Annotated in this window: 50 protein-coding genes (1 of these 50 only partly in view); 49 read left to right on the top strand and 1 reads right to left on the bottom strand. The window is 31.0% G+C overall.

The window, feature by feature from the left end; genetic code table 11:
* Positions 1-33: 33 nt before the first annotated feature.
* On the bottom strand, positions 34-1,353 hold the full coding sequence (locus tag HGPG_RS02630; RefSeq protein ID WP_019124505.1) for a uracil-xanthine permease family protein: 1,320 nt from the start codon (positions 1,351-1,353) through the stop codon (positions 34-36).
* An 84-nt stretch (positions 1,354-1,437) separates the two neighbouring features.
* Here HGPG_RS02630 and crcB point away from each other — a divergent pair, with 84 nt between their 5' ends.
* The 49 genes from crcB to HGPG_RS02380 all read left to right on the top strand — a co-directional run.
* Positions 1,438-1,800, top strand: a complete 363-nt coding sequence (gene crcB / locus HGPG_RS02625) for a fluoride efflux transporter CrcB (RefSeq protein WP_019124504.1) — start codon at positions 1,438-1,440, stop codon at positions 1,798-1,800.
* A gap of 84 nt (positions 1,801-1,884) precedes the next feature.
* A complete protein-coding gene (locus tag HGPG_RS02620) occupies positions 1,885-2,583 on the top strand; it encodes a response regulator transcription factor (RefSeq protein WP_019124503.1) in 699 nt (232 codons plus the stop codon).
* On the top strand, positions 2,583-4,658 hold the full coding sequence (locus tag HGPG_RS02615) for a sensor histidine kinase (RefSeq protein WP_019124502.1): 2,076 nt from the start codon (positions 2,583-2,585) through the stop codon (positions 4,656-4,658). The genes HGPG_RS02620 and HGPG_RS02615 overlap by 1 nt, the downstream gene beginning before the upstream one ends.
* Positions 4,659-4,867: 209 nt before the next feature.
* The gene (locus tag HGPG_RS02610; RefSeq protein ID WP_019124501.1) at positions 4,868-5,251 is read left to right on the top strand and encodes a BlaI/MecI/CopY family transcriptional regulator; all 384 of its coding nucleotides are present in this window, start codon (positions 4,868-4,870) and stop codon (positions 5,249-5,251) included.
* Complete coding sequence (locus HGPG_RS02605) at positions 5,248-6,624, top strand: M56 family metallopeptidase (protein ID WP_019124500.1); 1,377 nt, start codon at positions 5,248-5,250, stop codon at positions 6,622-6,624. Before HGPG_RS02610 ends, HGPG_RS02605 begins: the two co-directional genes overlap by 4 nt.
* A gap of 571 nt (positions 6,625-7,195) precedes the next feature.
* On the top strand, positions 7,196-7,426 hold the full coding sequence (locus HGPG_RS02595) for a hypothetical protein (RefSeq protein WP_019124498.1): 231 nt from the start codon (positions 7,196-7,198) through the stop codon (positions 7,424-7,426).
* Between the two features lie 212 nt (positions 7,427-7,638).
* Positions 7,639-8,022, top strand: a complete 384-nt coding sequence (locus HGPG_RS02590) for a hypothetical protein (RefSeq protein ID WP_019124497.1) — start codon at positions 7,639-7,641, stop codon at positions 8,020-8,022.
* A 48-nt stretch (positions 8,023-8,070) separates the two neighbouring features.
* Positions 8,071-8,643, top strand: a complete 573-nt coding sequence (locus HGPG_RS02585; protein ID WP_019124496.1) for a hypothetical protein — start codon at positions 8,071-8,073, stop codon at positions 8,641-8,643.
* Positions 8,644-8,724: 81 nt separating this feature from the next.
* Complete coding sequence (locus tag HGPG_RS02580; RefSeq protein ID WP_315969237.1) at positions 8,725-10,512, top strand: aminopeptidase P family protein; 1,788 nt, start codon at positions 8,725-8,727, stop codon at positions 10,510-10,512.
* On the top strand, positions 10,513-12,375 hold the full coding sequence (uvrC, locus tag HGPG_RS02575) for an excinuclease ABC subunit UvrC (protein ID WP_019124494.1): 1,863 nt from the start codon (positions 10,513-10,515) through the stop codon (positions 12,373-12,375).
* Entirely contained in the window at positions 12,365-13,276 is a 912-nt protein-coding gene (gene hprK / locus HGPG_RS02570; protein ID WP_019124493.1) for an HPr(Ser) kinase/phosphatase, read from the top strand. The genes uvrC and hprK overlap by 11 nt, the downstream gene beginning before the upstream one ends.
* 218 nt (positions 13,277-13,494) lie before the next feature.
* Complete coding sequence (nifJ, locus tag HGPG_RS02565) at positions 13,495-17,028, top strand: pyruvate:ferredoxin (flavodoxin) oxidoreductase (RefSeq protein WP_019124492.1); 3,534 nt, start codon at positions 13,495-13,497, stop codon at positions 17,026-17,028.
* A gap of 188 nt (positions 17,029-17,216) precedes the next feature.
* Complete coding sequence (plsX, locus tag HGPG_RS02560; RefSeq protein ID WP_019124491.1) at positions 17,217-18,203, top strand: phosphate acyltransferase PlsX; 987 nt, start codon at positions 17,217-17,219, stop codon at positions 18,201-18,203.
* Positions 18,200-18,427: an acyl carrier protein gene (acpP, locus tag HGPG_RS02555; RefSeq protein WP_019124490.1), complete on the top strand. Its 228-nt coding sequence runs from the start codon at positions 18,200-18,202 to the stop codon at positions 18,425-18,427. Before plsX ends, acpP begins: the two co-directional genes overlap by 4 nt.
* Positions 18,428-18,437: 10 nt before the next feature.
* Entirely contained in the window at positions 18,438-19,130 is a 693-nt protein-coding gene (rnc, locus tag HGPG_RS02550; protein ID WP_245543877.1) for a ribonuclease III, read from the top strand.
* Positions 19,123-20,172: an elongator complex protein 3 gene (locus HGPG_RS02545; RefSeq protein WP_036731393.1), complete on the top strand. Its 1,050-nt coding sequence runs from the start codon at positions 19,123-19,125 to the stop codon at positions 20,170-20,172. Before rnc ends, HGPG_RS02545 begins: the two co-directional genes overlap by 8 nt.
* A 4-nt stretch (positions 20,173-20,176) precedes the next feature.
* Positions 20,177-23,695, top strand: coding sequence for a chromosome segregation protein SMC (gene smc / locus HGPG_RS02540; RefSeq protein WP_019124487.1), 3,519 nt, complete (start codon positions 20,177-20,179; stop codon positions 23,693-23,695).
* A 9-nt stretch (positions 23,696-23,704) separates the two neighbouring features.
* On the top strand, positions 23,705-25,186 hold the full coding sequence (gene ftsY / locus HGPG_RS02535; RefSeq protein ID WP_019124486.1) for a signal recognition particle-docking protein FtsY: 1,482 nt from the start codon (positions 23,705-23,707) through the stop codon (positions 25,184-25,186).
* Positions 25,187-25,423: 237 nt separating this feature from the next.
* Positions 25,424-25,777: a YlxM family DNA-binding protein gene (ylxM, locus tag HGPG_RS02530; protein WP_019124485.1), complete on the top strand. Its 354-nt coding sequence runs from the start codon at positions 25,424-25,426 to the stop codon at positions 25,775-25,777.
* A gap of 11 nt (positions 25,778-25,788) precedes the next feature.
* Complete coding sequence (gene ffh / locus HGPG_RS02525) at positions 25,789-27,126, top strand: signal recognition particle protein (protein ID WP_019124484.1); 1,338 nt, start codon at positions 25,789-25,791, stop codon at positions 27,124-27,126.
* Between the two features lie 49 nt (positions 27,127-27,175).
* Positions 27,176-27,475, top strand: a complete 300-nt coding sequence (gene rpsP / locus HGPG_RS02520; RefSeq protein WP_019124483.1) for a 30S ribosomal protein S16 — start codon at positions 27,176-27,178, stop codon at positions 27,473-27,475.
* Positions 27,476-27,496: 21 nt separating this feature from the next.
* Positions 27,497-27,730, top strand: a complete 234-nt coding sequence (locus HGPG_RS02515) for a KH domain-containing protein (protein WP_019124482.1) — start codon at positions 27,497-27,499, stop codon at positions 27,728-27,730.
* Positions 27,717-28,220, top strand: a complete 504-nt coding sequence (gene rimM / locus HGPG_RS02510; RefSeq protein ID WP_019124481.1) for a ribosome maturation factor RimM — start codon at positions 27,717-27,719, stop codon at positions 28,218-28,220. The genes HGPG_RS02515 and rimM overlap by 14 nt, the downstream gene beginning before the upstream one ends.
* Complete coding sequence (trmD, locus tag HGPG_RS02505; protein ID WP_019124480.1) at positions 28,217-28,960, top strand: tRNA (guanosine(37)-N1)-methyltransferase TrmD; 744 nt, start codon at positions 28,217-28,219, stop codon at positions 28,958-28,960. The genes rimM and trmD overlap by 4 nt, the downstream gene beginning before the upstream one ends.
* Complete coding sequence (rplS, locus tag HGPG_RS02500) at positions 28,947-29,294, top strand: 50S ribosomal protein L19 (protein ID WP_019124479.1); 348 nt, start codon at positions 28,947-28,949, stop codon at positions 29,292-29,294. The genes trmD and rplS overlap by 14 nt, the downstream gene beginning before the upstream one ends.
* 67 nt (positions 29,295-29,361) lie before the next feature.
* Positions 29,362-30,996 carry a glycosyl hydrolase family 18 protein gene (locus HGPG_RS02495; protein ID WP_019124478.1) on the top strand — a complete coding sequence of 545 codons (1,635 nt, stop codon included), beginning with the start codon at positions 29,362-29,364 and terminating at the stop codon, positions 30,994-30,996.
* Between the two features lie 65 nt (positions 30,997-31,061).
* On the top strand, positions 31,062-31,712 hold the full coding sequence (locus tag HGPG_RS02490) for a zinc dependent phospholipase C family protein (RefSeq protein ID WP_036731238.1): 651 nt from the start codon (positions 31,062-31,064) through the stop codon (positions 31,710-31,712).
* Positions 31,713-31,770: 58 nt separating this feature from the next.
* On the top strand, positions 31,771-32,766 hold the full coding sequence (gene asnA / locus HGPG_RS02485) for an aspartate--ammonia ligase (RefSeq protein ID WP_019124476.1): 996 nt from the start codon (positions 31,771-31,773) through the stop codon (positions 32,764-32,766).
* Between the two features lie 82 nt (positions 32,767-32,848).
* A complete protein-coding gene (locus HGPG_RS02480) occupies positions 32,849-33,610 on the top strand; it encodes a hypothetical protein (RefSeq protein WP_019124475.1) in 762 nt (253 codons plus the stop codon).
* 38 nt (positions 33,611-33,648) lie between these two features.
* On the top strand, positions 33,649-34,143 hold the full coding sequence (ruvC, locus tag HGPG_RS02475; RefSeq protein WP_019124474.1) for a crossover junction endodeoxyribonuclease RuvC: 495 nt from the start codon (positions 33,649-33,651) through the stop codon (positions 34,141-34,143).
* Positions 34,143-34,727 carry a Holliday junction branch migration protein RuvA gene (gene ruvA / locus HGPG_RS02470; protein WP_019124473.1) on the top strand — a complete coding sequence of 195 codons (585 nt, stop codon included), beginning with the start codon at positions 34,143-34,145 and terminating at the stop codon, positions 34,725-34,727. The genes ruvC and ruvA overlap by 1 nt, the downstream gene beginning before the upstream one ends.
* 4 nt (positions 34,728-34,731) lie before the next feature.
* Positions 34,732-35,733, top strand: coding sequence for a Holliday junction branch migration DNA helicase RuvB (gene ruvB, locus HGPG_RS02465; RefSeq protein WP_019124472.1), 1,002 nt, complete (start codon positions 34,732-34,734; stop codon positions 35,731-35,733).
* A gap of 1 nt (position 35,734) precedes the next feature.
* Complete coding sequence (locus HGPG_RS02460; protein ID WP_019124471.1) at positions 35,735-36,856, top strand: SpoIID/LytB domain-containing protein; 1,122 nt, start codon at positions 35,735-35,737, stop codon at positions 36,854-36,856.
* Positions 36,857-36,869: 13 nt separating this feature from the next.
* Positions 36,870-37,889: a tRNA preQ1(34) S-adenosylmethionine ribosyltransferase-isomerase QueA gene (gene queA, locus HGPG_RS02455; RefSeq protein WP_019124470.1), complete on the top strand. Its 1,020-nt coding sequence runs from the start codon at positions 36,870-36,872 to the stop codon at positions 37,887-37,889.
* Positions 37,890-37,894: 5 nt separating this feature from the next.
* Positions 37,895-39,007 carry a tRNA guanosine(34) transglycosylase Tgt gene (gene tgt / locus HGPG_RS02450; RefSeq protein ID WP_019124469.1) on the top strand — a complete coding sequence of 371 codons (1,113 nt, stop codon included), beginning with the start codon at positions 37,895-37,897 and terminating at the stop codon, positions 39,005-39,007.
* A gap of 68 nt (positions 39,008-39,075) precedes the next feature.
* Positions 39,076-39,375 (top strand): preprotein translocase subunit YajC, encoded by a 300-nt coding sequence (yajC, locus tag HGPG_RS02445; RefSeq protein ID WP_019124468.1) that lies wholly within the window; start codon positions 39,076-39,078, stop codon positions 39,373-39,375.
* An 8-nt stretch (positions 39,376-39,383) separates the two neighbouring features.
* Positions 39,384-39,530 carry a six-cysteine ranthipeptide SCIFF gene (gene scfA, locus HGPG_RS02440; protein WP_019107118.1) on the top strand — a complete coding sequence of 49 codons (147 nt, stop codon included), beginning with the start codon at positions 39,384-39,386 and terminating at the stop codon, positions 39,528-39,530.
* 51 nt (positions 39,531-39,581) lie between these two features.
* Positions 39,582-40,934, top strand: coding sequence for a thioether cross-link-forming SCIFF peptide maturase (gene scfB / locus HGPG_RS02435; protein ID WP_019124467.1), 1,353 nt, complete (start codon positions 39,582-39,584; stop codon positions 40,932-40,934).
* A gap of 115 nt (positions 40,935-41,049) precedes the next feature.
* Positions 41,050-42,837 carry a single-stranded-DNA-specific exonuclease RecJ gene (gene recJ, locus HGPG_RS02430; protein ID WP_019124466.1) on the top strand — a complete coding sequence of 596 codons (1,788 nt, stop codon included), beginning with the start codon at positions 41,050-41,052 and terminating at the stop codon, positions 42,835-42,837.
* Complete coding sequence (locus tag HGPG_RS02425; protein ID WP_019124465.1) at positions 42,824-44,968, top strand: RelA/SpoT family protein; 2,145 nt, start codon at positions 42,824-42,826, stop codon at positions 44,966-44,968. Before recJ ends, HGPG_RS02425 begins: the two co-directional genes overlap by 14 nt.
* A gap of 4 nt (positions 44,969-44,972) precedes the next feature.
* Positions 44,973-45,422: a D-aminoacyl-tRNA deacylase gene (gene dtd / locus HGPG_RS02420; protein WP_019124464.1), complete on the top strand. Its 450-nt coding sequence runs from the start codon at positions 44,973-44,975 to the stop codon at positions 45,420-45,422.
* A 7-nt stretch (positions 45,423-45,429) separates the two neighbouring features.
* Positions 45,430-46,056 carry an MBL fold metallo-hydrolase gene (locus HGPG_RS02415; RefSeq protein WP_019124463.1) on the top strand — a complete coding sequence of 209 codons (627 nt, stop codon included), beginning with the start codon at positions 45,430-45,432 and terminating at the stop codon, positions 46,054-46,056.
* 56 nt (positions 46,057-46,112) lie between these two features.
* On the top strand, positions 46,113-47,381 hold the full coding sequence (hemZ, locus tag HGPG_RS02410; RefSeq protein ID WP_245543876.1) for a coproporphyrinogen dehydrogenase HemZ: 1,269 nt from the start codon (positions 46,113-46,115) through the stop codon (positions 47,379-47,381).
* Positions 47,382-47,383: 2 nt separating this feature from the next.
* Positions 47,384-48,919: a Mur ligase family protein gene (locus tag HGPG_RS02405; protein ID WP_019124461.1), complete on the top strand. Its 1,536-nt coding sequence runs from the start codon at positions 47,384-47,386 to the stop codon at positions 48,917-48,919.
* Between the two features lie 146 nt (positions 48,920-49,065).
* Complete coding sequence (gene aspS, locus HGPG_RS02400; protein ID WP_019124460.1) at positions 49,066-50,859, top strand: aspartate--tRNA ligase; 1,794 nt, start codon at positions 49,066-49,068, stop codon at positions 50,857-50,859.
* Between the two features lie 24 nt (positions 50,860-50,883).
* Positions 50,884-51,306, top strand: a complete 423-nt coding sequence (locus HGPG_RS02395; protein WP_019124459.1) for a SoxR reducing system RseC family protein — start codon at positions 50,884-50,886, stop codon at positions 51,304-51,306.
* 7 nt (positions 51,307-51,313) lie between these two features.
* Complete coding sequence (locus HGPG_RS02390) at positions 51,314-52,132, top strand: hypothetical protein (RefSeq protein ID WP_019124458.1); 819 nt, start codon at positions 51,314-51,316, stop codon at positions 52,130-52,132.
* Positions 52,125-53,099: a hypothetical protein gene (locus tag HGPG_RS02385; protein ID WP_019124457.1), complete on the top strand. Its 975-nt coding sequence runs from the start codon at positions 52,125-52,127 to the stop codon at positions 53,097-53,099. Before HGPG_RS02390 ends, HGPG_RS02385 begins: the two co-directional genes overlap by 8 nt.
* A 21-nt stretch (positions 53,100-53,120) precedes the next feature.
* On the top strand, positions 53,121-54,019 hold the 5' portion of the coding sequence (locus HGPG_RS02380) for a TraB/GumN family protein (protein ID WP_019124456.1). 253 nt of this gene lie beyond the right edge of the window; 899 of the gene's 1,152 nt are visible here — the first part of the coding sequence; it begins with the start codon at positions 53,121-53,123; its stop codon lies off the right edge, out of view.

Genomic DNA, 54,019 nt, shown 5'->3' with positions numbered 1-54,019 from the left:
GCCAAAAAAAACTGCCAAGAGGGCAGTTTAATTTTAATATTCCTTGTCTACAAGTAAGATGTTTAATATTACAGTAACAATAGTTCCACCAGATATGCCTGATGAGAAAAGTGCAGCTATTAAGCTAGGAAGTTTCGCCACTATGTCAGGTCTCATTGTAATTCCAATTCCAACCCCGATTCCTCCAGCTATTATCATAATATTTTTTGTAGAAAATTTTGCCTTACTAAGAGCTTGCATCCCAGAGCCAATAATTGTACCAAACATCAGAATTCCAGCTCCACCAAGAATTGGTGTAGGCATAATGGAAACAAGAGTTGCAAATTTAGGGCAAAAGCTCATAATAATCAAGATAAAAGAAGAATAGAGAGCGACCTTTTTTGATGCACATTTAGTAAGTGGAATTAGTCCAACATTTTGGCTGAAGGTTTGAGCTGCACCTGAACCAAAGACTGGAGAAAGCATAGACCCAATGGCATCAGCCCTAACACCACTTGCAATGTCTCCATCAGATAAGTCAACTTCGCACACTGTTCCCAAAGTTTTCATAACTCCTACAGTTTCAATAATTGTTACAAGATAACCTGCAATAAAAGGAACTACAAATTTTAAATCAAACTTAACTCCAAAGGGAAAAATTTCTGGCATTCTTATCCATGGAGCTGCAGCAACTTGTGAAAAATCTACAAGTTTTAGTGGAATACAAATAATGTAGGAAATAATCATGGCTATAAAAACTGACGCCGTCGTTACAAAACCTCTGCCATAGTGATTTATAAAAATTATAAGTAGGAAGGTAAAGACAGCAATCCCAATAAAGAGTGGGTCGCCATAATTTTCTGCACCATAACCTCCTCCAACCCAGTCAAAGGCAACGGGCATCATTGTAATTCCAATTAGAGTAATAACAGTTCCTGTTACAACTTCTGGGAAAAATTTAAGAAGGGGCTTAATAAAAAAGCTTAAAATCAATTCTAAAAGGGCACCCATTATAGTTGCACCAAAATAACCTGCAAGACCGCCACCCATAGTATTTATTACCGCATTGGCAGGTGGCACAAAGCCGAAGTCTGTTCCCATAATTGTTGGAAGACCAATACCAACCTTGACCTTGCCCTTAAATATGCCCTTAGTTTGAATAAAAGAACAGATACCAGAGGCAAGTAAGGCAGCAGAGATAAGCACAGAAGTCTCGGCGACATTTGTGCCAGCTATTGCTGCAATACTAAGTGGAACTGCAATAATTCCACTAAAGGCAGTCAAAATATTTTGAAATCCAAGTAGGGAGGACTTTAAAAAATTTGGTTTGTCATCAACTTCGTATTCAAGTTTCATTACATTGTATTCCTTCACAATAAACTCCTTTTTTAATATAATTATAACAAAATGATTTTAGCACATAAGCATTTGTCATACAATAATAGAAAGGAGCAAAAAATGTATTTATTTGTAGCCCTAGGTGGAGCCTTAGGTTCTAGTCTTAGATATTTTTTAAGTAACAAGATAAATAGTTGTGGAGATTTTCCCCTTGCCACCCTTATAATCAATGTAGTGGGAGCTTTTTTCTTAGCAATAATTGCCTTTTACGCTGAGAAAAATAAATTAGATCCTAGATTAATTTTATTTTTAAAGGTGGGCTTTTGCGGAGGTTTTACAACTTTCTCAACTTTTGCCTTTGAAATATTTAATTTAGAAAAGAATGGGAATTTAAACCTTTCAATTTTTTACGCCTTAATTAGCATAATTTTATCGCTTATAGGAATTTACTTTGCAAGGATTTTAATACTAGAAAAATTTTAAAATTATAATTTAAGAAATTTGTAAGAATTTTGAAGACTTTTTTGTAATTATTATTTGCTATTATAATGGCAGAGGAGGGATGTAATGGATAAATACAATATTTTAATTGCTGAGGATGACAAGGAAATTGCAAGGTCAATTGGAATTTATCTAAAAAATGAAAATTTTAATATTTTTTACGCCTATGATGGACTTGAAGCCCTAGATATTTTTAAAAATGAAAAAATTGACTTAATTATAATGGACCTTATGATGCCAAATTTATCTGGCGAAGAAGCTATTATTAAGCTTAGAGAAATTTCTGTAGTCCCAATAATTATTTTATCTGCAAAATCAGAGGACACTGACAAAATTTTCGGACTAAATATTGGCGCTGATGATTATATTCAAAAGCCCTTCAATCCAATGGAGCTCATAGCTCGTGTTAAGAGCAACTTGAGAAGATTTTATGCCTATGATTTAAAAAATGACAGAAACTTTATTGAAATAGGCAGCATTAAATTAGACTTGTCGCAAAAAATTGCCTATGTGGAGGACAAGCCAGTGGCACTTACTTCTATAGAGTTTAAAATTTTGGAACTCTTGATGAAGAATCCCAACAGGGTCTTTTCCATTGAAGAAATTTATGAAAGTGTCTGGAATGAACCAGCCATGGAGGCAAAGACTGTGACAGTTCACATTAGACGAATTAGAGAGAAAATCGAAGTAAATCCAAAGAAACCAATGTACTTAAAAGTTCAGTGGGGACTTGGATATAAATTTGAAGATTTGAGGCGAAAATAATGAAAAAAAATTCTTACAAACTTAGCTATTATGCTTTAATAATTTTAGCAATTTCACTAGTATCACTTTTAGCAGGTAGACTTTTATTTTCTAAGAATCCTGATTCTTCTTATAGAAGAATAATGACAGAAAATAGGATTTATAACACTCTAAATATGTCAGTAAATGACAATGATGATTTTTATAGTAGTTATAAAGAATTTAACTATGCTATAAAGTCTTATAAGTTAAAATATTTTGACAAAAACGGAAATGTTGTTACAGATAGAGGAGTAATAGAAGCTCAAAAGAAAAAAGATGCCCTAAAAGAAAAGGGACTTGACCCAAAACTTTATTTGGATGAAGGCATGATAGACCAACCAGAAATAAAATCTGAATATAAAACTTTTTACCTAACTAATGAATATGAAAAAAATGAATTTGATCCCCTAGAAATTGAAATGGGAAATAATGACTTTTTGATTACTGGTTCGGTAATTGATGATAGTATAGTGATTGATAAAGTTCAAAAAAGTAAAAGACTTATGGATAGTGACTATAATTTTATCGACAAGTCTTTTAAAGGGGCTCTAAATGAAACCTTTAGTAAATTAAATAGTAATAATAATGTTAAAAATCTAAAGTTTGCTTATTACACATCATTAGACGATGAAGTTTTTAAAGATATTGAAAGAGATGTATTTAAGGACCAAGTTTTTGTGCAAATTGGAGTAAGCGTATTAATAGCTGCAATATTATCTCTTCTTCTTGGAATATTTATGAATATGGAAAAAGTTGACGGCAGCGAAAGCTTGAGGAAAGTTTTCAAACTCCCAATAGAACTTGTGATTATTCTATTTGTAATATTTGCTTTTTCTGCTGCAGGGATATCAAGCATGAATCAAATTTACAGTAATTTGTATATTTTCTATTTCTTATATTTAATTGGTCTTGTAATTGTTTCACTAACAGTAAATTATTTGGTAATTTTATTAAAGAGCATATTTAACAAGAATACAGAAAATTATCTTCTTAAAAATTCTCTAATTTATAGAATTTTTACTGGTGCTATTTCAGAATTTTCAAATATAGATGAAGAAAATATAAATATTAAAAATGCAAAAATTAAATTTACCCTAGTTTATTTTGGAATTTGTTTTGTGCTGTTTATAGCATTCCTCTTCTTTGCATCATTATATTCCTCTGATCTTGAAGGAATAGTAATTCCAATGATATTATTTGGCATATTCATTTATTATATATTGATGAAAAATATAAATGAAGTTGCAAGAATTTCCAGAGAGTCCACTGAAATTGTCAAGGGTAATTATAAAAAGAACATTGAAAAAAAGGGTGGCCTTTATGATGGCATAGTCGACAACTTTAACAATATTGGAGAGAACCTAGACCTTGCCATTGAAGATGCAGTAAAATCTGAAAGATTAAAGACAGAACTCATTACAAATGTGAGCCACGACTTAAAGACTCCACTGACATCTATAATTAATTATTCAGACCTCTTATCTAAGGATGATAATACAGAAGATGAAGTCAAGGAGTATTCAAAAATAATAAATGAAAAGTCCAACAAGTTAAAGGTCTTAATCGAAGATTTATTTGAAGTTTCAAAGGCGACATCAAATAATATTGAACTAGATAGGCAAGAGCTTGACTTTAATTCTCTTGTTCAACAGTCAATAGGCGAGTGGGAAGATAAAATTAAAGAAAATAATATTGAGATAATTTCAAATCTTCCTGAAGATAAAATAATGCTTAGCATTGATGGACAAAAATTCTCAAGAGTTTTAGACAACTTATTCTCAAATATCTCTAAGTATGCCCTAGAAAACTCAAGAGTTTATGTAGATTTAATTGACGAAGATGGAGTAAAACTAACTATAAAAAATATTTCCAAGTATCCACTTAACATTTCTGCAGAAGAACTTATGGAAAGATTCACTCGTGGAGAAAAGTCAAGGACAACATCAGGCTCAGGTCTTGGACTATCAATAGCCTCATCCTTTGTGAGAGCTCACGGTGCAAGCTTTGACATAGAAATTGACGGAGACTTATTTAAGGTTACCATAGAATTTTAAAACAAAAATTTTAAAGGATTTTAATAAGTAATCTTAAAAGAATTATAATAAATTAGCTTAAAAGGATTCTAAAATACAATGCAGAAGAAAGTTCGGTGGAAAATAATTTCGCCGGACTTTTTTCTTTAACTTGACAAAGCTAAAGCAACAATATATACTCAAGATGAAAATATAAACATCAACAATAATAAAAAACAAGAGGTGAGAAAATGGAACTATCAAATGGAGAACTTATGGTAATGGAAGTTTTGTGGGAGGGAGAATGCCTAGATGAAAATGGAGAAATCCAAGCCCTAGAATTATCCAAAGTATTAAAGGAAAAATATAATCTGGGTAAAACATCTTGCTACACATTTTTTGGCAGGCTCTTAGAAAAGGGAGCAATAACAAGAAGGTATCCTAAGTACACAATAAAACCCATAGTCACAAGAGAAGAAGCCTTGCAAAAACAAAGAGAAGAAGCCATAGATAAATTATTTCAAGGATCCTTTATAAGTTTTTGCAGGACCTTTTTAAAGGACAATAAAATAAGCGAAGAAGAAATTAAAGAGATAAAAAATCTTCTTAAAGATTTTGATAAGGAAGAAAAATGAGAATAGGTATAGTAGGTTCAGCAGTCCTTTATAAAAGTTTAAAGTCAATAATAATATTAATTTTGATTTTACTTTTTAGAAAGAGATTAAACTTAAAAAGCACTAAGGGAGCAAATATTATATTATGGACTCTTCTTTTATTATATTTAATATTTCCAAAAGATATTTTATTTAGTGTAAAAACCTATGAAGCTTCAAAGTTTATAAAGACAATTTTTGCGCCATCAATATTGATAAATCAAGCAGCAATTTACATAACCTATAATTTCCCATCAATATCACGATTTAATAGGATAGTGGGATCAAGCTTAGTCATTATCTATACACTATATCAATTTATAAAGTTTAAAAAAGCCTTGAGTAATTCTCTTGAACTAAAAGACAGGACTCATTTAAACAATGCTCTAAAAAAATTTAATATAAAAAGAGAAGTAAAAATCTATATAAATGATGACTTAGACACGCCTATAACTTATGGAATATTTAGACCCAAAATAATATTACAAAAAAGCATTTTAAAAGACTGGGATTTATTAGACCATGTGTTAACTCATGAGCTAGTGCATATAGAAAGATATCATATTTTATTAAGTCACTTAAAAAATTTAATAATATGCCTTTATTGGTACAATCCCTTTTTAATACTCAGCTTAAAATATTTTGAGAAAGATATAGAGATAAACTGTGACAAAATAGTTATAGAAAAAATAGGAGATAGCCAAGAAAATAGAAAAAATTATTGCCAGTCAATGCTTAAAATAATAGAAAGACAAAGAGAAAATGATAAATTTGTTTTAAATTTAAGCCCAACTAAGGAAAGAATGTTGACTATAAAAAATTGGGAAAAGACGTTGTCAGGCACCTTTACTTTAATATTTTTATTATTCTTATACATACCAGTGTTTACTAATGCCGTAGAAGTAGACGAAAATGAAGTTATATCAGATACAGAGGGAATAAAGGAAGTTTATGTAAATGTGGAAAATAGAGTGGAAGAAATAACAGATGAAGAGTATGAAAACTTAGACTTATATGAAATTTCAACTAATGGTTTGAGATCAGCAAATATAGATGAAAAAAGAACACTAGCAGGAGCTTCCAGTGATTTTTATACATTTAATATGACTTCAATTTCAGGAAGAGATCACAATGGATTTACTATAAGGACAAGTGAAATGTATTGCAGAGGTGGTGTGGATTATAGGATGGTAATAAAAGAAAATGGAAATATAATATATGAATCAAGATACTATCAAGGAGTAAATTTAAAAATCAGAGCAAACAGTAAAAGTAATTATAGAGTTACTATAGATAATGAGTCAGATAATCCATTGACTTATAAAATAAATATAAGTTTATGGCGAGAGGAGTAAAAAACTTATAAATAATAAAAAATATAGTAATAATTATATTTCAAAATTAATAGGTAAGAAAGTGTAAACTTATTTATTAATCATTGAAAGGAGATACAAGTTGAGGACAAAACAGCTTTTAATATATATATTAAGTATAATAATATACTTAATTTTAGTTTATTTATTAAATAGACGGTCTAATAAAAAAAGAATTATGTATGGAATTTCAATAATAAGTTTAATATTATTTGCTAGTCTTAAATTCTTAGGCAGGAAATATAATATTGAGTTTTTAGGTTCCGATAAATTTATAAACACTTATCTAAATTTAATGTGCATTATAATTAACATTCCTATTTTATTTGGCGGATATAAAACTATAGATTTTTATGTCAGTAAGAAAAATTCCAAGGATAATAAAGATTTTATAATTAAAAGTATATTGATAATACTACTACTCCTTTTAGTATATATTAGTTACACATGGTGGGGTATTGTATATTACTTTTTATTTTAAAAATATTATGGGAGAAAGCAGTCGATTTAGCATAACAACAAATGCTAGAAATCTATAAAAGGAGGTGATATTTTGAAGAAAGGTTTAGCTATTTTTCTTATTTGTTTGTCATTTTTTGCAGGATTTTTCGTAAATAAAACTATTGCAAAAGAGAATCAAGGCTTGACAAAAACTCAAATGGAAAAGTTAATCAATAGAAATATTTCACAAGATGAGTGGAATAAAATGACTCGAGATGGCGAATTGGAAATGATTGGTGCTGCCGATGGACCTACGCAAATCTATACTGAATCAAATAAATAAGAAAATTGAAAAATAAGAAAGTTATGTGGAAAATCATTTCACCGATCTTTTTAATGATTTACAAAGATAAAGTAATTTTATATATTAAGGTTGAAAAAACTGTTATGATTGATTAAGAAAAAGGTAAGAAATCGAATAAATAAAACGTCAATTATATAATTTGAAAAAGTAATAATAAGCTTATTGCTAAAATAAAAAGGGGGATTTTTCTAATGAATAAAAAAAACTTACTTTTTAAAATTTCAATTGTTCTTAATATTATTCTCTTGTGTTCTACAATTATTTTAAAGCAAGAGCCCATGGTTCCTCTCTTGAAAGGGACTTATGTGCATTCCAATGGAGACTTTTATTCAATGTCTTTTGATAGTGAGAAAAATGTCTATTATATCTTTTGTAATGGAAGCCTTATAGAGAAAGGCAATTTTAAAGAGGATGAAGACAAGAGGATATACAAACTAGAAGACAACAACTTCAACAAATATATTTTTTTAAATGGAAAGACCTTTTATTTTGCCATTTCAGAGGATAAGGTAATTAAATTTGAAAAGGAATCAAATGCAATAACCTTTTACGGCGAGCCAAAGGATTTTAAATAAAATTTTATTTTAATAATAAAGTTCATAGATTTAAGAAGAGGCGAAATAATGGAATTTATTGTTTTTATTTGCTTTATGATTTTGCTTTTAAATTTTAGAGTAAAGAAAAGAACTAGAAAATACAATCAAGATAAAATTTACAACAATTTAAATCCACTTTATTTGTTTTTTGCATTATTTTGCATTTTAATATGGCTTTACTTTGCTATGAAATTTATGGGCTGCCTTTTTGATGCTCTAAGAGCTGGCTATAAAATAAGTTTTTCAAAATTTTTATTCCCACAAATTAGAGATATGGTTCTAAATTTTGCAGAAAATATCAATGAAAATATTTCTCGTGAATTATTGTCATTACTAATGTCTTATGAAAATTTAATGAAAAGTTGTCTTTTATTAATAATTACTTTTGTTTTCCTTGATTTAATGCTCAAGAGAATTGTCATAAAGGATGATAAAGTAATTTTTAACAATAAAACTTATGAAAGAAAGGATCTTGTGGACTTTAAAAATAAAACTATTTTTGGCAATAAGTATGCTCTATTAAAATTTCAAAAAGATGAAATTTATTTGCCAATTAAGGGCAATGAAAAATTTATTAATTTAATTGTCGAAAAAATTTAGTAAATTAAAAATTTATAAAGACAAGAAAGTTCAGTGGAAAATTATTTCACCGGACTTTTTTCTTTGCTCAAATTTATCCTTGTGATAATATATGACTTAGGATGTGATTTTGTGATTTTAAATGAAATTAGAAATATAATGAAAGAAAAAAATATAGATTTTTATATTATTCCGTCAAAGGACCCCCATGGATCTGAATACCTTCCAGATTTTTATAAGGAGAGGGAATTTGTCACAGGCTTTACTGGTTCACAAGGAACTGCTGTCATAACCATAGACGAGGCATATCTTTGGACTGACGGTAGGTACTTCATCCAAGCTACAAAAGAAATAAAAGATTTTGGCTTTGAACTTCAAAAAGAAGGTCAAGTTGGTGTTTTAAACTACAGTGATTGGATAAGTGAGAATATTAAAGAAGGCATGACTCTTGCTTTAAATGCAGAATATTTTTCTCACCAAAGTTTTTCATCTTTGGAAGAGAAATTAAAAGATAAAAATGTAAAAATTGTTGATGCAGATTTAATTTTTGACCTTTGGAAAGACAGGTATCCTCTTCCAAAGGATGATGCATTTTTGCTTGACGAAAAGTATGCAGGAAAGTCTGCAAGAGAAAAAGTTTCTGAAATTAGAAAAATTTTAAGAGATAAAAAAGCTGACATGACTATAGTTTCTTCACTTGTTGACATTGCCTGGACTCTTAATATTCGCGGCATGGATATAAAGGACACGCCAGTTCTAATTTCCTTTATGATTATAGAAGCTGAAAAGGTAATTCTATTTACTGACAGAGAAAAGACTAAAAAGATTGAAAGAGAAATTGCAGATTTTGTTGAATTAAGAGATTACTCAGAATTTTATGATTATCTAAAAAATTATGAAGAAAGAAAAATTTATCTAGATCCAAACTCAATTAACGAAAAAATTTATAAGGGCATCTGCGAAAAAAATGAAATAATTTTTGGCAATAATATTTCAGAAAATTTAAAGGTAATAAAAAATGCAACTGAAATAAAAAATCTTGAAGATACTTATATAAGGGATGGAGCAATTTTATTTAAGTTCATCTACTGGTTAAAGGAAAATGCAAAAAATAAAATTGGCGAATATGATGCAGCTATGATGCTTGACTCTATGCGTGCAGAAGATCCACTTTACATTTCAAATTCCTTTGATACGATTTCTGCCTATGGAAAAAATGCAGCCATGATGCACTATCATGCCAGAGAAGAGGACCAAGCTGTAATTGAGTCAAGGGGATTTTACCTTGTGGATTCAGGTGGACAATACTATTCTGGGACAACAGATATAACAAGAACTATTGCCATGGGAGACCTTACAGAGGAAGAAATTCACGACTACACAATGACTTTAAAGAGTCACATAGATTTAATGGACGCAGTATTTATAAAGGGAACTTATGATTTAGCCTTAGATGGCATTGCCAGATATGCCTTGTGGCAAGACAGGATGGACTACAAGTGCGGTACAGGTCATGGAATTGGCTTTGTCCTTTCAGTTCATGAAGGACCACACAGAATTTCTCCAAGAGACCCAGCTGTTAGGATGGAGGAAAACATGATCGTCTCCAATGAGCCTGGTGTCTACAAGGAAAATAAGCATGGTATAAGAATTGAAAACATCATGAGGGTGGTCTTTGACTGCGAAACTCATGACTCAGTCTTTAATAAGTTTAAGACAATTTCTTTTTGTCCCTTTGAACTCAAGGCAATTGATGTAAATTTACTTACAGATAGGCAGATAGAGGTTTTAAATTCTTATCACAGAGAAGTTTTTGATAAGTTAAGTCCACATTTACATGGAGAAGTTTTAGATTATTTAAGAGAATCGACGAAAGAGGTTAGTAGATAATTGTTAGATTTAAGAGAAAGGCTTGACCAACTTCCAGATAAACCTGGAGTTTATATTATGAAAAATGAATTAGATGAGATAATTTATGTTGGCAAGGCCAAGTCTCTTAGAAAAAGAGTGAGACAATACTTTGGCTCTTATGGAAAGTCCTCCAAAAAAGTTGCCAGCATGGTCTCAAAAATTCATGATTTTGAGTACATTATTGTAGAAAATGAAGTGGAGTCCCTTGTCCTTGAGTCCAATTTAATTAAGGACAATCTCCCAAAATATAACATTCTCTTGCGTGACGACAAGCAGTATCCTTACATCAAGGTAAAGGTCAACGAGAGATTTCCAAGAGTCATGAAGACAAGAAGGATTTTAAAGGATGGGGCAAAGTATTTTGGACCCTATCCCGATGTCTTTGCAGTAAATGAATCAATCGAAAGCTTTGAGAGACTCTACCCTCTAAGGACCTGCAATTTGAATTTAGAAAATGTTGAAGAAAAAAATTATAGACCTTGTTTAAATTATTACATTGGAAAATGCCTTGGACCCTGCATAGGAAATGTAAAGGACCAAGATTATAATGTCATGGTAGAGGAAGTCTTAAGTTTTCTTTCAAGTTCAGACAACCTATTAATAGATAAACTTCATGAAAAAATGATGGATTACTCGAGAAATCTTGATTATGAAAATGCTGCTGATATTCGCGACAGGATTAAAAATTTAGAGTACTTAAAGGAAAGACAACTTATAAGTGATCCTGAAGCTCGCGACGACAAGGACATAATCGCCCTTGCCAAGGGAATAGACGAAGTTTTAATCCAAATTTTCTTTTTTAGAAATGGAAAAATTATTGGCAGAGAGCATTATATGATAAGGGACTATTACAATGACAGCTATGAGGAAATTTTTTCTTCATTTTTAAAACAGTTTTACATTGGAGCATCCTATATTCCAAAGGAAATTATTATAGAAGAAAAGCCCATTGATATTAAGGTGCTAGAAGATTGGCTAAGTGAAAAGAGAGGCAATAAAGTTACCATAACTGTTCCGGTAAAGGGCGACAAAAAAGAATTAGTGAGAATGGTCAAGAGAAATGCCCTTGACATGATTGAAAAGTATGGAGACAAGTACAAAAAGCGTGCTGAATCAAATAGGTTGGCACTAGAAGAGATAAAAGATTTAATTGGTCTAAAGGAAAGACCAAGGCGAATTGAAGCCTATGACATTTCAAATATTTCAGGTGTTGAATCTGTTGGGTCTATGGTTGTATTTGAAGATGGAGATGCAAAAAAGAGCGACTACAGAAAATTTAGGATAAAAAGTGTCATAGGTCCAGATGACTATTCAAGTTTAAAGGAAGTAATTGAAAGAAGATTTAGAAGAGGGGTAGAAGAAAAGAAAGAGGACAAAAATTCTTCCTTTTCAAATTTTCCAGACCTTATAATGATGGATGGCGGCAAGGGTCAAGTAAATGCAGCAAAGGAAATTCTTGATAAATTGAAGTTAAATATTGAAATTTGTGGACTTGTCAAAGATGACTTTCACAGAACTCGTGGCATTATTTATAACAATAAGGAATTTAATGTTGATTTAAATTCCAGAGCCTATAAAATGATTTACAAGATCCAAGAAGAAGCTCACAGGTTTGCAATAAATTATCACAGAAATCTCAGGTCCAAGACAATGTTTAAGTCAGAGCTTGACGATATAAAATTAATAGGTCCAAAACGAAAGGAAAATTTGTTGAAACACTTTAAATCCATTGACAAAATAAAAAAAGCAAGCATCCAGGAGCTTATGGAAGTTGAGTCAATGAACGAAAAAAGTGCAGAATCAATTTATGAACATTTTAGGAGAGCAAAAAATGGGAGTTAAATTAAAATATATAGTAGAGGAACTAAATTTTGAAATTATTCACAAATCAACTGATTACGATAAAATTGAAATTAAAAACAGCGACATCAATAGACCAGGTCTTCAACTTTGTGGCTACTATTCAAAATTTGTAAAAGATAGAATACAGCTTATTGGCACACAGGAGTGGCATTATATAAATTCATTGAATGATGAGGAAAAATTTTCGACTTTGGAAAAATTATTTAAGTACAACATACCTGTAGTTGTATTTTCTAGAAATAATATGATCTTTCCTCAAGCAAAATTTTTGGCAGAAAAATACAATGTCACAATAATAAGAAGTCATGACACAACTTCAAAAATATTTAGCAAAATAATTTCTTTAGTAGACGAGGCACTGGCGCCAACTACAAGAATGCACGGAGTTTTACTTGATATATCTGGCATTGGTGTTTTAATAACAGGAAGAAGCGGAATTGGAAAGAGTGAAACTGCCCTTGATTTAATTTCCAATGGTGCAAGGCTCATCTCTGACGACTCCGTAATCATAAAAAATATTGACAAAAAATTAATAGGAAAATCTCCTGATATTACAAAATATTTTATGGAAATTAGGGGAGTAGGGATAATCGACATTCAAAAAATGTTTGGCATAGGCTTTGTCATGGAAGAAAAGGCAATAGAAGTTGTAGTAAATTTAGAAGATTGGGATGAGTCCAAAGAATATGAGAGACTTGGACTTGACAATAATTATGAAAATATTTTGGGAATAGATGTAGTTAAGTTTGACATTCCAGTAAAACCAGGTAGGCATACTGCACTTATTATTGAAGTTGCTACAAAGAATTATAAGCAAAAGGAATTGGGCTACAATCCAGCTACTGCTCTTAATGAGAGAATGTTAAAAAAATTAAAGTAAAATTTGAAGAGCACAAGTAAGTGCTCTTTTATTTATATTTATAAATGATTAACAAAAATTTTACAAAAAAAATATAATTCCACATTATGAAACATCTTTCATAATTCGCCATTTTCAAATATTTAAAGTCATTTATTAACAATATTATTGAAATTTTTTAAATTAAGTTCTATAATATAAACAGTATGGTTAGTTTATATTATTAATAGGAGGAAAATATGGCTAAAACATTTAAAACAATGGATGGTAATGAAGCAGCCGCTCATGTCGCTTATGCGTTCTCTGATGTTGCTTGTATTTACCCAATAACTCCATCATCTCCAATGGCTGAGCACATTGATGCTTGGGCTTCTCACGGAAGAAAAAACATTTTCGGACAAGAAGTATTGGTTAAGGAGTTACAATCAGAAGGAGGAGCTGCTGGAGCTGTTCACGGTGCACTACAAGCTGGTTCACTTACATCAACTTACACAGCATCTCAAGGTTTATTACTTATGCTACCTAACATGTATAAGATAGCAGGAGAATTACTTCCAGGAGTATTCCATGTTGCAGCTAGAGCACTAGCATCTCATGCACTATCAATCTTTGGTGATCACCAAGACGTTATGGCATCTAGAGCTTCAGGATTTGCACTTCTTGCATCTGGATCTGTTCAAGAAGCAATGGACTTAGCTGGTGTAGCTCACTTATCTGCAATTAAAGGTAGAGTTCCTTTTGTTCACTTCTTTGATGGATTTAGAACATCCCACGAAGTTCAAAAAATTGAAGTACTTAATTATGACGACCTAGCAAAACTTGTTGATCATGATGCAATTAAAGCCTTTAAAGAAAGAGCTTTAAATCCAAATGGACCACAAGTTAGAGGTACTGCTCAAAACCCTGATATTTACTTCCAAGAAATTGAAGCTTCAAATAAATACTACACAGATATCGTTGGTATTACTGAAGATTACATGAAAGAAATTTCTAAATTAACTGGAAGAGAATACAACTTATTTAACTATTATGGAGCTAAAGATGCAACTGATATTATTGTAGCTATGGGATCTGTAACAGAAACAATCGAAGAAGTTGTAGATTATCTAAATGCTAAGGGAGAAAAGACAGGACTTGTTAAAGTTCACCTATACAGACCTTTCTCTATTAAGCACTTAATGGACGCAATTCCTGAAACTGTAGAAAGAATTGCAGTTCTTGATAGAACTAAGGAAAAGGGAGCAGTAGGACAACCTCTTTACTTAGATGTAAGAGATGCCTTCTACGAATCAGACAAAAGACCACTTATAGTTGGTGGTATTTATGGACTAGGCTCTAAAGACACTAACCCAACAGACATTCTTTCTGTATATGACAATCTTAAAGAAGCTGAACCTAAAAATGACTTCACAATTGGCATTGTTGATGATGTAACTCATAAATCACTTCCAATTAAAGAAGAAATCACTACAGAACCTGAAGGAACAATTAGATGTAAATTCTGGGGATTTGGATCTGACGGTACAGTTGGTGCAAATAAATCAGCAATTAAGATTATTGGTGATAACACTGATATGTATGCTCAAGGATACTTTGACTATGACTCCAAAAAATCTGGTGGAGTTACAATGTCTCACTTGAGATTTGGAAAAAACAGAATCACTTCAACTTATCTATTAACTGAAACTGATTTTATTTCTTGTTCAAAACAATCTTATGTATATTCTTATGACCTATTGAGAGGACTTAAAAAAGGCGGAAAGTTCTTACTAAATACTATTTGGGACGAAGACGACCTTGACGAACATCTTCCAGGTTATATGAAGAAATATATTGCAGACAATGAAATTGAATTCTACACAATTAACGCAACAAAAATAGCTGCTGAAGTTGGACTTGGCGGAAGAACTAACATGGTAATGCAAGCTGCATTCTTTAACCTTTCTCAAGTACTTCCAATTGACGAAGCTGTTAAACTTCTAAAAGAAGCTATTGTTAAAGATTACGGCGCTAAGGGTGACGACATTGTAAAAATGAACTACGCAGCTGTAGATCAAGGAATTGGCGCTCTTAAAAAAGTTGAAGTAAAAGAATCTTGGAAAAATGCTGATACTACTAAGGACTTCAAGATTAGTGGAGCACCTGACTTTATCAACAACATCCTAATTCCAATGAATAGACAAGAAGGTAACGACCTTCCAGTTTCTACTTTCGTTGATATGCCTGATGGAACATTCCCATCTGGAACAAGCCGTTACGAAAAGAGAGGTATAGCTGTAAATGTTCCTCACTGGAAGATTGAAAACTGTATCCAATGTAACCAATGTTCATTAGTATGTCCTCACGCTGTTATCAGACCTTTCTTAGTTGACAAAGACGAAAAGGCAAATGCACCTGAAGGATTTGAAACTAAAAAAGCTAACGGCAAGGGACTTGAAGATTACGAATATAGAATTCAAATTTCACCACTAGATTGTACTGGTTGTGGAAACTGTGCTCAAGTATGTCCTGCTAAACAAAAAGCTCTTGTAATGTCACCATTCGAAAATGAAATTGATGTACAAGCTGCTAACTGGGAATATGCTTCTGAACACATTAAATCTAAAGAAGAAAATATTGAACCAAACAACTTCAAGAACTCTCAATTCCAAACTCCATATCTTGAATTCTCTGGAGCTTGTGCAGGTTGTGGAGAAACTCCATATGTAAAACTTGTTACACAATTATTTGGAGATAGAATGAGTATTGCTAACGCAACTGGTTGTTCATCAATCTGGGGCGGCTCTGCACCATCTATGCCATATTGCACAGATGACTGTGGCAATGGACCATCATGGGCTAACTCACTATTCGAAGATAATGCTGAATACGGTTATGGTATGGCAGTATCTCAAGAACAAACTAGAAATAGAATTGAAAATCTAATGAAAGAATTTGTAGAACTTAATGTAGATAAGGATGCTAATGAAGCATTTAAGGCTTGGATTGAAGGCAAGGATGACTACAAGACATCTAAGGCTGCAAGTGCAAAAGTTCTTAAAGTTCTTGACAAAAAATTCGGCAACGAAAAAGCAGATGAAATTATTGATACTCTAAAGGGTCTTGAAAGATTCTTAATCAAGAAGAGTCAATGGATCATCGGTGGAGACGGTTGGGCATACGACATCGGATATGGTGGACTTGACCATGTTCTTGCATCTGGTGAAAACATTAATGTTCTTGTTCTTGATACTGAAGTATATTCTAATACAGGTGGTCAAGCTTCTAAGTCAACACCAACAGCAGCAATTGCACAATTCGCAGCAGCTGGTAAGTTAACTAAGAAGAAAGACTTAGGTCTAATGGCTACAACTTATGGTTATGTATATGTTGCACAAATTGCTCTAGGTGCTGACAAGAATCAAGCATTTAAGGCTATTAAAGAAGCAGAAGCTTATGATGGACCATCACTAGTTATTGCTTACGCACCATGTATCAACCACGGTATTAGAGTAGGTATGGGCTTCTCAATTGAAGAAGAAAAGAAAGCTGTAGAATCTGGCTACTGGCACCTATACAGATTCAACCCTGAACTTAAGGCTGAAGGAAAGAATCCATTCATCTTAGATTCTAAAGAACCTACAAAACCTTTCAGAGACTTCCTAGATGGAGAAGTTAGATACACTTCACTTAAGAAGTTATTCCCTGAAAGAGCTGAAAAACTTTACGAAGTTGCAGAAGAAAATGCTAAGGAAAGATATGCAAGTTATGTAAGTCTTTCTGAAGAAGAATAATATAACTAATTTAACTTAATATAAATTTTATAATTATTTGGACTCGCTCAAGGAAACTTGGGCGAGTTTTTGTATAAATTTTATTTTATATGTGTTAAACTTTTTATAAGTTGATATTAGACTTACGCCTTAATCATTGATTTTTTTAATCTTTTGATATAATATTAAAATTATTACTGGAGGTCAAAATGAAATTAATTTTTGATATAAATGGTGGAGATAATAAATCCGAAATTATTAAGGGTGCAATCGAAGCCTCTAATGAATTTGATACAGAAATTATTCTAGTTGGAAGAGAAGATTTTATAAAAGAAAATCTACAAGAACTAGATTACAATAAAGACAAAGTTGAAATAGTTGATGCAAAGGAAAATATTGAGAATAATGAAGACCCTGCATTTGCACTTAGACGCAAAAAGGATTCTTCAATTGTCATTGCTATGACTTTATTAAAAGAAAAGAAAGGCGACGCCTTAATTTCTGCAGGAAGTACGGGAGCGCTTTTAGCAGGTGGCTTATTTATAGTTGGAAGAATTAAGGGAATAAAAAGAGCAGTTCTACCTACAACTATTCCTGGCATGAAATCAAACACTATGGTAATTGACTCTGGTGCTAATATGGACACAAACCCAGAACTCCTACTAGAGTTCGCAACTCTTGGAGAAGTTTTTCTTAAAGAATATTATAAAATTGATTCGCCAAAGGTTGGTCTATTAAATGTAGGTAGTGAAGAAGGCAAGGGAAACTCTTTATATAAAGAAACCTATAAGGCCCTTAAAGATAGCAATATAAATTTTGTTGGAAATATTGAAGCAAGAGATATTATGAATAACGATGTTGACCTTCTTGTCTGTGATGGCTTTGATGGAAATATTTTACTAAAGTCAATTGAAGGTGTAGTTGATTTTGCCGTAAAAAATGTGTTTCACAGCCTCGAAAAGTCTGATCTTGATGATGAAAGCAAAGCTCTATTTAGTAAGTTTTTAATGACTAAATTTAAAAATTTAGATTCAAAGGAAGTTGGCGGCACAATACTTTTGGGCATCGACGGGAATATTATAAAGGCTCATGGAAATTCTGATGAGAGAGCAATAAAAAATGCTGCAAAATATGCTATAAGTATAGTAGAATCTAATGTAGTTAAAAAAATTAAAGATAAGGTGGAAGGTAAATGAAAGAAAGAATTCTAGAAATTATTGCAGAACAATTTAACATGGATGTAAGTGAACTTGATGAAGATATGAGCTTTCAAGATGACTTAAACGCTGATTCAATTGAACTTGTTGAACTAGTTATGACTATTGAAGAAGAATTTGAGACTGAAGTTTCTGAAGAAGATCTAGAAAAATTAAAAACTGTTGGCGATGTTATTGACTATGTAGAAGAATTGGAACAGTGATTTCATGTCTATGGATAATCTAAAACATCTTGAAAAAAAATTAAATTATAATTTTAAAAATAGAGATCTTTTAGAAAAAGCTTTAACTCACAGTTCTTTTATCAATGAAAATGACATGAAGAGCTTTGAGAGTAACGAAAGGCTAGAATATCTAGGCGATGCAATTCTTGGTCTTGTAATTGGAGAATATTTTTATATAAATTTTCCAGAAGACAAGGAAGGATCCCTAACTAAGATGAGAGCTGAATCTGTAAATGAGAAAGTTTTGTTTTTTATTTCCAAAAAGTTAATGCTTGGAGAATATTTAAAATTTGGTAAGGGAGAAATAAAAAGTGGTGGAAAAAATAGAGAGTCCACTTCCGCTGATGCTCTTGAAGCTTTATTTGGAGCAATTTATTTAGATTCAAACTTCGAAAATGTCAAAAAAATTATTTTGGATTTATTTCAAGATTTTTTAGAAAAAGATAGCTATAAGTTATTTAATATTGATTTCAAAACTAAATTTCAAGAAAAGGTGCAAAAATCTGGCAAAAAAGCTGAGTATAAATTAGTCAGAGAAGAAGGTCCAGACAACGATAAAACTTTCTTTACTGAATTGTATTTAGATGAAGTTTTAGTTGGAAGTGGAAAGGGAAAAACAAAAAAGGAGTCTCAACAAGAGGCTGCCAAGGATGCCTTTAAAAGGAGAGGGAAAATTGTCTAAGAGAAATATCATACCAATTTTCATCCCTCACTATGGCTGTCCCAACGATTGTGTTTTTTGTAACCAAAGAAAAATTACGGGAATGTCTACAGATATTTCAAATAGTGATGTGGAAAATACTATTTTGGAATATCTTTCTTATTTTAAAAGAAAGGACAACATTGAAGTTGCCTTTTATGGCGGAAGTTTCACAGCCATACCCATAGATAAGCAAAGTGAATTTTTAGAAGTTGCACATAGATATAAAGGAAAAGGCTTAGTTAAATACATTAGACTTTCCACAAGACCAGATGCCATTGACCATGAAATATTAAAAAATTTGAAAAAATATGGCGTTGACATAATTGAACTGGGAGTTCAAAGCCTTGATGAAGAGGTTTTAAGTCTTTCCAATAGAGGTCATGATGCAGCTTGTGTTTATAGTGCATCGAAATTAATTAAGGATTATGGATTTTCACTGGGACTACAACAAATGGTTGGACTACCAGGAGATAATATTGACAAGTCTATTTACACAGCAAGGGAATTTGTAAAACTAAAACCAGATTGCGTGAGGATTTATCCAACTCTTGTAATTAAAGAGACGGCTCTTTATAAAAACTTGATAGATGGAAAGTACAAGGCCTTAGACTTAGATTCTTCTATAAAATTTGTTGCAGACATACTAGATATTTATTATAAAAATGACATAAATGTAATAAGAGTTGGACTTCAACCAACGGAAAATATAAACTATGATAAAGATGTAATTGCAGGAGCCTTTCATCCTGCCTATAGGCAGTTAGTTGAGGCTTATTATTTTAAGAGAGGTCTTTTAAATTATTTTATAAAGTCAAAAAATATAAGCAATGAGATATTAATTTTTGCCAGTGGAAAAAATATTTCAAATATTAGTGGGCAAAAATCGAAAAATAAAGATGAAATTATAAAAGAACTGGATATCTCAAAAATCAAATTGAGAGAGAAAGATTTAGGAAGTTTTGATGTTGAAATTCAAGCTAAATTTAGTGAGCTTATTGATATAAGAGATTATTATGGGTGAGTAGATGTTTTTAAAATCAGTTACTATGCAGGGATTTAAATCCTTTGCAAATAGAACAAAAATTGAATTAGACGAGACTACTACGGCAATAGTGGGACCAAATGGTAGTGGTAAGAGCAATATTACTGATGCCATTACCTGGGTGCTGGGAGAAACTTCAGTTAAAAATCTTCGTGGAAATAAGATGGAAGATGTAATTTTTTCTGGAACTGATGCCAAAAGACCACTAGGACTTGCTGAAGTTACTATTGTCTTTGACAATAGCGACAAATCTCTTAACCTTCCTTATAACGAAGTTTCTGTCACTAGAAGGATGTATAGGTCTCTTGAAAGTGAATTCTTGATTAACAATAAAAAGTGCAGGCTCAAGGACATCAAAGAACTTTTTATGGACACTGGTATTGGAAAAGATGGTTATTCTGTAATTGGTCAAGGAAAAATTGAATCTGTTCTAAGTTCAAAGCCAGAAGACAGGAGAAATATATTTGAAGAGGCTGCAGGGATTTCAAAATATAAGTACAAAAAAGTTCAATCTACTAATAAACTTTTAAAGACAGAAGAAAATTTAGTTAGAATCGAAGACATTTTATCAGAAATAGTCCTTCAAGAAGAAAATCTCAAGGCTCAAGCTGAAAAAGCTGAAGCCTACCTAAAGGATTTTGAAGTTTTAAAAATTAATGACATTAATTTTTCTTGTAAAGATATAAAAAATAAAGAAGAAGAAATAAAAAAACTAGAAGAGACTTCAGAAAATTTAAAAATAGATTCTGATAAAATTACTTTAGAGCGCAATAATTTATATAAGGAATTGGAAGTATTAGAAGGTGAAATTTCTAATATTTCTGATAAAAACAATGAAGCCAATGAAAATTTAAATCGCCAAAAAGATGAATATGACAAAATAAATTTAGAACTTACTCTTCAAAGCGAAAAGATAAATTCATTAAAAAAAGATTCTGAGAGAATTGAGTTTGAAAATTCTTCTCTTAAAGAAAGCCTGCTTTTAAATAATAAAAACTTAGAAGATCTTTACAAGGATCAGGAAATTCTTAAGGAATCAAAAGATGAAATTCTAAAAAAATTAGAAGAAAAAAATAGAATTATTGAGAATTTTGAAGAAGAATTTAAAAAATTAGAAGAAATTGGCAATTTAAATTTTGAAAATAAAAATAAAATAAAAAATGAAATAGAAAATATTAATTTTAAAAACGAAACCTTAAAGGACATAATTGAAGAAAAAAATAATAGAAAGCTCAGTTTAGAGAAAAGCATTGAAAATCTGAAAAATAATGAAGCTGAATTTGTAAAAATTATTGATAAAGATTCAAAGGAAATAGAGAAATTAAATGACTTACTTAAAAAAGAGGAATTAGACTTTCAAAAGACTGAGGAAAAGCTAAAAAACCTAGATGAAAACAATAAAAATATTGAAAATAAGTTGATTTCAAAGAAAAATTCTTTAAATGAAAGCTTAGCTAAATTAAAAATACTTGAAAATATGGAGTCAAATTATGAAGGCTACAACAGAACTGTAAAGTCTTTTATGAATTTTTCTTCAAAGAATAATGTCTTTAAAGAGTCCTTATTTGGACCTGTAGCAGAAAAGTTTTCTGTAGAAAAAAAATATGAAAGGGCAATTTCAGTAGCTCTCGGTTCCATGGCTCAAAATATAATTGTGTCTTCAACTAAAGAAACTTCAGACATGCTAAAAATTCTTGAAGACCATAAAATGGGCAGAGCGACCTTTTTGCCCCTTGATAGAGTTAATGGCAGTAAGGTAAAAATAAATTCTGAAGATGGGGTAATTGGAATAGCCTGCGATTTAATTAAATTTGACGAAGTTTTTTCTGGAATTTTTTACAATTTACTTGGAAGAGTTATTGTTGCCGATAATTTTAAAAATGCAAGTCGCATATCAAAAAAGCACAAATTAAAAGTTGTAACTCTAAAGGGCGAGGTATTTAATCCTTCAGGAGCCATAACTGGCGGAAGTTTAAATAATTTCAACAGCAGTTTTATTTTGCGTAAAAATGAAATAAATGAACTTCAAATTAAAGCTAAGGAAACCAATGCTGAGATAAAAAACCTTAGCCAGGATAAAAGTAAAATAGAAAAAGAAATTTTTGATTTAGAAAATTTTTCAAGAGATTTTTCTGAAAGACAAAACTCTTACAAAATGAAAATTTCTGATATTGAAAAAAATATTTACAAAAATAAAAATGACAGAGATTTAAATACAAATTACTTAAATAAATATGAAAGAGAAAGAGATGAATTAGAAGAAAACATCAAAGTTGACTCTTCAAATTTAGAAAAAAATACTTTGGAAATTGAAAATAAAAATAAACTTTTAGAAGATCTACTTAAAGAAGTGGATAGCGGAGAAAAATTATCTGAATTATCAAAGTCAATAGAGGCTTTAAAAAGTGAAAGAATTGATATTCAGCTATTAGAGAGAGAAAATCGTGAAAAACTTCTATATAACAATAGAGAAAGTGAAAGAATAAAAAATGAAATTCAAAGTATTGAAGAAAAATTGAAGGTTAATAAAATTTCATTAGAGGACACTAGTCTTAACATTAATAATAAAACAAGTTTTAATGATGAAAATAAGATTAAATTAGAAGACCTAAACTTATCTATTGAAAATTTAAAAATTTCCATTAATGATCTAAAAAGTCTTTTGGAAGAAAAAAATAAAGTTTTCTTAAGTAGCAAAGATAAGTTAAGTGAATTAAAGGAAAAATCACTTATAATAAATTCAGAAAGAGAAAAAATCAATTTAAAAATTGATATGAACAAAAATAAAATATTAAATGAAAGTGTTAGGCTAAATGATGAGTACAACATCGGAGATTTTCACAAATACATCGACGAAAATCTTCAAGACATCAAGGAAAGTTCAATTAAAAGGTTGAAGAAAAAGGTAAGAGATTATGGAGAAGTAAATATTTCTTCTATTGAAGAATATAAACTAGTAAAGGAAAGACTTGACTTCTACAGCTCACAAAGAGACGACTTAATCAAGTCAAAGGAAGAAATTAAGTCAATTTTAAATAAGTTAGACCTTGAGATGAAAAAAATATTCAAAGAAGCCATGGATGAAATCTCAGAGAATTTTGCAGAAATTTTTAAGACTTTGTTTAATGGTGGTCGCGCAGAAATAAGCATTGAAGGAGATTTGCTAAATTCCGGTATAGAGATTAAGGCTTCTCCTCCTGGCAAGAGACTTCAAGCTCTTTCACTTTTATCAGGTGGAGAAAAATCACTAACTGCTGTGGCACTTTTGTTTGCCCTCTTAAAATATAGGCCTGCTTCTTTTTGTATCTTAGACGAAATCGATGCAGCCCTTGATGATGCAAATATTAAAAGATATGCTGACTACCTTCTTACTTTAGAGGGAATTCAGTTTATAATAATTACTCACAGAAAACTTACAATGGAGCTTGCAAAGACTATGTATGGTGTTACAATGGAAGAGAAGGGAATTAGTAAGTTATATTCTGTAAAATTAAAGGATTAGGAGAAAAAAATGTTTGAATGGTTTAAAGATAAATTTAAGAAAAAAGAAGATGAAGTTAAGGAAGAACTTCAAGAAGTAAAGGATGAAATCTCCTCTGAGGATAATCAAGAAGAAAACCTTGAAGAAATTCATGAAAAGTTAGAAGAAGTTTCAGAAGAAGGAAATCTGTCAGAAGAAGATTTAGAAGCTTCTGAAAAAATAGAAGACACAAATGAAAAATTTCAAGATAAGGAAGTAATTGAAAAGGCAATAGAAAAGAAAACAGAAGAAATAGAGAACAGCAAGGAAGAATTCAAAGAAGATCAATTTACTGAAGACAACTTAGAGGAAATAAAAAAAGAAGATAAAGACTTAGAAGAAATCCATGAAAAGCTAGAAGAAGTTTCAGAAGAAGGAAATTTATCAGAAGAAGATTTAGAAGCGTCTGAAAAAATAGAAGACACTAATGAAAAATTTCAAGATAAGGAAGTAATTGAAGACGCACTAGATAATAGGATAGAAGATAAAGAAGAAAATGATTTAGAGGAAAATGGCGAAAATCTCGAAGAAGAAGTTGAAGAAGTAACAGAAGAACCAAAAAAAGCTTCACTTTTCCAAAGATTAATGGATGGTCTCGACAAAACAAGAAAAGAAGTGGGCATAAAAATTAACACTGTTCTTGGCGCCTATGTAAAAATTGACGATGAGATGTTAGAAGACCTTGAAGATATTTTAGTTTCTGCAGATGTGGGAATGGAAACTACAATGAAACTAATTGACAATTTGCGTGAAACAATAATTAGAGAAAAAGTTAATGACCCTAAAGAAGTTAAACCTCTGCTATTAAAAGAAGCAAAAAAATTAATGAACCCAGAACTAAACACAAAAATTAATTCAGACCCACCAGTAATTATTTTGGTAGTTGGAGTAAATGGCGTAGGAAAAACTACAACTATTGGTAAACTTTCACAAAGATTTAAAAATGAAAACAAATCAGTTTTAGTTTGTGCGGCAGATACTTTTAGAGCTGCTGCCATTGACCAACTAAAGGAATGGGGAATTAGAGCAAATGTTGATGTAATTAGTCACGACGAGGGATCTGACCCTGCCGCAGTTGTTTTCGATGCCATAGAAGCAGCTAAGGCAAGAAATACTGATGTATTAATAGTCGACACTGCAGGAAGACTTCACAACAAGTCAAATCTTATGAAGGAACTTGAAAAAATAAATAGAATTATAAGCAAAAAATATCCTGAAGCTAATCGCGAAAATTTATTGGTTCTTGACTCAACTACTGGACAAAATGCAATTAATCAAGCAAAAACTTTTAAAGAAGTTACGGATATTTCTGCAATTGCCCTTACAAAACTTGACGGAACTGCAAAGGGCGGCGTTGTAATTGCCCTTCAATCTGAACTTGGAATACCAATTAAACTAATTGGGGTAGGTGAAGGAATAGACGACCTTCAAGATTTTAATATTGACACTTTCTTAGAGACAATTTTTGGATAAAATTTTATAAACTTTTAAAGTAGGAGAGATCCTACTTTTTTATTTGATTTTTTTGCTCAATTAAAATTAACTGAAGATTAATATTATTATTTATAATTAATTTTTAAAAAAGATACTTTTAAAAATTCAAAAAAATATAAAAAAATTTAAAAAATTTGTTGACTTATTGGGAAGTATTAGCTACAATAATAAAGGTCAAGTAAAAAGGTTGACCTCGCTAGAAAAATGGTGATAAAAATGAATGAAAAATTTTTTAGGATGAACAGCTTACTTGATTTTTATGGAAATCTTCTAACTGAAAAGCAAAAGAAGGCTGCCTATATGTATTATGTCTATGACTGCACAATAAATGAGATTTCATCTGAACTTAACATCTCAAAGCAAGCAGTCTTTGATAACTTAAAAAGGGCAGAAAATAATTTAGAAGACTTTGAAAAAAAACTTGAACTAATAAAAAATGCTAAAAAAGAAGAAGAAAGTAGAGAAATAAAAAGAAAAAAAATTGAAACTATTTTAGAAGGTATGGAAAAAGAATCTTTAAATCAAGATACTTTGAAAATTAAAGAACTTAGAAAAATACTTTTTGACTAGGAGGTGGATTTTTGGTATTCGAAAGTTTATCCGATAAATTGCAAAATACTTTGCAAAAATTGACAGGCAAAGGTAAATTATCCGAAAAAGATATTGACGCAGCTATGCGTGAAGTAAAACTTGCACTTCTTGAGGCTGATGTTAACTTTAAAGTAGTTAAAGAATTTGTAAAAACAGTTAAAGAAAGAGCCTTGGGAAAAGAAGTTTTAGAATCTCTTACTCCAGGCCAACAAGTTATTAAAATTGTCAACGAAGAACTCACAAATTTAATGGGAACTAGCGAAGTCAAAATTGACTTCTCAAAAAAACCTACGGTTATAATGATGTGTGGTCTTCAAGGTGCAGGTAAAACTACTACAAGTGGTAAACTTGCTAATAAATTAAAAAAAGATGGAAAGAGACCTCTTTTAGTTGCTTGTGATGTTTATAGACCAGCAGCCATAAAACAACTTCAAGTTGTTGGTAAGTCTGTTGACACTCCAGTTTTCACCATGGGAGATAAAATTTCCCCAGTAGATATTTCTAAGGCTGCTCTTGAGCATGCTAAGAAAAATGGAAATGATGTAGTAATCATAGATACAGCTGGTAGACTTCACATTGATGAAAAACTTATGAAGGAGCTTCAAGATATACATGAGGCACTTGAACCTTCTGAAGTTCTTCTTGTCCTTGATGCAATGACTGGTCAAGATGCAGTAAATGTTGCCGATACCTTTGACGATATGTTAAAGCTAACAGGTGTAATACTTACTAAACTTGATGGCGATGCAAGGGGTGGTGCTGCTCTATCTATTAGATCAGTTACTGATGTTCCTATAAAATTTATTGCCAGCGGTGAAAAGATGGATAATATTGAAGTCTTCCACCCAGACAGAATGGCTTCAAGAATTCTTGGCATGGGGGATGTGCTCTCCTTAATTGAAAAAGCACAGTCAGCTGTTGATGATAAAAAGGCAAGGGAACTTGAAGAGAAACTTAGAAAGTCAACTTTTACTTTCGAAGATTTCTTGGACCAAATGCAACAAATGAAAAACATGGGTCCCCTAGAAGATATTATTGGAATGATTCCTGGCATGAATAGCAAAGCCCTAAAGGGTATTAGCTTACCTGATAATGAATTTGCTAAAGTTGAGGCAATGATTCTTTCCATGACAAAAAAGGAAAGACAAAAGCCTGAAATTATAGATTCTTCCAGAAGGAAGAGAATTGCACAGGGTTCTGGAACTAGTCCAGCAGATGTAAATAAACTTATAAAACAGTTTAAGGACATGAGAAAGATGATGAAACAATTTGGAAACATGTCCAAAAATATGGGAAAGAGAAAATTTAAATTACCTTTTTCCTTTTAACCTAGCTTATATATTTTAATATATAAATTTTTTTGTGGAGGTGAATAATTTGGCAGTTAAAATTAGACTTAGAAGAATGGGTACAAAGAAAAAACCCTTTTATAGAATAGTTGTAGCAGACTCTAGAAGTCCTAGAGATGGAAAATTCATCGAGGAGATTGGTTATTATAACCCACTTACAGCTCCTAAGGAAGTTGTTGTAGATTCAGAAAAAGCTAACAATTGGATTAAGAACGGTGCAAAACCTACTGATACAGTTGACAGACTTTTCAGAGAAAATTCAGTATATAACACTGGAAAAGACTCAAAGGATACAGCAGAAGCAAGTGAATCAGAAGCTACTGAATAACAGTATGTTTGGAGGACCAAAATGGTTGAATTAATTGAATATATTGCTAAATCTTTAGTTGACGATCCTTCTTCAGTTGATGTGACAATGACTAAGAATGATGATTCAATTGATATTACTCTTAAAGTTGCATCAAATGATATGGGAAAAGTTATTGGCAAACAAGGTAGAATTGCCAAGGCAATAAGAGCAATCTTAAAGGCTGTTTCACTAAAAGAAGATGTAAAGGTTAATTTGGAAATTGAAGAATATTAAAGATTCAATTACATGCATTGGTAAAATTATAAATACTCATGGCATCAAGGGTGAACTTAAAGTAGAGCCTTATACTTTTGACAAAAAAAGATTTTCAAAGTTAAACAGTGTCTTTATAGGCAATGATTTACGAGAATTTTTTATTAAAAAAGTTAGAGTAAATGATTTTGTATATATAACTTTTGAAGGTTTTGAAGATATAAATCTTGTCCTTAATTTAAAGGGCAGTGAAATTTATATTAAAGATGAAGATAGGTTAGCCTTAAAGGAAGATCAGTACTATGTATCTGATATAATTGGTAAAAAAGTCTATGACACTGAAAACAATTATATTGGAGTACTTAAAGACGTACTTGAATACCCTGCTAATGATATTTTTATAATTGAAAGTGATGATAAAAGTATTTATCAAATACCTGCAGTTAAGGAATTTATTAAAAAAATAGATTCAACAATAACTATCAAATTAATAGAAGGAATGATTTTGTGAAAATAAGTGTTTTAACATTATTTCCCGAATTCATAAATCACATTAGAGATTTTTCTATTGTTGGAAGGGCTATCGGCCAAGGAAAATTAGATCTTGAAACCGTAGATATAAGAGATTTTGCAATCAACAAATACCTACAAGTTGACGACTATCCCTATGGCGGTGGGCCAGGTATGCTAATGCAAATAAAACCAATAGTAGAGGCAATAGAATCTGTAAAGAGTGAAAAATCTAAAGTTTATTACATGTCCCCACAGGGCAAGGTTTTAACTCAAGATAAGCTAAAAGAACTTAAAAATGAAGAACACATAATACTTTTAAATGGTCATTACGAAGGTATTGACAATAGAGTCATTGAAAATTATGTAGATGAAGAAATTTCCATTGGTGACTATGTTTTAACTGGTGGAGAGTTGGCATCTATGGTGATTATTGATGGTGTATCAAGACTAATTGATGGCGTTCTTGCAAGTGACGAGTCCTTTAAAGACGAGTCACACTATAATGGGCTTTTAGAACATCCACAGTACACTAGACCAAAAGAATTTAGAGGACTTGAAGTTCCTGATATTCTTTTAAGTGGAGATCATGAAAAAATTAGGAAGTATAGACTTAGAGAGTCTATTAAAAACACTTTGCAGAAAAGGCCAGATTTATTAAAAAATAAAAATTTAAATGATGAAGAAAAAGATATATTGAAAGATTTACTGGAAGGAGGTAAAGACAATGGATTATATTAAAGCTATTGAAGATGAACAAATAAATGAAAATTTACCTAAATTTAATGTTGGGGATACTGTAAGTGTTCACTACAAGATTATTGAAGGCGAAAGACAAAGAATCCAAGTTTTTGATGGAACTGTCATAAAAATTCAAGGAAAAAGCTCTAGAAAAACTTTTACAGTAAGAAGAATTTCTTATGGTATTGGAGTTGAAAGAACTTTCCTTCTTAATTCACCAAGAATTGCCGATCTTGTTGTTACAAGAAAAGGTAGTGTTAGACGTGCTAAACTTTACTATCTTAGAGATAGACAAGGTAAAGCTGCAAAAGTTAAAGAAAAGACTAATTACTAAGAGTGGGACTTTAAGTCCTATTTTTAGTATCTTTTATTTTGAGCAAATAAATTAGAGGAGTGATTATATGAAAAAGATTTTTTTGGGAATTTTTTTAATTATTATTTTGGCAGCAGGTGCTTTTTTATTTGTTGAAAATAGAGGAACGACAAAAATTTCAACTAAATACGACAAATTTAACTTCATAACAGAAAATAAGGATATCGATAAAGATGACTTTTCCATTGAAGATGGAATGATTTACCTATCTCTTGACTACATAAAGAAATATCTTGATGAAAATATTTCTTATGATAAAGCAAGTGGAGAAGTAAAGATAGAAAACGAACACGCAAATAAAACTTTAAAGTTAAATGAATATCAAGCAAAATTTAACAGTGGAACTATTGATTTAAGAGCACCAGTAATAGAAAAAAATGGCAAGATAATGCTTCCAATTGAAGCCTTTATCTACGACTACAATGTAAGCTTGAGATATAATAAAGACATAAGGCTTTTGCTTTTAGACTATAGAGATAAGGAATATGACTTAACAAAGGCCAAGAAAGAAGCTTTGCTTAGAGAAGATGCTTCTCGCAGAAGTCCAATTATAAAAAAACTTCCTGAAGGCGAAAAATTATATGTTTATGGCGAAGAAAGTAAATACTATGTTGTTAGAATGCCTGAAGGATATGCCGGTTATGTTTTAAAGAGCGATGTTGATGAAAATTTTGAAAAATTCACTTTAGCATCTGCCACAAAAAACATTTCAAAGAGTCCAATTAATTTAACTTGGGACTACACTTATGCTGAACACTCTGATGAAAAAGTTGAGCAAATAAAAGATATAAAGGGACTAGATGTAATAATTCCTACTTGGTTTTCCATTAGAAATGGAAATGGAGACATGATTGATAGAGGAAACTTAAATTATATAAAGAAGTACAATGATTTAGGCATTGAAGTATGGGCTTATTTGGACAATTCCTTTGACCCAGACATTACTCATGAGGCTCTATCAAATGAAAATACTCGCAAAAAAATCATCGATAAAACTCTTGAACTTTGTAGAAAATACAAGATGAAGGGCATCAACATAGACTTTGAACACACAAAAATTGATGATAGAGACAATATAACTGCCTTTGTAAGAGAGTTTAGAGAAAGTGCTGGAGAAGATTTTATTGTTACTGTTGATGTAACGCCGCAAATTTCATCTGATGTCACTAAGGAGCCCTACGACAGAAAAGCTTTGGCAGAAATTTCTGATTATATAGTTGTCATGTCTTATGACCAACACTGGGCATCATCTGAAGAAGCAGGTTCAGTTGCTCAATATAAATGGGTGGAAGGCAGCATTAATGTCTTATTTAGGAATATACCTAATAGAAAAATGATCTTAGGTGTTCCACTTTATACAAGACTTTGGAAAGATTCAAATGGCAAAGTTACTTCAAAGACAATATCCATGTCAGAAGTTGCAAATATTATTGCATCAAAGGGATTAATTCCAACTTGGGACAAAGAATCACAACAAAATTATGTGGAATATCAGGAAAATGGTGCAACATATAAAATTTGGATAGAGGATGCAAATTCCATAGAGAAAAAAGTTTCCCTAGTTAATAAATATAATCTAGCAGGCGTTGGATCTTGGAGACTTGGATTTGAAACTCAAAATATTTGGGACGTTATTTCAAAAGAACTAGAAAAAACCAATTAAAATATTGACAATTTAAAATATTAAGTATAAAATTAAAGAGTAATTAACTATAATTTTATTAGGATGTGTTTAAAATTTTACCAGATACACATAAAATCGTGGCTAAAATTGTTCACGATAGAATTAAAGAAAAATATAATGTCAATTTAAATCTAGATAAAATGCTTTGGGGATCAATTGCTCCTGATGTTTTGCCTTATTACAAGACAAAGAGACACTATTTTCATGAATCAGGAGATTATATAGCAAGAGAAATAAGTAAACTTATTTATTTTTCCAGATATTCCTATTCTGAAGGCAACGAAAGCAAGCTATTTATAAATTACATGAGCAAAAAGCTTGGCATAATTATGCATTATCTTTGTGATTTTGTATGTTATCCTCATGCTTACAGAATGACTTTTATTGAAAATTTGAGAAAGCATGTTAAGTATGAACAAGATTTAGCTTTATATGCCAGAGAAAACAAATTTTTAGAAGAAAGTTTTAGAGATGTGATTTCATGTGAAGATATAAACTTTTTTGAAAATTCCGATATAAAACTTGAGAAAAAAGTAAAAGCTTACTTGATAAAAGTTATAGAGGAATACAAAGATTCAAATCACAGCTTTGACAATGATTTAAATTTTGCTTTAAATTTATCCACGAATATTTCTATTCTTGTTATTGAATCAATACTTGAATATAATGGGGAATTTGATATACAATTTATTTAAGAAACAAAATTCTTTCACTCTTAGGGGTGAAAGATTTTTATAATTATGGAGGAAAAAGATGAGAAATAATTCTAGTGCTACAAAACTAGACCTTAGGGAAACACAGATTGCAATTAAGTCGGTAAAGGATTACTTTCAAAGGGACTTGGCAAACACTTTAAACTTGCAAAGAGTTTCAGCACCTCTCTTTGTTAGACCCGAAACTGGGCTTAATGACAACTTAAATGGTGAAAAAGCAGTAGATTTTGATTTGAGACAATATGGAATAAATGTTGAAATTGTTCAATCTCTTGCAAAGTGGAAGAGAAATGCTCTTAAGGAATATAACTTCAATATGTATGAAGGAATTTACGCAGACATGAATGCCATTAGAGCTGAAGAAGAGCTTGATGAAATTCATTCTTCCTATGTTGATCAATGGGACTGGGAAAAAATAATAAACAAAAGTGACAGAAATAAGGAATATCTTTATTTAACTGTTAAGGAAATTTATTCTGTATTTAAGAGATGTGAGGAATATATTAACCAAACTTATCCTTACATTCTTTCAAAAAAATTACCAGATGAAATATTCTTTATTACTTCACAAGAGCTTGAAGATTTATATCCAGGAAAGACTTCAAAAGAAAGAGAAAAATTAATTTGCAAGGACAAGGGCGCAGTTTTCATTATGGGCATTGGTGCAGATTTAAATTCTGGAGAACCTCATGACCACAGAAGTCCGGATTATGACGACTGGAGTTTAAATGGCGATATCCTTTTTTGGGATGAAGTTTTGGGAAATTCTCTAGAAGTTTCTAGTATGGGTATACGCGTTGATGAAGAATCTTTGAGAAGTCAATGTGAACTTGCAAATACAACTGACAGATTTAAGTTAAAATATCATCAAGATGTTTTAAATGCACAACTTCCTTATACAATTGGTGGAGGTATAGGTCAATCAAGAATTTGTATGTTTTTCCTTGAAAAGAGTCATATTGGGGAAGTACAAGTTGGAGTATGGGACGAAAAAAGTTTAAACTATTGTAAAGAAAATAAAATAAAACTTTTATAAAATTTAAAAAAATTACAAATTGGATACAAATCCTCCGGAATATATAGTATAATATTTTTATACGAAACCGGAGGATTTTTTTATGGATTTGGCACAAAAATTAAATCAAGAAAATTTTAAAAGTGTTGCCTTTAAAGATATAAAAAAATACCTAATTGCAAATTTCTTGTTTAAGGGTGATTTGGATAGCATAAACATTCTACTAAATCTATACAATGTTTATGAGTCAATTGAAAATATATATCCAAGGTATGTAACTCTTGAAAACTTGAGAAAAGATATAATTAAAATTTATAGGCAAAAGGAAGGAATTGAGTTAATTGCTCGAAATCTTTCTAGCCTAATTCATGATGACATCAATAGATTAGAGCTTTATCTATATTTGGAAGGCTATAGACTTGGCTTCAACTCTAAGAAACATATTAATTTATTAGAAATCATAACTTTAAAGTATTTAACTATTGATGAACTTTACAACAGAAATAAACTTTTTCAGTACGAATTTAAAAATGAAGAAGTTTTGTCTTTTAAGAAATTAGTTTTTAAAGATATTAGAAAAGATAGGCAAATTAGGATTTTTATAAAAAGTACACTTTCAGATGTTAAGAAAAGATTACTTAACGATAAAATAAATAATATTAACGATCATCTTGATATGCAACTTATTTTTAAAAGCGAAGATGATAATGTTAAAATTAAGGAAGTGGATTCCTATTTGACTGAAAAGGAAATTGAGACTCTAAACAATAAGATTTCTAAGTTTCTATACATAGATGGATTTAGGATTTTTAGAAACGGTTTTTGGGATGGAGTTAATGATAGAGTTTTAAAGAGATACAAGTAAGGATAGTTTTATGCTATCCTTTTTAAAGTGGTGGTAATTTGGTAATAATGGGCATTGACCCGGGAATAGCAATAGTTGGTTATGGATTTTTAGAACTCAAGGGCAATTCTTATAAGGTTTTGGATTATGGTGCAATCACTACAATGGCAAAAGTTCCACTTCCAGATAGATTAAATTCCATTTATATGGAAATGAATGATTTAATAAAAAAGTATAAGCCTGAAGATATAGCTTTTGAAGAATTATTTTTTAACAAAAATGTTAAAACCGCCATAACTGTTGCCCAGGCTCGTGGCGTTGAAGTTTTATCTGCAAAAAATAGTGGTGCAGGTTTATATGAGTATACACCACTTCAAGTTAAACAAGCCCTTGTGGGTTATGGAAGAGCTACAAAGATACAAGTTCAAGAAATGGTTAAGATGATTTTAAATTTAAAAGAAGTTCCAAAGCCTGATGATGTGGCAGACGCACTAGCTGTTGCCATTACTCATGGTAGTTCGATTAAGTTTAAAGAAAGTTTTAGGATGATATAATGATAGAATTTTTAAAGGGAAGAGTACACTCAACTGACAGAGGTTATTTAGTCCTTGAAGCCAATGGAATTGGTTACATAGTAAATATGATTTCAAGAGAGCTTCATACTTTTTATAAAAATGAAGAAGTTTTTATAAATATTAGACTTGTCCTTAGAGAAGATGCTGCAACTTTATTTGGTTTTAAAGACAGCGAAACTAGAAATGCCTTTGACCTATTGACAAGTGTAACGGGAATTGGACCTAAACTTGCCATGGGAATATTAGAAGGAGACGATGTATCAAATATTGCAAAATACATATTATCAAAGGATGAAAAGTCCCTTACGAAACTCCCAGGTGTTGGCAAAAAAACTGCCCAGAGAATTATTCTTGAGTTAAAAGATAAGGTTGAAAAATTAAACCTAGATATAGATTTTGCCACAGAAGAAACTCCTTTATTTGATGAAAATGATGATCCAGCAGTTGAGGCACTTATCTCATTGGGTTATAATGTATATGACGCAAAAAAATCACTGGAAAAAATTGATGCTTCACTAGATATATCCGAGCGCATTAGAGAAGCGTTGAAATTAATGGGTTGATATAATGGATAAAAATAGATTAGTAGAGCCTGCCTTTATTGATGGCGATACAAAAGAAATTAGCCTTAGACCAAAGTGGTTAAGTGAATATATAGGTCAAGAAAAAGTTGTAAATAATTTAAAAATTTTTATTGAAGCTGCAAAAAACAGATCTGAACCACTTGATCACACCCTTTTAAGTGGACCACCTGGTCTTGGTAAAACTACTTTAGCTGGAATTATTGCCAATGAAATGGGAGTAAACTTAAAAGTTACATCTGGTCCGGCAATAGAAAAACAAGGAGATCTTGCCAGCATACTTACAAATTTAAATAATGATGATGTCCTATTTATAGATGAAATTCACAGACTAAACAAATCTGTAGAGGAAATTCTTTATCCTGCCATGGAAGATCATGCCCTTGATATAATTATAGGAAAGGGACCTTCTGCTAGGTCCATTAGACTTGACCTAGCGCCCTTTACACTAATAGGTGCTACTACAAGGGCAGGTATGCTTACATCACCTCTTAGAGATAGATTTGGTGTGATGTTAAAATTAGACTTATATGACACAAAATCTTTAGTAGAAATTATTATGAGATCTGCAAAGATTTTAAATATACCAATAGAAGAAGAAGGAGCAATGGAAATTGCTAGGAGGTCTCGTGGAACTCCTAGAATTGCCAATAGACTTTTAAAGAGAGTCAGGGATTACGCTGAAGTCAAAGAAGAGGGTGTAATAACTACAAAAGTGGCTATAAAGGGCCTCAACCTCTTAGAGATTGACAAATATGGACTTGATAATATTGACAGGAGAATAATTCTTACTATGATTGAAAAATTCTATGGTAGACCTGTGGGTATTGACGCCATATCTGCTGCTATTGGGGAAGACAAGGGAACAGTAGAAGATGTATATGAACCTTATTTAATGCAAATAGGTTTTATTATGAGAACGCCTAGAGGAAGAGTTGCTACAAAAAGGGCTTATGACCATTTTGGAATCGAATACAAGGGTGATTGATATGAAAAAATTTTTAATGTTAGCCATATTTTTAATCTTATTGCCAACTAGCATTTTTGCAAAGGAAAGTTACGACAGAATTGATATTAAAGTTGGAAAATCTGTAAATGCAAAGGAAAATTTAAAGTTAAAATCTAAGAGCAATTTAAATATTATTACTTCAGATAATCAAGTTATAAATAGTACTAATAATAAGGAAATTGAAGTAATGTTTGATGGAAAAAATATCAATGTAAAAGGTAAAAATTTTAAACTTGCAAATTTTCCACAAGATGGTGCTTTTTTAATTAATTCCGATTCTCCAATATATGTTGATAAAATCAAGAGAAATTATAGAGGTTCAATTTCCTTTAGAGTTAATAATGGAAAACTAGACATAATAAATAATGTTCAATTAGACGATTATTTAAGAGGTGTTTTACCTAAGGAAATGAGTCCTGAATTTCCAATGGAATCCTTAAAAGCGCAAGCTCTTTGTTCTAGGTCCTTTGCTATAAATAATTTCAACAAATATATAAAAAAAGGATATAACTTAGATGACACAACAAATTCACAGGTTTATTATGGAAAAGATGTGGAAGAAAAATCTACTGATAAGGCTGTAGAAACTACTTTGGGAGAAGTTATTAAGTATGACGGAAAAATTGCTGAGACAATTTTCTGTGCTTCTTCAGGTGGATACACAGTTTCTTCATCAGACGCTTGGGGTGGAAATACTGTTCCATATTTAATTTCAAAGGAAGATCCTTATTCAACTCACCCTTGGGAATACACACTAAAGGACAGTGACTTGAAAAAATTAAATTTAAGCGATGTTTTTGGCGTAAATTTAGATTCTATGAATACTTCAAATAGAGTTAATAACATAAGTTTTAGCACTTCTAAGGGCGATATAACTATGAAAGCCAAGGACTTTAGACAAAAAATTGGCAATACAAGAATTAAATCAACACTATTTGATATAGCGTGTGATAACAATAAAATAGTTGTCAAGGGAAAAGGCTATGGACATGGCGTTGGCATGAGCCAATATGGTGCTGTTGAAATGGCAAAAAAAGGAAATAACTATAAAGATATAATTGGATTTTATTTCCCTGGCACAAATATCGAAAAAATAAAATAACAGAAAGGCAAAAATGAAAACAAAGGATTTTTATTACGACTTACCAAAGGAATTAATAGCACAACATCCAACAGAAAAAAGAGATCATTCCAGACTTCTTGTACTAGACAAAAAGACTGGGGAAATGGAGCACAAACATTTTTATGACATCATAGATTATCTGAAAGAAGGGGATGTGCTTGTATTAAATGACACCAAGGTAATGCCTGCACGAATTTTTGGACATAGAGAAGGAAAGGAAGAAAAAATTGAATTTCTTCTTTTAAATCACAAGGGTGACACCTGGGAATGTTTATCTAAACCAGGAAGAAAAGCACAAATAGGCACTAAAATAATTTTTAGTGACAAATTATCTGCTGAAGTAGTTGATATTTCAAAAGATGGCTCAAGATTTTTAAAATTTGAATATGAAGGAATTTTTGAAGAAATATTAGATGAACTTGGAGAAATGCCACTACCACCTTATATTACAGAAAAGTTAGAAGATAAAAACAGATACCAAACTGTATATGCAAGGGAAGAAGGTTCAGCTGCTGCACCAACAGCAGGTCTTCACTTTACACAGGAACTTCTTCAAAAAGTAAAGGACAAGGGCGTTGAAATTTGCTACATCACACTTCATGTTGGCATTGGAACTTTTAGACCAGTTAAAGTTGAAAATATTGATGAACATGAAATGCACTCCGAATTTTACATCATGACAAAAGAAGTTGCAGATAAAATTAATGCTGCAAAGGATAGAGGAAGTAGAGTAATTGCTGTTGGAACAACAAGTGTAAGAACTGTTGAATCAATTGCTGATGAAAGTGGAAGAGTTTGTGAAAAAAGTGGATTTACAAATATTTTTATTTATCCACCATATGAGTTTAAGTGCATAGATGCTCTTATAACTAATTTTCACTTGCCAGAGTCAACACTTTTAATGCTAGTGTCCTCACTTTCAACAAGAGATATTATTTTAAAGGCATACAAGGAAGCTGTAAAAGAAAGATATAGATTTTTCAGCTTTGGCGATGCAATGTTTATAAGGTAGGTTTTATGTTTAAATTTGAACTATTAAAAACTGCTAAGGATTCAAAGGCTAGACTTGGCAAAATTACAACTAATCATGGAGAAATAGAGACACCTATATTTATGCCAGTTGGCACAAGGGCAACAGTAAAAACTATGACTCCTGATGAGCTAAAAAAAATAGGCTCACAAATTATTCTTTCAAATACTTATCATTTATTTTTAAGACCGGGAACTGATATTATAGAAAAAGCTGGCGGACTTCACAAATTCATGAATTGGGATAAGCCGATTCTTACTGATTCAGGCGGCTTTCAAGTTTTTTCCCTATCAGATAACAGAAAAATAACTGAAGAAGGAGTTCACTTTAGAAGTCACATAGATGGCAGTAAAATGTTTATTTCACCAGAAAAATCTGTTGATATTCAAAATGTTTTAGGTTCTGATATTATGATGGCATTTGACGAATGTGCACCCTATCCTGCAAGTCATGAATATATTGATAATTCCATGAGAAGAACTTTAAGGTGGGCAGAAAGATGTAAAGAACATCACAAAAATATTGACAAGCAAACACTTTTTGGAATAATTCAAGGTGGAATGTATAAAGATTTAAGAGAAATTTCAGCTAAAGAAATGGTTGATATGGACTTCAAGGGTTATTCTATTGGAGGTCTGTCAGTTGGTGAGCCAATTGATTTAATGAATGATATTTTGGATTATACTACTGACTTTATGCCAGAAAATAAACCAAGATACTTAATGGGAGTTGGTAGCCCAGATTATTTATTTGAAGCTGTAGAAAGAGGCGTGGATATGGCAGACTGTGTTCTTCCAACTAGGATAGCAAGAAATGGAACTGTTTTAACTCATAAGGGAAGAATTGCCATTAAAAATGCTCTATATAAAGAAGACTTTTCATCTCTTGACGAAGATTGCCAATGTTATACTTGTAGGAATTTCTCCAAGGCTTATATAAGACATTTATTCAATGTTGATGAAATACTTGGAATGAGACTTGCTACGATACACAATTTATATTTCTTATTGGATATGATGAAAAACATAAGAGAGTCTATCAAGGGCGACTATTTCTTAGAATATAAAAATGATTTCTACAAAAAATATGGTTATAAATAATTTCTTGTTAAGTCATGGGATTAAATGTATAATATAATTATTAATAATAAACAAGAAAGGAGTTAATAATGGATCAAAACACAATGTTAAACTTTATTCCTTTAATATTGATGTTTGTTGTTTTTTATTTTTTTATAATAAGACCACAAAAGAAAAAAGCAAATGAAGTAAACGAAATGCGCGAAAACTTAAAAGTGGGCGATAAAATAATAACAATCGGAGGAATAATTGGTAAAATTATTCTTGTAAAGGAAGACTACTTAGTTATTGAAACTTCATCAGACAATACAAAAATTGAAATAATGAAGTGGGGAATTAACGGTACTTATAAAAAGAATACTGAACTTAAAGACTCAGAAGAAGAATAGGAGATACTATGAAACATATAAAGACACTTACAAAGAAAAACTTAAAGAAAACTTATGAAAAAGGCGGATGTGGTGAATGCCAAACATCTTGTCAATCAGCTTGCAAGACTAGTTGCACAGTTGGAAATCAAAAATGCGAAAATTCTGAAAACTAAGGCAAGGGAAACCTTGCTTTTATTTTTGTTAAGGGATGTAAAGGAGTAAAGATGGTAGAAAGAATTCACAAATTTTATTTAAACGACAGATACATTGTCCTTGATATTGCCAGCGGATCAGTTCATGTTGTTGAAAAAATTGTTTATGAAATGATTGATGATTATGAAAAATTATCAATGGATGAAATTATAGATAAATTTTCAAAACTTTATAATAAAGAAGATGCTATTGAAGCCTATGAAGAAATAGATTATTTAACTAAGGAAGGTTTATTATTTTCTGAAGATGAACATTTTAAACTTCCAAAGTATAATCCAGAAAATGTTGTTAAAGCTCTTTGCCTTCATGTTGCTCACGATTGTAATTTGAGATGTAAGTATTGTTTTGCTTCTCAAGGAGACTTCAAGGGCGACAGAAGTTTAATGTCCTTTGAAACTGGAAAGAAAGCCTTAGACTTTATCTTAAAAAATTCTGGCAATAGAAAAAATCTTGAAGTTGACTTCTTTGGTGGCGAGCCTCTAATGAATTTTGATCTTGTAAAGAAACTTGTTGCTTATGGAAGAGAAGAAGAAAAGAAATATGATAAGCACTTTAGATTTACAATTACAACTAATGGAATGCTTTTAAATAAAGAAATTGAAGACTTTATCAACGAAAACATGGACAATGTTGTTCTTTCTATTGACGGAAGAAAAGAAATTAACGATGAGATGCGCCCAACAATAAATGGCAAGGGCTCCTATGATGTAATAGTTCCAAAATTTAAAGAACTTATCGACAAGAGAGGAGACAAGGATTACTTTATAAGAGGAACTTTTACAAATGAAAATTTAGATTTCTCTGAAGACTTAAAGGATTTTTATTCTCACGGTTTTAAAAAGACTTCAATTGAGCCAGTTGTAACTGATGAAAGAGAGCCTTATGCCATTAGAGAAGAACATTTAGATAAAATTTTAAGTGAATATGAAAAGATGAGTAAAGACTACATTGAAATAAGAAAAAAGGACAAGGACTTTTCTTTCTTCCACTTTATAATTGACTTGTCACAAGGACCTTGCATAGTAAAGAGAACTGTGGGCTGTGGTGCAGGATCTGAATATGTAGCAATAACACCTCAAGGAGAAATTTATCCTTGCCACCAATTTGTTGGCGAAGAAGAATTTTTACTTGGAAATGTTGATGACGGAATTTTAAACACTAATCTTAGAGACAAATTTAAAAATTCCAATGTTTACACTAATGAAGACTGTCCAACTTGCTGGGCAAGATACTATTGCTCAGGTGGATGCCATGCCAATGCCTATTACAGCAACAAGGACATCAGCAAACCTTACAAGGTTGGCTGTGCCATGGAAAAGAAAAGAATTGAATGTGCAATTTCAGTTCTAGCAAATGAAGAATAATTTTAAAAATTAATGAACCCTGCGGGGTTCTTTTTTGTATATTTTATAAATACATAATAGTTTTACCTTAATGGCAATTTTTGATATAATATTCTTTATATGAAGTGGTGATTAAATGGAAAGATGGTTTATAAAAAATAAGAGTGACCCAGGAATTGAATACAAAAAACTGGGCATTAATAATGTTATATATAAAATTTTACTTAATAGAGAAGTTAATAGCGAAGAGGAAATAAAAAGTTTTTTGAAACCTGAGCTTTCAAATTTAAATTCACCAATACTTTTGAAGGACATGGTAAGGGCTTCAAATTTAATTTTAAGTCACCTTGCTAAGAAAAACAAAATTAGAATTATTGGAGACTATGATGTGGACGGCGTGACCTCTACTTATATTTTGTATTCAGGTCTTCTAAGAATTGGCGCCAATGTATCCTATGACATTCCTCATAGGGTGGAAGATGGCTACGGAATAAATAATAATTTAATTGATAGGGCATTTGATGCTGGTGTAAATCTAATTATTACTTGCGACAATGGAATTGCTGCAAGAGATGCTGTCCTTTATGCAAAATCTAAGGGAATAGATATTATTATAACAGACCACCACGAGGTGCCTAAGATAATAGAAGATGACAAAGAGAAGGAATTAATTCCTCATGCCAGTGCAGTCATTGATCCAAAACAAAGTTCTTGTTCTTATCCCTTTGAAGACATTTGTGGTGCTGTAGTTGCTTTCAAGTTGATTGAATATTTATATTTAATTAAGGGCGTAGATAAAGAAGAGTTTTACGAAAGCTTTTTGCCCTTTGCAGCTATTGCCACTGTCTGCGATGTAATGCCACTTAAAAATGAAAATAGGATTATAGTTTCTCAAGGATTAAAATATTTAAGAGAGACTAAACACCTTGGACTTAACGCCCTTATTGAAGCATCAGACATAAAGAAAAGTGAAATAGATGTATATCATCTTGGATTTATTATCGGACCTACAATAAACTCCAGTGGCAGGCTTGAATCAGCAAAGTATGCTCTAGAATTGCTCTTAGAAAAAGATTATAGCCTGGCTCTTGACAAGGCTAAAGAGTTAAGAGAGCTCAATTATGAAAGGCAAAAGCTGACACAAGATGCCTTTAATATAATAGACGAAAAAATTAATCGTGAAAAACTTTTAGAAAAGCAAAAGATTTTGATAATTTATAAGGAAGGACTTAATGAATCAATTCTTGGCATAGTTGCAGGCAAAATAAAAGAAAAGTATTATAGACCCACTGTTGTACTAAGCGATTCAAAGGACTTAATCAAGGGTTCAGGAAGAAGCATTGAGGAATACAATATGTTTAAGGAATTTTCCAAGTCAAAAAATTATTTAGATGCCTTTGGCGGACATAAAATGGCTTGTGGACTTTCACTGCCCCTTGAAAATTTAGATGATTTCATAAAAGATGTTGATGAAAAGGAAAATTTGACAGAAGAAGACTTAATTAGAAAAATTTATATAGATGGAAATTTAGAACTAAAGTATATTAGCATGAATTTAGTTAAGGAACTTGAAAATCTAGCGCCCTTTGGCAATGGAAATTCTGCTCCAAAATTTGGTGCTAAAAATTTAAAAATAAATACATTAAATATCTTGGGAAAAAATAAGAACTTTTTAAAAATGAATCTATCTCAAGATAAGGTAAGTTACACAGCAACTTTATTTGAAGATTCTGAAGCATTTTTAAATAATCTTGCAAAATCTTATGGAAGGGAAGAAGTAATGGCGCTACTTCAAGGTAGACCATCAAATATTTTTATAGATGTAATTTTTAATTTGGAACTTAATAAATTTAATGGAAATGTATCCATCCAATTAAAGATTAAATCCTATAGAATTTCAGGTGAAAAGAATGTTAATAGATGAATTAATTGAAAAAGTAAAGTCATATAACGAAAATGCCGATTTCGAAATGATTAATCGTGCTTATAAATTTGCTGAAGAGCATCACAAGGGACAAAAGAGAAATTCTGGAGAAGATTATATAATCCATCCCTTAAATGTAAGTTTGATCCTTGCTGAAATGAATATGGATACTGCCACTATTGTTGCTGGATTACTTCACGATGTAGTAGAAGATACTGATGTCACTCTAGAAGATATAAAAAATTTATTTGGTCAAGAAATTGCCGACTTAGTTGATGGAGTTACTAAGTTAAAAAAATTAAATTATAAAAATAAAGAAGAAAAGCAAGCTGAAAATATTAGAAAAATGGTTCTTGCTATGGCAAAGGACATAAGAGTAATAATAGTTAAACTTGCCGATAGACTTCACAACATGAGAACACTTGAGTACATGACTGATGCTAAAAAAATTGAAAAGGCAACAGAAACTGTTGAAATTTATGCTCCAATTGCCGATAGACTTGGTATGAGTAGGGTTAAGTGGGAGCTTGAAGACTTATCTCTTAGATATCTTGATGAAGAGGGCTATTATGAACTCGTAGAAATGGTAAATAAGAGAAGAAATGAAAGAGAAGATCTTATTAATCACATTATAGCTGAGCTTGAAGAAAATTTAAAAAAAGTTGGCATTGAATGTGAAATAAAGGGAAGACCAAAGAATTTTTATTCTATTTATAAAAAAATGAAGAAAAAGGGAAAAGTCTTTGATGAAATTTATGATTTATCTGCTGTAAGAATTTTAACTCATTCTGTTAAAGATTGTTATGGTGCTCTTGGAGTTGTTCACACACTTTTTAAGCCAATTCCAGGTAGATTTAAAGACTATATTGCTATGCCTAAGCCTAATAAATACCAATCTCTTCACACAACTGTTATTGACAACAATGGAGAGACTTTTGAAGTTCAAATTAGGACTTATGAAATGCATCAAACTGCTGAATATGGTATTGCCGCTCACTGGAAATATAAGGCTGGCGTTACAAAGGAAACTGCCTTTGATGAAAACTTAACTTGGTTAAGACAACTTTTAGAATGGCAAAAGGACTTAAATGATCCTGGCGACTTTATGGATACCTTAAAGATTGATTTCTTTGCCGACGAAGTTTTTGTTTTTACACCAAGGGGGGATGTTATAAACTTACCAGAAGGATCAACTCCAATTGACTTCGCCTATAGAATTCACTCTCAAGTTGGAAATACTTGTGTAGGGGCAAAGGTAAATGGAAGAATTGTTCCTCTAAACTACACTCTTCAAAGCGGAAATATAGTTGATGTAATAACAAATCCAAATACTAGTCCATCTCTTGATTGGCTAAAAATCGTAAAAAGCCCTCAAGCTCGCAAGAAGATCTCTCAATATTTTAAAGTCAAGGACAAAGAAAAAAATATTGAAAGAGGAAAAGATGCAATTGAAAAAGAAGTAAAAAAACTTGGATATCAAGTTCCTAAAATTTTACGCGATGATTGGCTAGAGGAAGTTAAGAATAAGCTAAATATGCAGACACTAGATGAAATGTATGCTGCTGTTGGCTTTGGAACAATTACAACAACACAGGTTACAGCAAAATTATCTGATATTTATAATAAACATTATAAAAAAGACGAAAAAGATGTTGAAGAAATTGTTCAATCAAGAAAGAGATACAATAATCAAGGCATTGAAGTAAAGGGTGTAGATGGAGTAAATGTTAGAATTGCTAAATGCTGTACTCCAGTGCCAGGGGACGACATAATAGGATACATTACAATTGGCAGAGGTATTTCTGTTCACAGAAAAGATTGCAAAAATATGCAAGACAATGTTGATCCTTCAAGACTTGTTGAAGTTAAATGGCAAAGCAGCTATGAAACAAGTTATAGTGCTTCTATTGAGATCAGGGCCTTTGATAAGCCAAATGTTATTAGCGATATTGCTAATAGAGTAAATGATTCTAAGTTAAGCATTTCTTATTTAAATGCCAAGGCAATAAAAAATGGAGATGCGGTAATTGATATTACAGTTGAAATTACTGATAGTGAAGAACTTGAAAGATTAATGGAAAAATTAAAGAGAATCAATAATGTTCTCGAGGTATATAGAGTAAAGGCGTGATAGAATGCGAGCAGTTGTTCAAAGAGTAAAGAGATCTAGCGTATCTGTTGATGGGAAAATTGTTTCAAAGATAGATAAGGGATTAATGGTGCTCCTTGGTGTTGAAGTTAATGATGATGAAAGTGATTTAGACTACATCCTAAAAAAAGTTACAAAGCTTAGAATTTTTGACGACGAAGATGGAGTCATGAATAAGTCACTTCTTGACTACGGATTAGAAGTCCTTGTTGTCAGTCAATTTACTCTTTATGGAGATGCTAGAAAGGGCAACAGACCTTCCTATATTCGTTCTGCTAAATTTGACCAAGGAATTCTTTTATATGAAAAGTTTATTGAAGAACTTGAAAAACTTAATGTAAAAGTTTCTCACGGTGAATATGGTGAAGACATGGATGTAGAGCTTATTAATGACGGTCCTGTTACAATTTTATTGGATTCAAGTAAGGAATTTTAGGTGAATTATGCAATATAAAATTATGAAATTAGTAGTCGGAGAATTGCAAGAAAATTGTTTTATTCTCTTTGACGAAAACAAAGATGCTTTTGTGGTGGATCCAGGTGGATCAAGCGAAAACATAATTGAGGCAATTGAAAAAAATAATTTAAAGATAAAATATATTCTCTTAACTCATGGTCACTTTGATCATGTTGGTGCAGTTTCTGCTTTGAAAGAAAAATTTAAGGCTCCAGTATATCTTCATAAAAATGACAGAGAGTTTTTAGAAAATCCAAGAGAAGTTAGGGAATCAGCCTTTGGTCTACAAATTGAAGCTACCAAGGTAGATGTCTTTGTAAAGGATGGAGACAAAATTCCTTTTTCTGATGATTTTATAAAGGTAATTGCAAGTCCAGGACATACTATTGGTTCAGTTTGTTACCTTTTCAAAGATTATTTGTTTGCAGGAGACACTTTATTTAACGGATCTATTGGAAGGACAGATTTTCCTGAATCAGACCATTCACTTATGATTGAGTCACTTAAGAGATTAAAGGAACTTGATGATGATATTTATGTTTTATCAGGTCATGGTCCAGAATCACAAATGAGTTATGAAAAGATGTCAAACCCATATTTAAGAAGATTATGATTGTAATTGACTGTGAAAATGAGGCTCTAAAAAAATCTATATTTGAATTTTTTAGTATGAAACTTCCTAAGAATTATAAAGATATAGATTTGCATTTAAAGATAAAAGTTCTTGATGAATTTATTTTTCTTGAAATTGTTGGAAATAAAATAAATAAAAGTGTAAAGCTTGATATAAAAAATGACAAAGCTCACTTTGTTTTAAAAAGATACTTATTTGATTTATTTTCAAATCATAAGGATTTTGATTCTAGTTTCGGAATTTTAACAGGAGTTAGGCCCTTAAAACTAGTCTCAAAAGTTTTTGAAAGAAATTCCTATAAAGAATCAAGAAAAATCTTATTTGATAAATATAGGATAAATAAAATTGAGGCAGATTTTTTATATAGAATTTATAAAAATCAGGAAAAACTTCGTGAAAATTCTAATTTAAATAATTACAATGTCTATGTGCACATACCTTTTTGTCCAAGTAGATGCCTTTATTGCTCCTTTGATACAACTATTGGGAATAAAATAAAGATAGATGCTTATACTAAAAATTTAATTGATGACATAAAATCTTATGAGTTAAATTTTTCTAAAAAGCCAAATTCAATTTATATAGGCGGAGGAACACCAACAGCAATAGGGAAAGAAAATTTAGAAAGAATTATTGATGTAGTTTTAGAAAAATTTGGCAGTTCAAGGGAATTTACTGTTGAATGCGGAAGAATAGACAGTATTAGTGTAGAAGTTTTGGAAATGCTAAAAAGAAAAGGTGTTAATCGAATTAGTTTAAATCCACAAAGCTTTAACGAAGATGTTATTAGCAAATTAAATAGGGTATCAAATGAAAATTTTAGTTATTGGTTTTATAAAGCAAAGGAAATTGGCTTTGATGTTATCAATATGGACTTAATAATGGGTCTTCCTGGCGAAAGTAAGGAAAGCATTTTAAAATCAATAAAAAAAACAATTGATTTTTCGCCAGAAAATATTACCCTACACAGCTTGGCACTAAAAAATGGCTCAAAACTTTTCGAAAATTCTTATTTTAACGAAGAAGATTATAGTGATCTCATTGAAGAATCAAAGAAACTAATGCTTGATTCAAACTATGAGCCCTATTACCTTTACAGGCAGAAAAAATCTGTAATAAGTTCAGAAAATATTGGCTATGCAAAAAAAGGCTGTTCATCAATTTATAATATTGTCATGATGGAAGAACTGGAAAACATCATTGGCTTCGGCCTCGGAGCAAGTACAAAAATTTTAGATTCACAGGGGAAATTTAAGAGAAATATTAATTCTAAAAATCTTGAAGATTTTATAAAGAGGAGATAATTTTGAAATTAAGTGAAATTTTAAAAAATATAAATATTATCCAAACAAACTTTAACATTGATGAAAATAAAGAAATTAATAAAATAGCCTTCCACACTAAGGATGTAGTAGAAGGCGCTATTTTTGTTGCAATAAAAGGTTATGTAACTGATGGACATAAGTTTATAAAAAAAGCTAGTGAACTTGGAGCAGAGCTTGCTGTTGTGGAAGAATTTGTGGATGTGGACATAAAACAAATAAAAGTTCTTAATTCTAGAATTGCTCTTGCAGATATGGCAACAAATTTTTATAAAAACCCATCAAGGGAAATGAATATAATTGGTATTACAGCTACAAATGGAAAGACAACTACTGCTTTTATGGTAGATTCAATTTTAAAGGAAGATAAAAGGGAAACTGGCATGATAGGCACTGTCTTAACTAGGTATAAGGATGTAAAAATTCCATCAATACTTACTACACCAGAGTCTCTCACTCTTCAGTCATACTTAAGAGATATGGCAGATAATAATATTACTGATGTGACTATGGAAGTCTCTTCTTCAGCCCAAGAACTTTTTAGAGACAAGAATATTGACTTTGACATAGTTACTTTTAACAATCTTGGCAGAGAACACATTGACCAACATGGAAGTTTTGAAAAATATTTTCTCTACAAATCGAGACTTATTAGACATGCTAAAAAAGATGCCCTTGCAATTTTAAATGCCGATGATGAAATGATTTATTCTCTAAAAGAAAAAACTCAGGCTAAAGTTTTGTCTTTTTCACTGGAGAATGACAAAGCAGATTTTGGGATTTCTGATTTAGATTTATCTACGGGCAAGGGAAAATTTATATTTAATATAAATAAAGATATAAAACTAAAAGATTTTACAATAAAAAAGTCTAACTTCAAAGTTGAGCTTGGCTCTGTGGGTTATTCTTCGGTTATGAATTCTGTAGTTGCAATAATTGTTGCACTATGTCTTAATATAGAAAAAGAAATAATAACTGATGCACTAAAAAATTTTAAGGGTGTAGAGAGACGATTTGAACTTATCTTTGATGAAGATTTTAAAATTTTAGACGACCACTTTGCCAATGAAAAAAATATTGATGCAACAATGGAAACTCTTAAAATGATGGTATATAAAGACTTAAATATTTTATATGCCATAAGAGGACACAGAGGAGTGGAAGTAAATAGAGAGATCACTGAAAGACTTGTTAAGTGGATAAAAATTTTAAAACCAAGGACTTTAGCTGCTACTCTATCAAAAGACATAGTTGGCGAAAAAGATAGGGTGACAGAGGAAGAATTAAAGGTTTTTAAGAATATTTTAAAGGAAAATAATATTGACTGTAAAATTTATGATACCTTAGAAGACGCTGTAAATAATTCAATTGATCTTTTAAATAGTGAAGATGTACTGTTGCTTGCAGGATGTCAGGGCATGGATAAGGGTGCAAAATTTGTGAAAGAAAAACTTTTAAGAGAAAATAAGGTTAAAGATATCCAAGGATTTTCTCACAGAATAGACAGTAGAATCTGTTAAAGTTGAATTTTACGAGACCTTGTTTTATAATTAAAATAGATTTTTATGGAAATAAATAATAAAATAAATCGCTAATCGTTTATTTATATTTTAACGACTAAGCTCCAAACCATTTGAGGCTTGGAGTTTAATTTTTAGGAGGAAATATGGCTGAAAAAATGGGAAATCTCAAGAGAAGTAATTATTGTAATGAGATTTCAGAAGAAATGATTTCAAAAGAAGTTACCTTAATGGGCTGGGTTGCTAAACAAAGATCCCTTGGCTCAATAATTTTCGTTGACCTTAGAGATAGAAGTGGAATTGCACAAATTGTATTTGATGACACATCTTCTGATGAGCTTTTAGAAAAGGCATCACATCTTCGTGGAGAATTTGTTATTGCTGTAAGAGGTAAAGTTCGCATGAGATCATCAATAAATGAAGAACTTGAAACTGGACGAGTTGAAGTTCTTGCCAGCGAACTTAAAATTTTAAGTGAATCTGAAGTTCCACCAATTTATGTAAAGGACAACGACAATGTTTCTGAAAACATGAGATTAAAATACAGAACTTTAGATTTAAGAAAGCCAAGTATGCAAAAAAATCTCATGATTCGTTCAATGATTTACAAAATCACTCGTGACTTCTTCTATGAAAATGGATTTATAGAAGTTGAAACTCCAATGTTAACTAAGCCAACTCCTGAAGGAGCAAGGGATTATTTAGTGCCTAGTAGAGTTAATCCTGGCGAATTTTACGCCCTTCCTCAATCACCACAACTTATGAAACAACTTTTAATGGTTGCAGGACTTGACAGGTACATCCAAATTACAAAATGCTTTAGAGATGAAGACTTAAGGGCAAATAGACAACCTGAATTTACGCAAATTGACATGGAACTTAGCTTTGTAACTGAAGAAGATGTGATGGAAATAAATGAAAGATTCTTGCAAAGACTATTTAAAGAAATTTTAAATAAAGAAATTGAGCTTCCTATAAAGAGAATGAAATATGCTGAAGCAATGGATAGATTTGGAGTTGACAAGCCAGATTTAAGATTTGGCATGGAACTCCACGACATATCTCATCTTGTAAAGGAATGCGGCTTTAAAGTATTTGAAGGAAATACAGAAAAGGGCAAAAGTGTCAGAGGAATTAAAGTTGAGGGCGGAAGCGAATTTTACTCAAAGAAGCAAGTTAAAAAATTAGAATCCTTTGTAAAAGATTTTAAGGCAATTGGTCTATCTTGGATAAGAGTCGATGAAGAAATTGATTCTCCAATTGCAAAATTCTTGTCTGAAGAAAAAATGGATGAAATTATTAAGGCTTTTGATGCAAAAAAAGGCGATTTAATTTTGATTTTAGCTGATAAAAACTCAGTTGTTTACAGTGGTCTTGGAAATCTTCGTAACAAGATAGCAAGAGACATGGATTTAATTGACGAAAATGATTATAAACTTACATGGATCACTGAATTCCCTCTATTTGAATACGACGAAGAAGAGGGAAGATATGTGGCTATGCACCATCCTTTCACAAGTCCATTAGATGAAGATGTAGATAAACTTACTAGTGACAAAGAAAATGCAAGAGCAAAAGCCTATGACATTGTAATTAACGGCGATGAAATGGGCGGAGGAAGTATTAGAATTAATGACCCAGAAATTCAAGAAAAAATGTTTGAAGCTTTGGGACTTTCTGAAGAAGAAGCTAAGGAAAAATTTGGATTCCTATTAGAAGCCTTTAAATACGGAGCACCACCACATGGAGGACTTGCTTATGGATTAGATAGACTTGTAATGCTATTTACTAATGCCAAGAGCATTAGAGATGTAATAGCTTTTCCAAAAACTCAAGCAGCAACTTGTCTATTAACTGGTGCGCCAACAAGACTTTCAGAAAAACAATTAGAAGAAGTTCATGTAAAAGTTATAGAAAAAGAAAAAGAAGAAGAAAAATAAAAAAAAGGAGATTAAGGTGATATTATGGAAAGCATTGGAATTGTTAGATCAAAGGATAAAAATAAAATCTTTGTAGAATTTACAAGAGAAAGTGCTTGCGGAGAAAGTTGTGAATCTTGTAGTGCAAAATGTGCTGAATCAGAGAGAGAACTTTTCGAATTTCAAAATACTGTGTCAGCCAATGTTGGCGACCTTGTAAAAATTAAGACAAGGAACAAGTCTGTACTTTCTTATAAATTTTTAGTATATGGTCTTCCTTTAATTTTATTTATGTCTACAATTACAATTTCCTATATTATTATGAGCAAGACTTCCATGGGAAATATAGATTTAATATCACTAATTATTGGGGTATTTTCCTTGCTTATTTCACATTTAATATTAAAAGAAATAGATCACAAATTTAACAAAACAAATAAAGCTGCTATTTTTCTCGAAAAAATGTAGGTGAGAAATGTTTAGTAAAAACTGGTATAAAGCCTTATATATTTTTTCAATTATCCTATTTATTTTGTCTTTGATTTTTTTCATCTACTCACTTGCAAATAAAAAGTACTCATCAGAAATTATTTCTGAGAATAAAAATATTAGAGAAGAAATAAATTTAATTGAAGATAAAACAAGGTCTATCACAGAAGATATTGATTCTCTAGAAATTGAATTTAATATAAAATCACAAGAATTTTATGAAAAATATGGATATCAATTTGAGTCAAGTAAATCTGATGAAATAAAAAGGTTGAAAGAGGATTATACAAATCAAAACAAAGCCATAGTAGCCGAGATTAAGGAAAGATTAAAGGCCTATGGAGCTTATTTTGAGTCTGATATTTATGAAAAAGATGGCTATGACAAATCAGTTAATGATTTTCTAGATCTTTATAGCGAGGAAAATTTAGACAAACACAAAAATATATACAATGAACTTAATATTAAAGCTTATGTTGAAGAATCAAATGGATTTGCCAAGAGCATTTTAAAATTAAATAAAAATTCAAAGGAACTGGATGCCTTGGTTTTTTATGCTTCAATTTACAGCTCAAATATATATTCTTATATAAATGATGAAAAATCATCTCTTTCAGAAATTTATGCAGATGTAAATAATCTTTTGTTTATTTATAAGGAAATTGAGAGAAAGGGCTACAAAACCGGAAATTTAAAGTCTGAAAATTTAATTTACTTGAATAAGTTTATGGAAGAAAAAATTTCATCCTATTACAAAAATCTTGGTATTTTAAAAGCTTTAGAAAAGAGTGATAACAATGATTAAAAATAAAAAAATTACAATACCAATCATTTTTATTGCCCTTGCTTTTGTTTTTTCTTTTCTTGGACTTTCTAATTTAAAAACTGTGGGATCTTCTTACTTTAACTTATCAAGAGAAAATTCTGCCCTTTTAGAAAGTAAGAAGAAGGCTGAAGATAAATTTAAAACTTTGAGCCAAGAAAACAACAGTAAAAAGTCAAAATTAGATGTAATAAACAACGAAATAAATAAATTTGACATTATTAAAGACAAGACTTCCGAAATAGATAGCATGAATATGGAAATTAGTGACTCACTAATTTCTTTTCGCAAAAATAACTTTAATGAATTATACAATATAGAAAATGGAAAGATCAACGATTATAAGCCATTAAAGGGAAGTTTTATTGAAGAAAATTTAACAGAAGAAGATGTTAGATCAAATCTTCTCATGATTGAGTTTCTCTTAAATTCCTACTATAATTTTGATTTAAATAGAAATATAAGTAAGCACAACCTAAAGGCCTATGAAAATCTTGGAATCATAGATTATTTAATTAATGGAGATAATTACATGCTAAAGTCTATTTTATTAAATGACACTTCCAAAATTTCAAAGCTAAAGGAAGAAAAAGAAACTATTTTAAAGGAAGAAGAAGAGTTCTTTTCGGTTTACGAAAATATTTATGGCGACAAGGAAAATATTAAAATATTGGGTCAAAATAATGACAACATTTTAAAAAGTGAAACAGCTAAGAAAAGTGACGAAGATAATAATTTTAGGATCTTAAATGCCCTTTGTATTGATATTTTAAACTCATCTGTAAATTATTTAGAAAATTATAAAATTGTGTCAGAAAATGGCACAAATAAATTAAATGTTTTAGATGATAGCCTTATGAGTGAAAAAAATGAAAATAATAAACTTACTGTAACTTACTACAATAGAGTAAGCGGAGATACTTATACATTGTCAGAAGAGAGAGAGTAACTCTTCTATTTTAGGAGAAAAATGAAGGATAAATTAATTAGAATAGATTATCATGGCAAGGAAATAATTTTAATTCCCACTGCTCATGTTTCACAAGAAAGTGCAAAATTAGTTAGAGAAACTATTGAAGAAGAAAAACCTGATTCAATTTGCATTGAACTTGATGAACAAAGGTACAAGAATTTAAAAAATCCTGATGCTTGGAAAAATACAAATATTATTGACATAATTAAACAAAAAAAAGTTACACTTTTAATTGCAAATTTAATTCTTTCATCTTACCAAAAAAATATTGCCAAGAAGCTAAAGACAAAGCCTGGTCAAGAAATGATTGAGGGCATGAAGGCATCAGAAGAATTTGGCATAAATTTAGTCTTAGCCGATAGAAGTATCCAAACAACCTTTATGCGAATATGGAGAAAGATGGGGTTTTTTGAAAGAATAAAATTATTTTTTTCTTTAATGTCCATAGACGATGATGAAGATGTTTCAGAAGAGGACCTACAAAAATTAATTGAAAGAGATAATCTTGAGCTTGCAATTGAAGATATGGGCAAGGATTATCCTCAGATAGCAGCAACTCTTTTGCATGAAAGAGATAAGTATCTAGCATATAATATTAAAAATGCTCCAGGGGATAAAGTTATTGCCATTCTTGGTGCGGCACACACTCCAGGAGTTGAAGAAGAAGTTTTTAAAGAGCAAAATATTGAAGAGCTAAATAAAATTCCGCCAAAATCTTTGGCTGGCAAGGTCATACCTTGGTTAATTCCAATTTTAATTGTAGTTTTAATTGGACTTGGCTTTAAGCAAAGCATGAATACAGGAATGGCGCAAATAAAGTCATGGTTTTTATTTAATTCTGTTCTTGCCGCTCTCTTAACAGCTCTATGCCTTCCTCATCCACTAAGTGTTTTGAC

Origin of the sequence: Peptoniphilus grossensis ph5 (assembly GCF_000311825.1) — a bacterium.
Lineage (GTDB): Bacteria > Bacillota > Clostridia > Tissierellales > Peptoniphilaceae > Peptoniphilus_A > Peptoniphilus_A hominis.
This window is presented reverse-complemented; position numbering and strand designations above follow the sequence as displayed.

Excerpts from the sequence above, each read along its gene's own strand:
- ruvB (WP_019124472.1), top strand. The coding sequence starts at position 34,732 with ATGGATAAAAATAGATTAGTAGAGCCTGCCTTTATTGATGGCGATACA.
- acpP (WP_019124490.1), top strand. The coding sequence starts at position 18,200 with ATGAAAGAAAGAATTCTAGAAATTATTGCAGAACAATTTAACATGGAT.
- HGPG_RS02590 (WP_019124497.1), top strand. The coding sequence starts at position 7,639 with ATGAATAAAAAAAACTTACTTTTTAAAATTTCAATTGTTCTTAATATT.
- yajC (WP_019124468.1), top strand. The coding sequence starts at position 39,076 with ATGGATCAAAACACAATGTTAAACTTTATTCCTTTAATATTGATGTTT.
- HGPG_RS02605 (WP_019124500.1), top strand. The coding sequence starts at position 5,248 with ATGAGAATAGGTATAGTAGGTTCAGCAGTCCTTTATAAAAGTTTAAAG.
- rnc (WP_245543877.1), top strand. The coding sequence starts at position 18,438 with ATGGATAATCTAAAACATCTTGAAAAAAAATTAAATTATAATTTTAAA.
- queA (WP_019124470.1), top strand. The coding sequence starts at position 36,870 with ATGAAAACAAAGGATTTTTATTACGACTTACCAAAGGAATTAATAGCA.
- HGPG_RS02620 (WP_019124503.1), top strand. The coding sequence starts at position 1,885 with ATGGATAAATACAATATTTTAATTGCTGAGGATGACAAGGAAATTGCA.
- crcB (WP_019124504.1), top strand. The coding sequence starts at position 1,438 with ATGTATTTATTTGTAGCCCTAGGTGGAGCCTTAGGTTCTAGTCTTAGA.
- HGPG_RS02385 (WP_019124457.1), top strand. The coding sequence starts at position 52,125 with ATGATTAAAAATAAAAAAATTACAATACCAATCATTTTTATTGCCCTT.
- scfA (WP_019107118.1), top strand. The coding sequence starts at position 39,384 with ATGAAACATATAAAGACACTTACAAAGAAAAACTTAAAGAAAACTTAT.
- HGPG_RS02425 (WP_019124465.1), top strand. The coding sequence starts at position 42,824 with ATGTTAATAGATGAATTAATTGAAAAAGTAAAGTCATATAACGAAAAT.
- HGPG_RS02495 (WP_019124478.1), top strand. The coding sequence starts at position 29,362 with ATGAAAAAGATTTTTTTGGGAATTTTTTTAATTATTATTTTGGCAGCA.
- HGPG_RS02460 (WP_019124471.1), top strand. The coding sequence starts at position 35,735 with ATGAAAAAATTTTTAATGTTAGCCATATTTTTAATCTTATTGCCAACT.
- hprK (WP_019124493.1), top strand. The coding sequence starts at position 12,365 with ATGGGAGTTAAATTAAAATATATAGTAGAGGAACTAAATTTTGAAATT.
- tgt (WP_019124469.1), top strand. The coding sequence starts at position 37,895 with ATGTTTAAATTTGAACTATTAAAAACTGCTAAGGATTCAAAGGCTAGA.
- ftsY (WP_019124486.1), top strand. The coding sequence starts at position 23,705 with ATGTTTGAATGGTTTAAAGATAAATTTAAGAAAAAAGAAGATGAAGTT.
- HGPG_RS02480 (WP_019124475.1), top strand. The coding sequence starts at position 32,849 with ATGGATTTGGCACAAAAATTAAATCAAGAAAATTTTAAAAGTGTTGCC.
- HGPG_RS02615 (WP_019124502.1), top strand. The coding sequence starts at position 2,583 with ATGAAAAAAAATTCTTACAAACTTAGCTATTATGCTTTAATAATTTTA.
- nifJ (WP_019124492.1), top strand. The coding sequence starts at position 13,495 with ATGGCTAAAACATTTAAAACAATGGATGGTAATGAAGCAGCCGCTCAT.
- HGPG_RS02390 (WP_019124458.1), top strand. The coding sequence starts at position 51,314 with ATGTTTAGTAAAAACTGGTATAAAGCCTTATATATTTTTTCAATTATC.
- asnA (WP_019124476.1), top strand. The coding sequence starts at position 31,771 with ATGAGAAATAATTCTAGTGCTACAAAACTAGACCTTAGGGAAACACAG.
- HGPG_RS02515 (WP_019124482.1), top strand. The coding sequence starts at position 27,497 with ATGGTTGAATTAATTGAATATATTGCTAAATCTTTAGTTGACGATCCT.
- dtd (WP_019124464.1), top strand. The coding sequence starts at position 44,973 with ATGCGAGCAGTTGTTCAAAGAGTAAAGAGATCTAGCGTATCTGTTGAT.
- aspS (WP_019124460.1), top strand. The coding sequence starts at position 49,066 with ATGGCTGAAAAAATGGGAAATCTCAAGAGAAGTAATTATTGTAATGAG.
- hemZ (WP_245543876.1), top strand. The coding sequence starts at position 46,113 with ATGAAACTTCCTAAGAATTATAAAGATATAGATTTGCATTTAAAGATA.
- HGPG_RS02415 (WP_019124463.1), top strand. The coding sequence starts at position 45,430 with ATGCAATATAAAATTATGAAATTAGTAGTCGGAGAATTGCAAGAAAAT.
- ylxM (WP_019124485.1), top strand. The coding sequence starts at position 25,424 with ATGAATGAAAAATTTTTTAGGATGAACAGCTTACTTGATTTTTATGGA.
- HGPG_RS02610 (WP_019124501.1), top strand. The coding sequence starts at position 4,868 with ATGGAACTATCAAATGGAGAACTTATGGTAATGGAAGTTTTGTGGGAG.
- scfB (WP_019124467.1), top strand. The coding sequence starts at position 39,582 with ATGGTAGAAAGAATTCACAAATTTTATTTAAACGACAGATACATTGTC.
- ruvA (WP_019124473.1), top strand. The coding sequence starts at position 34,143 with ATGATAGAATTTTTAAAGGGAAGAGTACACTCAACTGACAGAGGTTAT.
- HGPG_RS02395 (WP_019124459.1), top strand. The coding sequence starts at position 50,884 with ATGGAAAGCATTGGAATTGTTAGATCAAAGGATAAAAATAAAATCTTT.
- HGPG_RS02585 (WP_019124496.1), top strand. The coding sequence starts at position 8,071 with ATGGAATTTATTGTTTTTATTTGCTTTATGATTTTGCTTTTAAATTTT.
- recJ (WP_019124466.1), top strand. The coding sequence starts at position 41,050 with ATGGAAAGATGGTTTATAAAAAATAAGAGTGACCCAGGAATTGAATAC.
- smc (WP_019124487.1), top strand. The coding sequence starts at position 20,177 with ATGTTTTTAAAATCAGTTACTATGCAGGGATTTAAATCCTTTGCAAAT.
- plsX (WP_019124491.1), top strand. The coding sequence starts at position 17,217 with ATGAAATTAATTTTTGATATAAATGGTGGAGATAATAAATCCGAAATT.
- rplS (WP_019124479.1), top strand. The coding sequence starts at position 28,947 with ATGGATTATATTAAAGCTATTGAAGATGAACAAATAAATGAAAATTTA.